Source organism: Rhodococcus sp. NPDC060176 (assembly GCF_042728675.1).
Classification (GTDB): domain Bacteria; phylum Actinomycetota; class Actinomycetes; order Mycobacteriales; family Mycobacteriaceae; genus Rhodococcus_F.
In genome coordinates, this window is record NZ_JBHWYS010000009.1 from 115,343 (window position 1) to 171,450 (window position 56,108).

The window sequence follows — 56,108 nt, forward strand, 5'->3', positions numbered from 1 at the left end:
TCGTCGACCCTGACCATCGCAAGGATGTCGATCAGCTCTCGCAGATGCCTGTCGGTGGGCGTGAGCACCACCAGAACGCCGTCATCTGCGAGAACGCGATGGGACTGCGGACCGTTGCGCGGAGCGAACACACAGAGCACGTGGGAGAGCACTCCGTCGCGAATCGGTAGTGGTTGCCAGACGTCTGCGACGATCGAGCCGATTCTTTCGTGGACCTTCGCAGCTCGCCGTGCCGCGAACTTGGACACGTCCAAGGCTATTGCGCGAGAATCAGGCAGAGAATCCACCACGTGCGCGAGGTATTGACCTGTGCCTGCACCGATTTCGACGATCCGCGCAGGATCCGACCCGGCCGTAGTCGAGCAGGCCCGGGAGACGGCATCCATCAGTGGGTCGAAATGGCCCGCGCCGAGCAGTCGTGCACGCGCCGCGATCATCTCGGCACTGTCGCCGGTGAACTTCGTGGCACCGCCACTGATCAGGCTCACGTAACCCTGGCGAGCCACGTCGAATCGATGTCCGCGATCGCACTCGGCGGCGCCGTCCACCAGCTCCAACTCGGCAGCGCACTGCGGGCAGGACAGAAGATCGATCACGGCGCCAAGCATTGGATCCGTCCTTTCGGCTACCTGTGGTGCGCACACACTTCAGGCCCCGTACCGAAACGGATACGGAGCCTGCGTGCAATCACGTGCTGTTGTTCGTACTGCTACAACCTGGACCCGACTAGCTGGTGACGTTCGTGAGTTCCACACCGAGCGCTGCAGCTTCATCCGGGGTCAGCTCGACGACGAGGCGTCCGCCACCCTCGAGTGGAACCCGCATGACGATTCCTCGTCCCTCTTTGGTTGCTTCGAGGGGACCGTCCCCGGTCCGGGGCTTCATGGCCGCCATCCTCTGCTCCCTCCAGATCTGCGCTGCATTGCTCTGCGCCTCGACTAACGGTGCGCCCCGCCAACAATCAGCGAGGCTCGTACCCTCCATTGTTCCCTATGGATGCGGGAACCGGGAATCTGAGTCACATTTAGGGGTGTTCAGTCGACCGTCACACCTGCGTCGGAACCCAACAATCGGCCACGTGATCATCGACCATTCCGGTGGCCTGCATGAGCGCATAAGCCGTGGTAGGACCCACAAACTTGAACCCACGTCGCTTGAGTTCCTTAGCCATGGCAGTCGACTCGGGAGTGACCGCCGGAACCTCCGCAATTGATGTCAGTCGTCTGGTGCGTCGAGGCGGCGAGAACGACCAGAGTAACGAATCGAGGTCCAGATCGGGTGAATTCACGAGCACTCGGGCGTTGGAAATCGTCGCTTCGATCTTCGCGCGATTGCGGACGATCGCGGCATCGGAGAGCAATCTCTCGACATCCGCAACTCCGTACGCTGCGACCTTGTCCGGATCGAACCCGTCGAAGGCTTCTCGGAAGGACTCGCGTTTGCGCAAAATCGTGATCCACGAAAGCCCTGATTGGAATGCCTCGAGAGCGAGCCGCTCGAACAGTTCGTCGCGCCCGTGCAGCGGCCGCCCCCACTCCTCGTCGTGATAGTCGCGGTAGAGCGTGTCGCCGGGCGTCTCGACCACCCAGCCGCATCGAACCAGTCCGTCTGCCATCAGCCCTGAGGATCCTTCGACTCGGACTCGGACGCGGTCTCAGGCTCCTCGTGCGACGCTTCGGCCACGGCGGGAGCATCCGCCTTCACCAGGACCTCAGACCGCTCGTCACGGCCCAGTTGTGCACGCAGAGAATCGATTTCCAACCCGAGGCGATGCAGAGCCCAATCGACTTCGCTCGCCTTGTAACCCCGCAGCACCTGTTGAAAGCGCAGAGCGTCGACATCCGCTCCTGTGACGTCTTCCGCCGGCAGCACGGTCGCCGTCGTGCCGGGAGGCAGCGGCGGCAGCTCTTCCGAGCGCCCGAACACAGCGCTGGCGGCGAGGAAGATCATCGCGCCGACCAGTGCCATGACAATCAGGTACAGGAGGATCGTCATCATGGACCGATACTCCCATACCCGTGGGTAAGCGGTCAGACCCCCGCGGTGCGCACTATCGAATTCATCGGGGGTCGATCGACGAGCGATACCTCCGTGGTCTCGGGCACGAAAGAATCACCGTCGACCAGGAATTGGGTCAACCCGGCACCCGAATCCTCGATCCCACACCGCCTGAGCATCGTTCCGATGATCTGCCGACTCATCACGCCGAGGTCGGCGAGTGGCCGGTTGCGATGCTTGCGCACGCCCAGATTGACTTGACCGATCGCCGCCAGCCCCAACGTGTCGTACGTATCGAGCAGCAAGCCGATCTCGACACCGTAGCCCGGGGCAAACGGGACTGCGGAGAGCAACTCTCGGGTGCCCGCGTATTCACCACCCAATGGTTGCAGCACCGAGGTGAGTTCGGGCCGCAGCGCAGCCAACATGGGCCGCGCCACCAATTCAGTGACTCGTCCGCCGCCGTTGGCGTCCTCCGTGCCGCTCACGCGCAGCGGACGGCGGTAGTAACCCTTCACCAGATGGATGCCGTCAACGGTGAGTAGCGGACCCAGCAATTTGGGCACGAACGCCGGATCGGGATTGATGAGGTCGGAGTCGACGAATGCGATCAGATCGCCGGTCGTCGCGGCGACCGAACGCCAGAGCACCTCACCTTTGCCCGCGGTCGGCGGGATGGACGGGACGGCGCTCTCACGACTGATCACCGTCGCTCCGGCCGCACGAGCACGCTCGGCGGTACGGTCGCTCGAACCCGAATCGAGCACGATCAATTCGTCGACCAAGCCGCCGAGCAACGGGTGAATGGTGTCGACCACCGCGGCAACGGTGTCCTCTTCGTTGAGCGCGGGCAACACCACCGAGACCGTTCGGCCACCCTTTGCCCGTTCGAGTTCGGCCACCGTCCAACTCGGATGGTCCCAACTGTTGGCTTCTGCCCATACGCGGGTCGGGCCCGCACCGGTGATACTCATGCCAGACCTCGAACCGTACGAACCGGGGCGCGGCGTCCCTGGATCGCGGCCACCATGTCGACTACTCGACGGGTGGACGCCACCTCGTGAACACGGAACACCCGGGCGCCGCCCGCCGCGGCCATTGCTGTCGCTGCCAATGTTCCCTCCAACCTCTCGGAAAGCTCCACACCAAGAGTCTCCCCGATGAAGTCCTTATTGCTCAGCGCCATCAGCACTGGCCACCCGGTGTTTACAAGAACGTCCACTTTTCGCAACAACTCGAGCCCGTGGAAGGTGTTCTTGCCGAAGTCGTGGGTGGGATCGATCAGAATCGCGTCACGCGGAACACCGAGAGCCAGGGCGCGTTCTGCCGCGGACACCACCTCGGAGACCACATCTGCGACGACATCGTCGTAGCGAACACGGTGCGGGCGGGTGCGCGGAACCGCGCCGCCCGTGTGCGAGCAGACGATGCCGGCGCCCGTCTCGGCAGCGACGACCACGAGTTCGGGATCCGCACCGGCCCACGTGTCGTTGATCAGGTCTGCGCCTTCGTCGCGTGCCAGCCGTGCGACGCCACTGCGCCAGGTGTCGACGCTGATGATCAACTCGGGGTACTTGGCCCTGATCGCGGCGACGAACGGAACCACCCGCCTGACTTCCTCGTCGGCGTCGACGAGGTCACCCGGTCCGGCTTTCACTCCCCCGATGTCGACCAGATCGGCGCCCTCGTCGACGGCACGATCGACGGCAGCCATCGCCGCCGAGTCCGAGAACGTCGCCCCCTGGTCGTAGAAGGAATCGGGAGTGCGGTTGACGATCGCCATCACCAATGCACGGTCGACCGCGACCGGACGCCCACACAGGGTGGGCGCCGGACCTGGCTGCGCGGTAGAACCGGAGAGTGAAGACATGCCACTCATACTGGCATGACGGAACTCGGTCTAGCCCTTGGGTACCGAGCCTGCCGCGACCTTTCCGACGTATTCGTCGTACGAGTCCACGTAACCACCGTCGCGGCCTTCGAGAACGTGCAGAGTGTCGGCGCCGACGTCGTAACCCTCGTTCCGCAATTCCACCTTGCGTGACTTGAAAGTGCTGGTGTGTTCGAGTGAGTCGACGATGCGGATGAACAACGGGACCGCGTAGTTGGGGAGCTTGCCGTAGAGATGAGCCGCGACTTCGCTGCCCTCGAAACTCTGACTGTCACGTAACTTCACCGCCGCCATGCCCGCGCGCCCGTCGGTGCCCGGAATCTCGACGCCGTAGACAACTGCTTCCTCGACGGCCGGGTGCGAACTCAGCGCGCCCTCGACCTCCGTGGTGGCGACGTTCTCACCCTTCCAGCGGAAGGTGTCACCGAGGCGGTCGACGAAGGCGACGTGGCCCCATCCCTGCTTGCGCACCAGGTCTCCGGTGTCGAACCAGGTGTCGTCGTCCTTGAATCCGCCCCGTACCAGTTTGCTGTTGCTCGCCGCTTCGTCGGTGTAACCGTCGAAAGGCGCCCGGTCGGTGACCTTGGACAGTAGGAGTCCGACCTGACCCGTGGAAACCTTGCGGAGTCGACCGTCGGCTCCACGCAACGCTTTTCCGGTGTTCTCGTCGAACTCCACGACAGCGTGCGGCAACGGGCAGATGCCTGCTGTCTTGTCGACGTTGAGTGCGTTGACGAACGCGATGTTGCATTCACTGGCACCGTAGAACTCGGCGACGCGGGGAATGCCGAAGCGCTGGGTGAATTCGGCCCAGATCTCAGGGCGCAGACCGTTGCCGACCATGAGCCGAACGGCGTTGTCGCTGTCGGTCGGCTTGGCCGGCTGGTTGAGCAGATAGCGGCACAGCTCACCGATGTAGGTGAAGGCGGTCGCCTTGTTGACTGCGATGTCGTCCCAGAACCGGGAGGCGGAGAACTGACGTCCGATTGCGATGGTCGCACCGGACGCGAGCACCGAGGACAACGAGACCGTCAACGCGTTGTTGTGATAGAGCGGCAGGCAGCAGTACAGAGTGTCGGAGCCGCGCAAGCGCACGCCCATCAACCCGAGTCCGGACATCGACTTCAACCAGCGGAAGTGAGTCATCAAGCTGGCCTTGGGCATTCCGGTGGTGCCCGAGGTGAAGATGTAGAACGCTTTCTCCTTCGCCAGCACCTCGGCGGTGACCGCCGGGTTGGCCGGATCAGCCGTCTTCGCCAGATCCGAGAGTTCACTGACAAGAAGTTGAGCGGGCCCGGCAAATCCGGCAGGCAACGATTCGAGGGCTTCTTCGCACTCGTCGGCGACCACCAGGACGCGAGCGTCGAGCAGCGTAAGGCTGTGTGCCAGAACGTCGTCGCGCTGGTTGTAGTTCAGCATGCCCGCTGCCGCACCGAGTTTGACGGCAGCGAGTGCGATCAACAGGGCTTCGGGAGTGTTCTTTGCCAGCACTCCGACGACGTCTCCGCGGTCGACTCCTCGGCCGCGGAGAACGTCCGCGTAGCGGTTCACCAGTTCGTTGGCCTCGGCATAACTGGTCGCGTGGCCTTCGAACCGGATGAACGGGCGCGACGGGTGAGCGTGCGCAGCCTTCTGGAAGATCAACCCGATCGATTCCTTGGCCGAAGGCTTGCGGGTGAGGCCGGCGGCCCCCCGCGCCAGGATCGGCACCTCGGTGATCATCGACGGCAGTTTTGCCGCCAGATCCAGCAGGCCGACGGTCGAACGGGCTTCCGAACTCATGGCTCCCCTAACACGTATCCGGCGCCCATTCGGCCGCCCAGTCTGCGGCCACCTTACTTCACGGTAATAAAGCCCGCCATGCCCCAGGTCAGGGTTTCACGCACGCGTCTGATCAGGATTTGACGCACGCGTCGAGCGCTGCCTCGACGTCCGTCCTCACCAGCAGGGTGTCCAGCGCCTGACGCCCGACGAAGCCGGTCCCGTCGAGCTTGTTCAACCACTCGAGCAGGCCGGTGAAGTGCCCGACCGGATCGAGCATCACCACTGGTTTCTCGTGCATTCCGAGGTAGCCGGCGGTCCACGTTTCGAACAGCTCTTCCAGCGTCCCGATTCCGCCCGGCAGCGTGATGAACGCGTCGGCGTGATCTTCCATCAGCTTCTTGCGTTCGCGCATGGTGTCCGTGACGATCAGCTCGTCGGCATCGACGTCGGCAACTTCCTTGTGCACCAGGGCCTTCGGAATGACGCCGACGGTCCAAGCGCCCGCCGCGCGAGCGGACTCGGCGACTGCGCCCATCATCGAGACGTTGCCACCGCCCGAGACCAACTGCCATCCGCGTCGACCGATCGCGGTTCCCACCTCTGCCGCCAACGCCAGGAAAGAATCGTCCACCGGCCCCGACGCGCAGTACACGCAGATCGAGTACTTCTTGTCGGAATCGGTCACCATTCTTCTTCTTTCCCCAGATCTGCGGCCTCGTCGACGCCCTTGTCTGCGTTGAGGACGATTCGTACTGCTTCTTCGACGCTGTCGGTGACGTGCAGCAGATTCACGTCACCCTCGGAAATCTTGCCGTCACGCTCGAGGGTGCCGCGAATCCAGTCGACGAGTCCGGACCAGTACTCGGTGCCGAACAGGACGATCGGGAAGCGTGTGACTTTGTGGGTCTGGACGAGGGTGAGCGCTTCGAACAGCTCGTCGAGTGTTCCGAAGCCGCCGGGCAGGCAGATGAATGCCTGGGAGTACTTCACGAACATCGTCTTGCGAGCGAAGAAATACCGGAAGTTGATTCCGAGATCCACCCACTCGTTGAGTCCCTGCTCGAACGGCAACTCGATGCCGAGACCGATCGAGTATCCGCCTGCTTCGCTGCAACCACGGTTGGCAGCTTCCATGACTCCCGGCCCACCACCGGTGATGACGGCGTACCCAGCTTCGGCCAAAGCGGTTCCCAGTTCACGGCCTGATTGGTACTCCGGATGATCGACCGTGGTGCGGGCCGAACCGAACACCGTCACCGCACGCGGGACCTCGGCGAGCGCGCCGAAACCTTCGATGAATTCGCTCTGGATACGCAACACACGCCACGGATCGGTGTGTACCCAATCCGTGGGTCCGCGCTTGTCGAGCAGGCGCTGATCCGTCGTGGTCTTCTCGTCCTTGCGCTTGCGTCGAAGCTGAACCGGCCCGCGGTGCTTGATCGACGAGCTCTGCTTCTTCGAAGCCGAATTCTTCTCTGGTGCCATGCGGCAAGGCTAACGGTCAGGCCGACAGATACTTCCTCAGCACGGCCGCGACGTCGGTGATCTGCTGCACCGGAACGTGCTCGTCGCGCTTGTGCGCGAGATTCGGATCACCCGGTCCGTAGTTCACGGCAGGAATGCCGAGCGCCGAGAACCTGGACACGTCGGTCCACCCGTACTTCGCACGGAACTGACCACCGGCCGCCTCGATCAGCGCGGCAGCGGACGGGTTCGCCAAGCCAGGCAGCGCGCCGGGCGAGGAGTCGGTGACCTCGAATCCGAGGCCCAGACCGTCGAACACTTCGCGCACGTGTGCCTCGGCTTGTACCTCGCTGCGATCGGGCGCGAATCGGAAGTTGACGTCCATCTCGGCTTCGTCCGGGACGACGTTTCCGGCGACACCGCCGGAAATCCGCACCGCCGACAAACCCTCGCGGTAGCCGCAACCGTCGATGTCGACCGAGCGCGGCTGGTAACTCGACAACCGCTCCAATGCACCCCCGAACTTGTGAATGGCGTTGTCCCCCAGCCAGGACCTGGCCGAATGTGCGCGAGTTCCCGACGCCGTCAACCGAACCCGCATCGTGCCCTGGCACCCGGCCTCGATGAAACCGGCCGTCGGCTCACCGAGAATCGCGACGTCGGCCGTGAGCCATTCCGGGATCTCGCGTTCGATTCTTCCCAGGCCGTTGTACGTCGCGGCGATCTCTTCGCAGTCGTAGAAGACGAGAGTCAGATCGTGGGCCAAGTTCTCGATGGTCGCAGCCAGATGAAGAAACACCGCGTCCCCCGACTTCATGTCGACAGTCCCGCATCCGTGCAGAATGTCGCCTTCGCGTCGCGAAGGAACGTTGTCGGCGATCGGCACCGTATCCAGATGTCCGGCGAGCATGACGCGACTGGGCAAACCGCGCGACGTACGCGCCAACACGGCGTTGCCGTTGCGGATGATCTCGAAGCCCGAAGTCTGCTCACGCAGCGCATCCTCGACGGCCTGCGCAATGACGGATTCGTCGTGCGAGACGCTGGGGATGTCGACCAGGGCGGCCGTCAAGTCGATGGGGTCCGAAGCAAGATCGAGGATGCTCACACGCACCAGCCTAGGCCGGTGCACCCACCACCCAGTAATCTCTAGTCCCGTGAGCGCACAGGGAGCAACAGCAGTAGGTATCGCCAACGTGACCGCGGACGGAACCGTCCTCGACACCTGGTTCCCGGCACCGGAGCTGGGAACATTCGACAAGACCGGTACCGAGAACGTCGAGGGAACAGACATTCCTTCCGATCTTGCACTGCTGGCAGGCACTGACGACGCTCGCGAGGTCTCGCAGGTCGTCGTGCGCACCACCATCGCCGATCTCTCCAAGGCACCGGTCGACGCCCATGACGTCTACCTGCGCCTCCACCTCCTCTCGCACCGTCTCGTCGCGCCCCACGGCGTCAACCTCGACGGCCAGTTCGGCCTGCTCAGCAACGTCGTGTGGACCAACTTCGGTCCGTGCGCCGTCGAAGGTTTCGAGCAGGTTCGCTCGCGTCTGCGCATCCGCGGAGTCGTCACCGTGTTCAGCGTCGACAAGTTCCCCCGCATGGTCGACTACGTCGTGCCGTCCGGAGTTCGCATCGGTGACGCGGACCGTGTCCGACTCGGCGCACACCTCGCCAGCGGAACGACCGTCATGCACGAGGGCTTCGTCAACTTCAACGCCGGCACCCTCGGCAACTCGATGGTCGAAGGCCGCATCTCCGCGGGCGTCGTCGTCGACGACGGATCCGACGTGGGCGGCGGCGCCTCGATCATGGGCACCCTCTCCGGCGGCGGCAAGGAAACCATCTCTCTCGGCAAGCGCTGCCTCCTCGGCGCCAACGCCGGCCTCGGCATCTCACTCGGTGACGACTGCGTCCTCGAAGCGGGCCTCTACGTCACCGCGGGCACCAAGGTCACCGGCCCGGACGGCACCGTCGTCAAAGCCAAGGAACTCAGCGGCAAGTCCAACCTTCTCTTCCGTCGTAACTCGGTCTCGGGTGCCGTCGAGGTCGTGCCGTGGAAGGGCACCGGCGTCGAACTGAACGCTGCTTTGCACGCCAACGACTGATGACCAGCACCGACGTCTCCGACGGAACAACCACTGCTCTCGGCCACGGTCTCAAGGTCCGCCATCTGACGATGATGGGCCTGGGCTCGGCCATCGGCGCCGGCCTGTTCCTCGGAACCGGCGTCGGTATCGCCAAGGCCGGCCCGGCCGTCCTGATCTCCTACATCCTTGCGGGCGCCGTCGTGGTGTTCGTGATGCGCATGCTCGGTGAGATGGGCGCGGCGATTCCGGCCAGCGGTTCCTTCTCGCACTACGCACGTCTGGGCATCGGCGAGTGGGCCGGCTTCGTGATGGGCTGGCTCTACTGGTTCATGCTCATCATGGTGCTGGGGGCCGAGATCACCGGAGCGTCGGCGATCGTGAACGACTGGGTGCCGTCGATCCCGCAATGGGTTGTCGCCCTCGTCTTCGTGGTGTTCTTCGCCGTCGTGAACCTGGCCAAGGTCAGCAACTTCGGCGAGTTCGAGTTCTGGTTCGCCGCAATCAAAGTCACCGTCATCATCGCCTTCCTCGTCATCGGTGTCCTGCTGGTGTTCGGCATCCTGCCCGATACCGATCCGGTCGGTACGAGCAATCTGTTCGGGCAGGGTGGCTTCATGCCCAACGGGTTGTCCGGCATCGCCGCAGGCCTTCTCGTCGTGGCCTTCGCCTTCGGCGGGATCGAGATCGTCACCATCGCCGCAGCCGAATCCGAGAATCCGGAACGCTCCATCGCCGTCGCTGTCCGCAGCGTGGTGTGGCGCATCAGCGTCTTCTACATCGGCGCCATCTCGATCATGGTTCTGGTGCTGCCCTGGAACGACCCCGAACTCGAGAGCGGCCCGTTTGTGGCCGTCTTGAACAAGGCGAACATTCCGGGTGTTGCCGGGTTCATGGAACTCGTCGTAGTGGTGGCGTTGCTTTCTGCGTTCAACGCCAACATCTACGGCACTTCTCGTATGGCGTTCTCGCTGTCGCGTCGCGGTGACGGGCCCGCTTTCATGGCGAAACTGTCGAGCACCGGAGTTCCGACCAATGCCGTTCTGCTGTCGGTGTTCTTCGGCTTCGTCAGCGTCCTGCTCAACTGGTTGCTCCCCGACGACCTGCTCGGCATCCTGCTCAACGCAGTCGGCGCCGCGCTGCTGGTCATCTGGATCTTCATCGTCGTCTCGCATCTGCGACTGCGTAAACAACTAGAAGCGTCGGGCAAGCTGACAGTTCGAATGTGGCTGTTCCCTTATTTGAGCTACGCGACTCTCGCGATGCTCGGCGTGTTCGTCGTCCTCATGCTCTTCGACGCCGATGCCCGTGCACAATTGATCTCGACCACCGTGTTGTTCCTCGTGATCGCGGCATTGGGTTTCCTGAACGCCCGCTGGCGTAAGCAGAATCAGCCCGCCTGATCTGTGTGCCTATGCATCTCGTCTGTTCACGACGACGATGCTGAGCCCGAAGACGACGAGAACGAAGAGGGCAAAGTAGATCAGGCTGCCCCAAGGGCCCCAGTGGAAGTCGACACTACCGCCGGAACCGAGAAAGTTGTTGGCGTTCATGAACGGCAGGAACGGCATGATCTTCTCGCCGATGCTGCCAAACAGGTTGAATAGGTTCTCGATGAGCAGGGGCCACAACAGCAGTAGCGCGATCGCACCCGCAGACTGCCGGAGCAACGCCCCCACTCCGACTGCCAGTACCACGCAGAAGAACGCGTAGATCGGTGTTCCGTAGACGACCCGCCAGTTCTCGTCGCCGGACAGAGTAAGGAATGTTCCGGCGTCGCCTGCTGTGGCCTTCGTCAGAGCGAAGGCGCCGAACGACAATACGAGCGTCAATATCGCTCCGAAACCGCCGATGAGGCCGGCCTTGGCGATCAGCACCGAAGCCCGATTCGGAACCGCCTGGAACGTGGTTCGGATGGTCCCGAAGCGGTATTCGCTGGTGATCGCGAGGGCCGCCATGATCATCAGAACCAACACACCGAAGCCGGTCACTCCACTGAGTGCCCCCGACACTGTCGGCATCATTGCGCCGTTCGAATTGCGGAGCGACGACTTGGCGCTGAGTCCGAAAACGGTAGCGAGCCCCAACCCGAGCACTATGATGATGATCGTGCACCACAGCGGCGACTTGGTCGTGGTGATCTTGATACGTTCAGCACTGAGAACAGCCATTACAGTGCACCTCCCATAGCCTGCTGTGTGTTTGCCTGGTGTGCATTTGCTTGGTGGGCTCCAGCGCCCGGATCGATACCGGACGCGTGGTACTGGACATCGTCTCCGGTCAACTTCATGAACGCATCCTCGAGCGACCCCTGCTGAGACGCCAACTCGTACAACACGATCCCCTGCGAACCAGCCAAACCACCGATCACATCAGTCGTCGAATCCACCACCACCAATGCCGGCGCAACACCGGAACCATCTTCACGCACCGTCAACCCCTGCGAAAGCAACACACTGCGCAACGCATCGAGCTGAGGACTACGCACCCGCACCGTCGACTCCGACGAACGATCCACGAACTCCGCCACCGTCGAATCCGAAATCAACCGACCCCGACCGATCACCACCAACTGCTCCGCCGTCAACGCCATCTCCGACAGAAGGTGACTCGACACCAACACAGTGCGGCCCTCCGCCGCCAACCGCTGCATGAACTTACGAATCCAGACAATGCCCTCCGGATCGAGACCGTTGACCGGCTCGTCGAACAACAACACCTTCGGATCACCCAACAACGCACCCGCCAACCCCAGACGCTGCGACATACCCAACGAGAACCCGCCGGCCTTCTTGCCCGCCACCTCGGACAACCCGACCAACCCGAGCACCTCGTCGACGCGGGACTTCGGGATCCCGTTCGAAGCGGCCATCCACTGCAGATGCGCCCGCGCACTGCGATTGGGGTGCACCCACTTCGCATCCAACAACGCGCCCACCGTCCGCAACGGCGTCTTGAGCTCCCGGTACGGCTTGCCGTCGATCAACGCCGCACCCGACGTCGGCTGATCCAAACCCAGGATCATCCGCATCGTCGTCGACTTACCCGCACCGTTCGGGCCCAGAAAACCCGTCACGATGCCCGGCTTGACCGTGAACGACAAATCGTCCACCGCTTTCGTCGGTCCGTAAACCTTGGTCAATCCCCTCAGCTCGATCATGAGGACCAGTCAACCATGAAAACCGAACTGTCGGAACTTTCAGACGCCAACAGAGAAATGCGTTGCGTCCGTTCGCTGTCGAAGCTAGTATCGAATGTATGTTCGACACTACCGGGGGGTAAAAGTGACGACGCAAGTATCTGAACAGGCGATATCCAAACAGGCGATATCCGAAGAGACCATCGGACAATTCCGAGCATCACTCGTCAGCATGGATCGTTCCATCGACAACGCAGCACGCGTGGATCTTCTGCGCGCATTGGAAGAATTGAAGGCCAGTTGCGCTGGGGCCCAAGCGTTACTGGCTGCCGATCTCGACGCTTTCACCCGCAAGGACCGCGGCGAACGGGGAGTTCGGCGCTCATACCAGGGCCGCGGCATCAATGCGCAGATTGCACTCGCACGGAGGGAGTCTGCGTGGTTCGGAACTCAGCATCTGAACCTGGACCGCGCACTGAACGACGAGATGCCGCACACACTTCGACTACTCGTCGACGGCTCCATCAGTGAGCATCAGGCGACGATCCTCATGCGCGAGACTTCATGTCTCACCGCCCAGGATCGCGCTACATTGGATCGCGAGTTCTGCTGCGACGCTGCAATCTTGGACGGATGCGGCAACCATCAACTGACGGAAAGAATCCGCGCACGCACTGCCGAAATCGACGCCGACAGTGTCGCCAGACGAGCACGCAAAGCCGTGGGAAACAGACGAGTGACGGCGCGGCCTGCGCCCGACACGATGTGCTGGCTCAATGTGCTTCTTCCCGTTGCCGAAGGTATCGCCGTACATGCGACGCTCGGGCGCGATGCAGATTCCGTTCGTGCCGGCGGGGATGAGCGCACGCGAGCTCAGATCATGGCTGACCTCCTGGTCGAGCGTGTCACCGGAATCGGCCGCGCCACAACGACACCCGTTACCGTGAATCTGGTTGTCTCGGATCAGTCACTGCTGGGCGACAGCACCGGCCCTGCACACGTCCACGGGTACGGACCTGTACCAGCCGACATTGCACGCGAATGGATCGCCAAGTCCAGCGAAGACTCCGAAACGATGGCAATGGTCCGAAAGATCTACGCATGCCCCGAAACCGGCGCGATGACCGCGATGGAATCAACGGCGAGAACCTTCCCGAAGGGGTTGGCGCGATTAATCGAACTCCGTGATCGAAGCTGCCGCACTCCGTGGTGCGACGCGCCGGTTCGCCACCGCGACCACATTCGCGATCACAACAAGGGTGGACCCACCAGTGCAGCCAACGGCGCAGGATTGTGCGCGGCATGCAATTACGCCAAGCAGGGCTTGGACTGGTCTGCCGAACCTGCACCAGGCAACCGGCACAGCTTCACCACGACGACACCTACCGGGCACCGATATTCGTCTGCGGCTCCGCCACTTCCGATACCGTGGGCCGGTCCCGATGCGGCCTAAGTTCCTCGGTGAGCCAGTGCATTCACGAACACCTCGGAAATCTCCGAGGGATCGCGAGCGATGTACGTCGAACCGCCCGTCACGCGGGAGATATCGGCGAGCGCCGCAGCATCAGCGTCGTCGGTGATGCCGATGGTGACGATGATGACCGGTCGAGCCGGATCCTGCTCGCGTGCAAGAACATCGAGCAGCTGCTCACGGCTGATGCTGTCGGGGTCTTCGTTGGCGCCGTCGGTCAAGATGATGACGCTGTTGACCGCTCTCGGATCGTACGATTCCTGAACCTTACGGAAGGCGGCCAAAGTCGTGTCGTACAAACCTGTGGCGCCACGCTTGAGTTCGGTGAGCCGGTTCGCCTGATCCGCCATCAACTTTCGTTGAGTCACGCCGTCGACAATGGTGTCGTAGCGCCTGATCGGCACCAATTCCTGAAAGTCCTGGGTTCCGTTCATACCTTGGGAGAACGCCCACAGACCGGCAGCGACGCTGTCCGGGAAGACCTGATTGCCGGCAAGAGCCGCACCAGTTGTCAGCTGCATGCGGGTCTTGCCACCGGCCGCCGGATAGTCCATCGAGGCCGACACGTCGATCGCGACGAGCGTTCGGATCGGCTTGGCCATCAACGCCCAAGCACCCAGTGTTTGATCTGCCACCGACTGTTCGGACACGGTCAGTGCCGTGACGTCACCGACGCCACCTTCGACAGCCCCACCACCGGAAGTACGGAAACCGTTGCGTGTCAGAACTTCCTGTGCAGATTCACTGTGCAACAAGTCGGCGATGGCGTCACTCTTCTTGGCTGCGGCGTAGTGCCGATCCGGTGCCGAAGCACTCACCACCAGGGGGTAATCCATCATCATGGTTCCCGTCGCCGGCACTGTCGCGGAAATCTTCGACTCGGCTTTCGTGAACTCGACTACCTGCTGCTCGGTCGAAACACCGACCTTCCCGGAGCTGACCAATTCGGTGAGCATCTTCTGTCCTACCGGCTGATCTTCGGTACGAACACTCTCCGCTTGGGCATGGGGTACAAGTGCCGCTCGAACCGATTCCGAGGTGGCGCCGGTCTCCGCGAGAGCTCCGAGAATGGGCGCCGATGCAACTCCGGTGAACAACGGATTGCCCAGCGCGAGATCGGGGACCTGTAGCGCGGTGAGCCAACTGGCAAACTGTTCGCCACCGCCGGAGGCAAGAACAACAGGCGAGGTGGCGATCGAACCTCCCGCGGCAGCCACCGGCCCTTTGGCCGTCAATGCAGCTTTGCCGACCCACGCTGTCGAATCCGGTATCCACATGTCCGGAGCGTCCACGCCCTTACCCAAAGTTCCCGCAACGTCGCCGGGCAGCGCAGAGGTGACCGTGATCCGCGAGCAGCCCGTCTGCTCCGGCGACGATTCTGCGAGGATCTCCGTGACCGCAGGCGCGATCGCAGGATCTGCTGCCAGCGAGTACTCGTCGACGCTCTCGCAGGAATCGGACTGTGTTGCCTTGAAGACCACCACCCCGGTGGCGACTACCGCGACGGCAACCAACCCACCCACTGCGTAGAACCCGATCGACCGCCCGCTGTCAGGACTCGAATGCCGTCCGCCCGCCATGAAATCTGCCCTTCCGAGGCCACTCGCACTGGGGCATACCGACGGCATGCGTGCGACTGGAGCTATCCCTACCGGGCGGTAGTGTAGCCAAGAACACAGAAATTCCAACTTGCACTGAATCATCCAAGAACCGGCGAGCGCACATTCCGGGACAGTTCGGCTGAATTCACGAACCTTCAAGCGTCGCAGCGATTTTTCAGCAAACTGCCCTGCCTAGAACAGCTCCCGCTTCTGGACCTTGCCCATCGCGTTACGCGGCAGTGTCTCGGCAAAGCGAACCTCACGGGGACGCTTGTGCGCCGACAACTCTGCGCCGACCAACTCGACCAATTCAGCTTCGGTGACCTCAGGACTCCCGGGCTTTCGGACTACGACGGCGATGATCCGCTGCCCCAGGTCGGCGTCGGGGACACCGATCACCGCAACTTCGGAGACCGAGGGATGCCCGAGGATGGCGGTCTCGATCTCACCGGCGCCGACTCTGAATCCGCCGGTCTTGATCAAGTCGATGGATTCGCGGCCGACGATTCGGTGGAACCCACCCTCGTCGATGACGGCGACATCACCGGTCTTGAAGTAGCCGTCCTCCGTCCAGGACTCGGCGGTTGCGTCTGGACGGTTCAAGTAGCCGTCGAATAGCATCGGCCCGCGTACCTGTAGGCCGCCGATGCTCTCGCCGTCGTGTGGCACGTCGTTGCCCTTCTCGTCACGAAGACGAGTCTCGACACCGCGCAGCGGCACGCCGACCCACCCCGGGCGTCGTTCGCCGTCGAAACGCGTGCTCAGGGTCAGCATTGTCTCACTCATGCCGTAACGCTCGATTGGCGTCAATCCTGTTCGCTCACGCAGCTTTTCGAAGACCGGCACAGGAAGTGGCGCGCTACCGGAAACCAGAAGTCGGGCGCCGGACAATGCACGGGCAGCTTCTTCGTCTTCGGCGATACGGGACCAGACAGTGGGGACACCGAAGTAGAGGGAGCCTTTGGCCCGTGCGTAGTTTTCCGGCGTCGGCTTGACGGTGTGGATCACCCGGCTGCCGATCCGGAGTGGGCCGAGGATTCCGAGAATCAGTCCGTGCACGTGGAAGAGCGGAAGCCCGTGCACCAGCGTGTCTCGCCACGTCCAGTCCCAGGCCTCGCCGAGCGCGTCGATCCCGGCTGCGATGGCCGAGCGACTGAGCAGAACACCCTTCGGTGGGCCGGTGGTTCCGGACGTGTACAGGACGAACGCTGTGGACTGTGGTGCCGGTTCGGGATAGCTGTGCCACGAGCGCGCGTGCAATCGGACGGGAACTACGGGCAAGCCTTCGCAGTGTTCGTCCGTTTCGCCGAGCCACGCCTGGGCACCGGAGTCACGCAGAATGTGCTCCCGCTCGGCCTTCCCCGAGTCCGGCGGGACCGGCACAACAGTGACGCCGGCAATCAATGCTCCGACGACGGCGAGGATCGTTTTTGCTGTGGGAGTTGCCAATACGGCAACCCGATCGGCCTGCGCCACTCGCTCCGCGACCGAGGTCGCGGCACCGAGAATGGCACTCCGCGAGAGAACCGTGTCACCGATCGTCACGGCGTCGTCGAGGTCGTCACCGCGGGCAACAGCAAGGGGGTTCAGGGATCTCAGCAGCACCACGACAGCATCTCACAGCGCAGATGGTCGCAAACTTTCTCCTGCCCGACGCGCATCCATCGAGTGCGGCGGGAACAGCGTCACCAGCGCCGCCCCCAAGAGTGCCCCCGAAAGAACGGCGAATCCGTGCGCGTCGTCGACCGTCACCAGGGTTGCGCCGCCGACCACAATCACTGCTGTCAGAACAATCTCGGGCATTCGCGGGCGCACCAGAACGCCGATCCCCGCGGCCGCCGCTGCCAGAGCAAGTGTGGCGCCGGAGTTTCCTGCGCCGGTCGACGGGAAGACTGCGGTTGTGAGCAAACCGAACAGCAGTTGACCGAGCAGGAAGAGAGCCCAGCCGCGTGCGGCGCCCCAGAGCCGAAACGCCGGAGGCGCCACCACCGCCAGCGTCACGAGATTGGTGACGGTTCCTGCGACCCCTCCGTCCTGGACGAGCACCGAGGTCAGAATGCGCCACCATTGACCGTCGCGAATCAGAGCGGGATCACGACGAAACATGTCCAGCAGTCCCGGCATCAGCGCCTGCAGGATCGATGGAACCGCCACCACCAGCCAAAGAACAGCGGCCGAAAGAGGGAAGTCTCCGAATATTCGACGATCCTTCAGCCAGGTGAGCATCAACGCAACCGAGGCAACAACGACGGCGACGATCAGTACCGCGTCCAAGCCGCCGGTCCCTGAGGTGGTCACAGCGCGACCTTACATCGGACTGATACCGACATCAGGGAACCTGACACCTGCGAAAGCACACAGTTCAGGCGGAGAGGCGCTTTGCTGCTGCGGCGATTCGTTCGTCTGTCGCGGTGAGAGCGATCCGAACGTGCTTGCTTCCGCTCGGTCCGTAGAACTCACCGGGAGCAACGAGGATCCCGCGATCGGCGAACCAACTGACCGTCGCTCGGCATTCCTCGCCGCGGGTTGCCCAGAGGTACAGGCCGGCCTCGGAATTGTCGACGGTAAATCCGGCGCCGCGAACAGCTTCGATCAACACGCTACGACGCTCGCGGTACCGCTCGCGCTGGATGTTCTCGTGTTGGTCGTCGCCCAAGGCTGCGGTCATCGCGGCTTGAATCGGTAGCGGCAAGATCATTCCCGCGTGCTTGCGCACGTCGAGCAGTTCCGACACCAGAGCAGGGTCACCGGTGACGAACCCGGCGCGATAGCTCGCGAGATTGGATGTCTTCGAAAGTGAGTGGACCGCAAGCAAACCGGTCAGATCACCGTCGTTGACGCGGGGATCGAGAATGGAGAGCGCATCCGCTTCCCAGGTCAATCCGAGGTAGCACTCGTCGGAGACGACGATGGCGCCGCGCTCGCGCGCCCAGGCCACGACCTTCTGCAAGTGCTCGAGGCCGAGCACCTTGCCGGTGGGGTTGGACGGCGAGTTCACGAAGATCATCGCCGCCGACTCGGGACCGAGCTTGTTCAAGCCGTCGGCGCGCAGGACACGTGCGCCTGCCAACTTCGCCGCGACCTCGTAGGTCGGGTACGCCAACTCTGGAATGACCACTAGATCGTCGGCTCCGAGACCAAGCAATTTCGGCAGCCACGCGATCATTTCCTTGGTACCGATGGCCGGCAGCACCGCTGCCGGATCGACGTCGGGAATGTTGTAGCGGCGATCCAGTGACTCCGCCACGGCCTCGCGAAGCGCGAGCGTGCCATGAGTCGTCGGATATCCGGGCACCTCGGCAACAGAGGCGAGGGCCTCCTGAATCACCGGATCCACCGGATCCACCGGCGTACCCACGGACAGGTTCACGATGCCGTCGGGATGAGAGTGCGCCTTCGCCGTGACGTCGGCGAGCGAATCCCACGGAAAGTCAGGAAGCCCAGCGGCCACCGGAGTACGAGACAAGATCTCTATTCCTCACCCATGGGAGGCAGCGCCTTGATGAACGGCGTGTCGTAGTCGACCTTGCCGAGCTTGGCGGCTCCACCAGGCGAACCGAGATCGTCGAAGAAATCGACGTTGGTGCTGATGTACGCGTTCCACTGATCCGGGACGTCGTCTTCGTAGAAGATGGCTTCGACGGGACAGACAGGCTCACACGCGCCGCAGTCGACACACTCGTCGGGGTGGATGTAAAGCATGCGTCCACCCTCGTAGATGCAGTCGACAGGGCATTCTTCGATGCACGCCTTGTCCATCACATCTACACACGGTTCAGCAATCGTGTAGGTCACTGCCGATCTCCCTGCCTTCCTGTCGTGCATCGCCGCCGCAACACGCAGTTGCTCGGGGCCGAAAATCCGATACGACTCTCACGTACCGCGGGAACAGCCTATTATCCCCCTGCCTACCGACTCTGAGCAGGCGGGGGTAACACATTTCAGCCTACTGCGGTGATGTTCCTCGACCGAATCGCGATCCACTTCTCCCCCAGGGCGGCCGCGCGTACCAGTGCGCCCCGCTCACCGAGGTAATCCGCCACGACGCCGACCACCGGAATCTTGCCGAGAATCTCGTACGGTTTCGTCCGCGACGGCCGCTTGTGCAACTCGTCGGTGATGGCGCGGAAAGTCTTCGAGGTGCGCCACAAGGTCCCGATCAATGCGAAGGGGCGCCAGGTCTCGTCGGCGGCGCTGACCGACTTTTCGGCGAAATCCTCACCGGCGAGCAGATCTCGGGACTTGGTCTCACGCCGGCACAGCACCGACGCCAAGAGGTCCACTTGCTGATCCCGTTCGGTCACTCCGTGTTCACGGGCAACCGCAACGAGCACAACGGCCTGATTCGCGAAAGCCAGCAGGTCCTGGATCGGCAACCGATTGAGGAGGACGCCGAAGATGCCGGGGAACGCGACGGCAACGGTGTTGAGTGCACCCAACCTGGTCGTCCACCACTTCGAGCGCTGCTCGTCCGTCATCACCGACCACGCCGCCGTCCCGGGGAACTTGACGACATCGAGGACCCAAGCTGCAGCGTCCAACACCATCGCGGCAGCGTTTCGCTCAGGATCGGTCGGCTCGAAGGTCCGACGCTTGATACCGAGCGGATCGCTGTAGGCGAGGTCGAGAACCGGGTTGATCCCCCATACCGCTCGATCGAGAACCTCGACGACCTTGCGGTCCCCCAGTACATCAGCCATCAGGCAATCGCTCCTTCGCGTCGTGCATGTGTGGTGGTTCGTTCGCGTGCCGGACGTCCGATTCCCTCGGCGATGGCGCGCAGTTCTGCGACGGTCTTCTCGGACCCGTGTTCGGAGCCCGCCATCCGCGAGATCGTCTCTTCCATCAGCGTTCCGCCGAGGTCGTTGGCTCCGCCGTTGAGCATCATCTGTGTTCCGGTGATGCCGAGTTTGACCCAGCTGGTCTGGATGTTGGGAATGCGGCCGTGCAGCATGATGCGTGCCAGCGCGTGCGCAGCGCGGTTGTCCCGATTGGTCGGCCCTGGTCGTGAAGCGCCTGCCAGGTACAGCGGCGCGCTCTGGTGGACGAACGGTAGAAGTACGAACTCCGTGAATCCGCCTGTGCGGTCCTGGATTCCGCGAAGAACATTCAGGTGCCCGACCCAGTGGTGCGGCTGATCGACGTGTCCGTACATCATCGTCGAACTCGACCGCAGTCCTACCTCGTGGGCCGTGGTGACCACTTCGATCCACTCCGCCGTCGGCAGTTTGCCCTTGGTGAGGATCCAGCGCACCTCGTCGTCGAGGATCTCCGCTGCCGTGCCGGGAATGGTGTCGAGGCCCGCCTCACGCAGAGCCGTCAGCCAATCCCTGATACTTTCACCGCTGCGCGATGCGCCGTTCACGATCTCCATCGGTGAGAACGCGTGGACGTGCATCGACGGCACGCGCTTCTTGACGGCCCGGACCAGGTCGGCGTAACCGGTGACGGGAAGTTCCGGATCGATACCGCCCTGCATGCACACCTCGGTAGCGCCGGCGACGTGCGCTTCCCACGCACGGTCGGCGACCTGCTCTGCCGACAGTGTGAAGGCGTCGGCATCGCCCTTGCGCTGCGCGAACGCACAGAACCGGCAGCCCGTGTAGCAGATGTTGGTGAAGTTGATGTTCCGGTTCACGACGTAGGTGACGTCCTCGCCGACGGCTTCCTTGCGCAGCGCATCCGCCAGCGCCACAACGGCTTCCAAGCCCGGCCCCTCTGCGGTGGCAAGGGCCAGGTATTCGTCGTCGGAGCATCCGGCGGGATCACGTTCGGCACTGCGCAGCGCAGCCAACAGATCGGTGTCGACGCGAATCGGAGCGCTCAGCTCGAGTACCTGTTCGCGCACGGTCTCCCAGTCGCCGAACGCACTGCCCAGGTCACTGCGGGTCTCGGTGTTGCGCCCGTCCGTGTCGATCTCGGTATTGAGGTCGACGCGTCCGCTCGATTCCCACGACTCGTCGGGCTCCTGCCACGGCCGACCCACCGGCTTGGTATCCGGCAAGGCGAGCCCGGTCTTGGGGTCCGCGAGCGCCTGAACGTGACCCGCAATGCGCGGATCGATCCACGGAGCCCCGGCCAGGACATACGCCGGCTGGGCCGCAGTGCGTTCGGTGAGGGTGAAGCCGCCCTCGGCGCTGATCTCGGCCAAGGTCTCGAGATTGGGCCACGGGCGCTCGGGGTTGACGTGATCGGGGGTCAGCGGTGATACCCCGCCCCAGTCGTCGACGCCTGCGCCGAGCAGCGCGAGGCACTCGCTGTTCGAGACGAGATTCGGCGGACTCTGAATCCGCATCGTGGGCCCGAGCAGTAGGCGCGCGACGGCGATGGCCGCGAGAAATTCGTCGAGTCCTGCGTCAGGGGTGTTGCGCATCGCGGTATCAGGCTTGGCCAGGAAGTTCTGAATGATCACTTCCTGGATGTGGCCGAACGCCTTCTGCGACTTGCGTATCGCCATGATCGACTCGGCGCGCTCGAGGAAGTTCTCCCCGATGCCCACGAGAATGCCGGTGGTGAACGGAATGTTCAGTCGGCCTGCGTCGGTCAGGGTGCGCAACCGAACCGCGGGGTCCTTGTCCGGGCTTCCGTAGTGGCATTCGCCCTTGTCGGTGAACAGCCGAGTTGCCGTCGTCTCGAGCATCATGCCCATCGACGGCGCGACGGGCTTGAGCCGTGAGAGTTCCTGCCAGCTCATCACACCGGGGTTCAGGTGTGGGAGCAGTCCGGTCTCCTCGAGCACCCGAATCGACATCGCTCGCACGTAGTCGAGGGTGGAATCGTAGCCACGTTCGTCCAGCCATTGCTTTGCTTCCGGCCAGCGAGCCTCGGGGCGATCCCCCAGCGTGAACAGGGCTTCCTTGCAGCCCAATTCGGCGCCTGCCCGGGCAATATCCAGAACCTCGTCCGGCTCCAGGAACATGCCGTGCCCTTCGGCACGCAGTTTCCCCGGCACGGTGACGAAGGTGCAGTAGTGGCACTTGTCCTGGCACAGACGAGTGAGCGGAATGAAAACTTTCCGCGAGTACGTCACGGTGTTCGGCCGACCCGCTGCCAGCAGACCGGCGTCGCGAACCTTGGCCGCCGAGGAACACAGATCGGTCAGATCGGTTCCCCGTGCCTGCAGCAGCGTTGCCGCCTCGTCGACATTGAGCGTCGCTCCGTCGCGTGCGCGACGGAGAACTCGCCGCATCGCCGACGCTGACGGGCCGGGCGACGGACTGGACGAGGCGGACGCGGAAATACCTGGCATCGGAAGCATGGTGGGTTTGCCGGAGTCATCACCAGTTCGGTTCACCTAGCGATCATGCGCCATGTGAGACGACTAGTGCCACCCGGTGCCAGAAGTAGGAGGCCTTACTGCCGCGATACCGCCTCGATCACGACGGCCGATAGTCGTCGTCGACCGAGACCTCGACGCGTTGATCCACCACGTCAGCCACAGGTGCGTCGAGCGGAATATCGGTCAGATCGGGTTCTTCGGGGGCGTTTGGATCTACGGGTGTCGATTGTTCGAGCGCATCTGATTCCGGAGCCTCCGGGTCGAATGTCGCATCTTGTTCGGTCATCACGTGCTCCCTTCGCGGTCGCCACACTCCACGATAGGGCCGATGTCGACAGATCGCCCCTCACTCGACCAAAGTAGTGCCCATGACTGCGCCGCAACCGCTGACCATGGCCGACCCACTATGGCGTCCCAGCACCAAAGCCCCGAGGCTGTGGGCAATCACTGCCTCACTGTTCTGGGTACCTGTCATCGTCGCCGAAATCGTCTGTGCCGTCTTGATACCCGGAATCCCATCCTGGGTGGTCGGCACTGTATTCGCAGTCACCGTGCTCTTCGCCGCCACCTATATTCTGATGGTTCCGGCGTGGCGGTATCGCGTCCACCGATGGGAAATCAGTGACACCGCGGTGTACACACGCACCGGCTGGTTCACCCAGGAACGACGCATCGCACCGATCTCGCGCGTGCAGACCGTGGACACGGAGCGCGGACCGATCGACCGCATGTTGGGCCTGGCAACCGTGACTGTTACGACGGCGTCGTCGGCCGGGGCCGTGAAGATCTCCGCACTCGACCAGGAAATCGCCGACCGCACAGTGGCGCAACTGACGGAGATCGCGGGCACCAACGTGGGGGACGCAACATGAACGAGAAACAGTTGGGCGACCCGACCGCGATCGAGATCCCGGTCGAGGCGGAAACGGCGGCTGCCGAGGCAGCAGAAGAGGAGCAGCCCTGGCTCCGCCTCGACCGCCGCATGCTTCTGGTCCACCCCGTCAACGAAGTCGTCAAACTCCTCCCGGTCCTACTCGTCTCCGTCGTTCTCGGCAGCCAATCCGGAAATCACTGGTGGGGACTCGGCGTCGTCACTCTGCTCGTCGTCTTCGGTCTGTTGCGGTACTTCACCACCACGTACCGCATCGGGCCCGTTCACGTTCAACTGCGCACCGGGGTATTCCAGAAAAAGCTGCTCTCGGTCCCGCGTATCCGCATCCGATCCGTCGACGTCGAGGCCGGGGTCATGCACCGACTGCTGGGGCTGTCGATCGTGCGCATCGGGACCGGCCAACGTGCCGGGAGCGGCCACGATTCGAACAAGTTCGAACTCAATGCCCTCTCGACCACCCTGGTTCCGGACCTCCGTGCCGCGCTGTTGGCAGGCGCGCAACAGGCACGCAAACCTGAGGTCCCCGGCACTCCGGTCGAAAACATCGCTGAACCAGTCGACACCGAGATCGGCCATTGGGAGCCGAGTTGGGTTCGCTACGCCCCCTTTTCGTTCACGGGAATCGCCATCATCGCGGCGATCATCGGCATCTCGTTCCAATACGGCATCGGCACTGCCGTCGCGAAGTCCTCGGCAGTCAGCGACAGCTTCGACTCCCTCGAGAGCCTCGGCATCGCGGTGATGGTCGTCATCGCACTCGTCGTGCTGCTGGTGCTGTCGAGTGCACTCGCCTGCGTTCAGTATCTGATCGCGTTCGGCAACATGAAGCTCACCGACAACGGCCGCATCCTGCACGTCAGTCACGGCTTGTTGAAGACCCGGCAGACCACACTCGACCGGGCCCGACTCCGCGGCACGACGCTCAAGGAACCACTCCTGCTGCGTCTGGCCCGCGGCGCGCGCCTCGACGCCATCATGACGGGCGTGAGTGCCGAGAAGAAGGAATCTTCGCTGCTGCTCCCGCAGGGACCGCGCAAGGAGGCCGAGCGAGTGATGGCCACCGTGATCGGTGACTCACGCCAAGCGTCCGCTCCCCTGATGAATCACGGCCCGGCCGCGCGGCGTCGCCGGTACACCCGCGCTCTGTTTCTGGCGGCAGTGGCGTTCCTGGTCTGCGTGGCGTGCGCGGCATCGGGCCTCCACGTGCCGATCTATGCGTGGTTCGGAGTCGCTGTACTCGCGATCGGCGGCGCTGCCCTCGCCTACGACCGATACAACGGCCTCGGCCATGCAGTTCTGCCGGGGTGGTTGATCACCCGAAGCGGCTCGCTCGATCGCCAGCGTCACAGCCTCGAATCCGAAGGTGTCATCGGCTGGACGGTGCGCGAGACGTTCTTCCAACGTCGCGCAGGCGTGGCAACCGTCGTCGCCGCGACGCCCGCCGGCACCGGAAGCTACGAGGTGATCGATCTCCCCGCCGAGAACGCGTGGGCTTTGATCGAGGCGGTCACTCCGGGCGGAGGCGACGTCTGGGCAGGTCGTCGATGATGAGCCTCGCCAGCGAACCGAGACGCGATCGCTCCGGCTGGATGGTGGGAACACCGAGCAGCTCCAGCGGGGCGGCCGTCACCGGTCCCACGCAGTAGGTCGGTACCGGTCCGCGCATCGCTGCGACGAACCGCTCCAGCTCGCCCATTTCTTTTGCCGTGCTGAGCATCGAGGAGACCGCGGGGGCGCTGGTGAAGGTCAGCGCGTCGATTGCGCCGGAACGAACTGCAGCAACCAGCGCGCGGACGGGCGACTGATCCGGCGGCCGGATCCACCGATAGACCGACACCGGAGTGACTATCGCGCCGGTATCGGCAAGGGAAGCGCTCAGATCCGTCAACGGCTCCCATTCGGTGATGGTGCCGTGCAACTGGACTGCGACGCGTAAGCCCGCCACTCCCTCACTTCCGAGGTGCGCCAGAACTTCCTCGGACGACTCACCCGAAGGTGACCACTCCTCACGCAATCCGGCGCCTCGAATGGCACCCGTCGCCTTGGGGCCGCGGGCGATGATTCGTGTCCGGGCCAAAGCTCCGAGGAACTCGTCGGTCAAACCCCACGACGCGACGGCGTCGAGCCATCCGCGAAAGCCGATTCCGGTACTGATCACGACCAGATCCGGTGGATCGGCGATCAGGGCGGAGGTCTGGGTGCGCAGGTCTCGGTCGTCCACCAACGGCAGTACATGGATCACCGGCGTCCGAACGATCTCTGCACCTCGACGTTCGAGGAGCGTCGCAAATTCTTCGGCACGCCGTTCTGCGGTCAAGGCGATCGTCGCGCCCGCCAGATCATGTTCAGCCACAGGCTGAGTGTCCCTTATGCACGGGTCAGTTTCCTACGCGCGCGCCGAGAACTAATGCGAACTGAGGGTGGCAAGCCTGTTGATTGCCACTTTGAAAAGGAAAACTGCGGCCGGAGCGATAGCACCGACCAAAAGCAAGAACGTCAGTGGGGACGACAGCACCAGCACGTCGCCGCCGGGGCCGCCCACCATGCACACCAAGAACCCGACGATCCAACCGGCGAGCGGCAATGCGGCTCTGCCCGGAGTCGTGACAGTGCGGGCCGCGATCACCAACACGAGGTTCGCGACTGCGGCTACGAGAATGCTGATGGGAAATGCCGTCGTACCGAGATGAGTCGGCAGGAACAGAACGGACAGCACCGCGCACAGGAATCCGTCGAAAATCAGGACGCCAAGGATGACAGGGTCGAGCCACGACAGCGACGTTCCTGTCGAGGCGTCCGTGTTCTTCTCGACCGTGATCATGGTTTTGATAGTGGTCTATCGGTCGCCATCGCGCGAGCGCGGGGTCCCCTCCCGACAAGCACCCCGGCTCGCGCCCGAAAAGAACAAAGACGATCAGGGAACCGGCGGGAACCCGAGAAGCGTCAGCAGATGACTTTGCTGATCCGCGAATGCGTAGAGCGATCCGTAATACAAGTCGTGGTAGTAACCAGCCATCGGACGCAACGAATCGACGAAGGCAACGATCTGGTTCTGCAGGTCCCAGTTGTACATTTCTTCAGCCCCCAGGCTTTGCTGTTACCGAAAGGACCACCCATCCGGTGACACGCATCACACACCACTACGGCGTCGATCGCAATGCCTGTGAGCCGACGCGCAGGTCAGATCACGTCAGCCAGGCAGCCCGCCGAACAGATCGCTCTCGCGACCGTCCTCACCCACCGGACCGAGCGTCCCCGCCACCAACACGAAATGCTCGACCGTCAGGATCGGCTGAACCACGTTGTTCGACAATGCGAACTCGGCTCCGCTCGGGGCTACCGTCACCTGAGTGGCGTGGGCGCTCAATGCCCGCGCCTTCGTATCGATGACGCCGCGAACGTCGATTGCCGTTGTCACGTCTCCGTCATCGACGCTCGGCAATTCCGCGGGCTCGGGCAGGCGCCAGTTCGCCGGGAACTCGGAAATGGCCGCGATGCCACGCTCGAGTCCACTGCGCTCGGTAACGGTCCAGTAGAACTTCGGGGTCGTCCACGGATCGCCGGCCTCGGGATACGCCGTCGTTGCTGCAGCTTCCACGGCCGCTGTCGTGATCGCGTGTGCCTGAATGTGGTCCGGGTGCCCGTAGCCACCGTTGCGGTCGTACGTGATCACGACGTGCGGCCTGATCTCACGAATGACGGCGACCACCGCGCCAACTGCCTCGTCGAGTCGAGCATTGACAAAAGCACGGGGATTGGCGGCCGACGGTGTGCCGATCATTCCGGAATCGCGATACCGACCGGCGCCGGCGAGGAATCGAGGAGCGGCACTGCCCAGTGCCGACAGCGCTGCGCTCAGTTCCGAAATCCGGTAACCGCCGAGTTGATCCGACTCGGCAGCCACGAGCCCCGCCCACGCGTCACCGATGACTTCGCCTTCCTCTCCCAACGTGCAGGTGAGGACCGTGACCTCGGCGCCTTCGGCCACGTAACGCGCGATGGTGCCTCCAGTGGTGATCGTTTCGTCGTCCGGATGTGCGTGTACCAACAGCAGTCGTTTCGCCGAGGTCGTCACTTTGCCACCCTCACCCAGTCCGTCGCGTTTCCGAATATCCCCACCTGCACCGGGCCGTCGAGGACGACGCCCTCGACTCCGGTCCCGACCGCGACCAGCGCTCGGCTCTGCACGATCGGCAAGACCGCCGCGAGGTCCCACAGCTTGGGCTCCGCATCGGCGATCAACGATCCGAGATCCCCGACGCCGCTGAGCGCTTCGTCGATCCGACCTTGCAGCGCAGGATCGCAGAGCCCGGACAGGTTGCTCGGAGCCTCGACGCTTGTCGTGCGGACAGGCTCCGGAGACGGCGTCGGTGCGGGTACCGCCGAACTTGTTGCCGGAGTGGAAGGTGCGCTCGGGCAACTGAACCGCGAGGCCAGTGAAGTGGCCGTGTCGGCGCCTGCCCGGCTCCAACCGACAATCATGTCGACGCGTCCTGTCGTCAGGTCCTCGCCGTAGAGTTCCTCCGGCGGCACCGATTCGACGGTCGCGAGGATCCCCACGTCGCGCAGTTCGTCGGCCGCGGTGTTTGCCACGGCGATCGCGATGTCGTCGTTCTCGGGGGCACCGATCAGCAGGGTCAACTGAGCACCGTCCCGGACGATCGATCCGACTGTCCCAGTGCCCGTGACGATTCCGGTGGCCGGCGTCGTCAGGTATCCGGCTGCAGTCAGCTCACCCAGCGCCTGCTCTCGGGTCGGCTTCGGCGGAGCGGTGGGTGCGTATCCCGGATCCGACGGAGCGAGGATCTGAGCTTTCACCGGGGCCGACGCCGATTCACTCCCGGCCGCCACTACGGCGAGCAGGTCCGGATCGAGCAGTCCCAGAACACCTTTACGGACCCGAACGTCCGCGAAGTTCTTGCTGCGCCCGTTCACGTTGATGTCGAGAGTGCGCGGAACGTACGAGAATGCGGTACTGACACCCGGGATCGCAGACAGCTGAATATCGGTCGCACTACCCGAATGAACTTGCGCCACTTGAGCGTCGTCGGTGCGCAGGGCATCCGCCAACTGCGACGCCGTTCCGCCGCGTCGCAGAACTATCTGATCCGGGTCGGACGGCTTGCCCCAGAATCGGTCGTTGCGTTCGAGCACGATTTCGTCCCGGCCACGGTCGACAGAGCGCACGTGAAAGTGGGCTCCCGACACCGGAATCCCCTCGCTCAGTCCGGTGCTGAAACCGCCGGGAGTGTCCTTGATCAGGTGGGACGGAAGAATATCGGTGAACAACTCTCGCCACGCCGGGTACGGTGCACGCATCACCACGTTGACCGCCTTGCCACCGCCGGACGAGTTCACGTCGTCGATCATCTGATAGCCCGCGGGGTTGACCACACCGGGAACCGAGATCATCTGCTGCCACAGGTAGCGAAAGTCCTCTGCCGCAATGGGAGCACCGTCCGACCACTGGGCTTCGTTGCGCAGTTGGTAGCGAATCGTGAACGGAGCCTCTGACGTCACTTCAGCCGAAACGAGAAAAGAATCGTCGATCGCCCACTCGGTCGCACCAGGTTGCGTCGGCGATTTGATCGGGCGAAACGCACTGGGCAGCACGAGATTACCGACTGCGGAGTTGACCGGCGACTGATCCGCGAGCAGGTGCGGGTTGAATCCGCCTCCTACCTCGTCGATTGCCACAGTGACCTGCTTCGTCGCCGGGACGACCGGAGTCGGTGTGGGCTTGACGGTTTCGGTGCTCTCGACCGGAGGCGGCGGATCGGCTGTACATGCAGTCAGCGACAACGCCGTCACTGCCACTGCCAACGCCAGGTAGCGACGTCCTGAGGCCACAGACAATTCCTTCCGTACGGGGCCGCGTCGCCCCTTCGCACTCGTTTCCGGGCAGTACTTTCGCCCGGAAACCATGAAGGCGAATGTACCTTTCCGCCGAAAACTCGGCTGAAAGGCACATTCGCCTGTCAGGTTGTAACCGACGAAGACTACAGAGCAGCCTTGTCGCGTGCCTTGCTACGTGAGCGCTCACGAGCGCGCTCGGTTGCGTTGAGGTGCACCTTGCGGACGCGGACGTCCTCCGGGGTGACCTCGACGCACTCGTCGCTGGAGCAGAACTCCATCGCTGCTTCGAGTTCGAGCTTGATCGGCTTTGCGAGGGTCTCCATCACGTCTGCGGAAGACTGACGCATGTTGGTCAGCTTCTTCTCGCGGGTGACGTTGATGTCGAGGTCTTCCTGACGCGGGTTGATACCGACGACGTGTCCCTCGTAGGTGTCTGCACCGGGCTCGACAAAGAAGGTTCCACGGTCAGCCAACTGGATCATGGCGAACGGTGTCACGGTGCCGGAGCGGTCCGAGACGAGCGAGCCGGTGTGGCGCGCGCGGATCTCGCCGGCCCACGGGCCGTATCCGTCGAACACTGCGTTGGCGATGCCGGTGCCGCGGGTTTCCGTGAGGAAGTCCGTGCGGAAGCCGATGAGGCCACGCGAAGGAACGATGAACTCCATACGAACCCAGCCTGCGCCGTGGTTCGACATCTGGACCATCTTGCCCTTGCGGTTCGCGAGGAGCTGCGTGATGGCGCCGAGGTATTCCTCAGGGCTGTCGATGGTCAGCTCTTCGAAAGGCTCGTGAACCTTGCCGTCGACGATCTGGGTGACAACCTGCGGCTTGCCGACGGTCAGCTCGAAGCCTTCGCGACGCATCTGCTCCACGAGGATGGCGAGAGCGAGCTCTCCACGACCCTGGACCTCCCATGCATCGGGGCGACCGATGTCGAGGACCTTGAGCGAGACGTTACCGACGAGCTCCTGGTCGAGGCGAGCCTTGACCATGCGGGAGGTCAGCTTGTGGCCCTTGACGCGACCGACAAGCGGTGACGTGTTGGTACCGATCGTGACCGAGATGGCCGGCTGATCGACGGTGATGCGAGGAAGCGGTACCGGGTTCTCGAGGTCGGCAAGGGTGTCGCCGATCATGATGTCCGGGAAACCTGCGACTGCGCAGATGTCGCCGGCAACGGCGACCTCTGCCGGAACGCGCTCGACACCGATGGTGGTGAGCAGCTCGGTGATCTTGGTCTTGGTGATGACGGGCTCGCCGTCGACCTCACGGCACCAGGACACGGTCTGGCCCTTGCGCAGTTCGCCGTTGTGGATGCGAACCAGTGCGAGGCGACCGAGGAATGCCGACGCGTCGAGGTTGGTGACGTGAGCCTGGAGCGGTGCGTCGACCGAACCCTTGGGCGCGGGGACGTACTCCATCAGAACCTGGAAGAGCGCGGTGAGGTCTTCGGCGTCGGGGGCCTGACCGTTGGCGGGCTGCACGGTCGATGCCTTGCCTTCGCGACCGGACGCGTAGAGGACAGGCAGTTCGAGTGCGAGCTCAGCGGCTTCGGCGGCTTCGTCGGACAGATCCGATGCGAGGTCGAGGAGCAGGTCCTGAGCCTCGGTGACGACCTCTTCGATGCGGGCGTCGGGGCGGTCCGTCTTGTTGACGACCAGGATGACGGGCAGCGAAGCCGCGAGCGCCTTGCGCAGCACGAAACGCGTCTGCGGCAGTGGTCCCTCGGACGCATCGACGAGCAGGACGACGCCGTCGACCATGGACAGGCCGCGCTCGACCTCGCCACCGAAGTCGGCGTGGCCGGGGGTGTCGATGACGTTGATGACGGTGATGGAGCCGTCTTCGTTGACCTTATGTACTGCGGTGTTCTTCGCGAGAATGGTGATGCCCTTCTCGCGTTCGAGGTCGCCGGAGTCCATAACGCGATCGACCAGCTCGGCGCGCTCCTCGAACGCGCCGGACTGACGAAGCATGGCGTCGACGAGGGTGGTCTTGCCGTGGTCGACGTGTGCGACGATGGCAACGTTACGGAAGCTGGTGATGGTCACGCGATGGCTCTCCTGGCTGAGTTGATTCGGCCACGCGAAAGTCAAGTCGCACGGCTCTTCTGGTGGCCGCTGCACGAGTGTGTGATCCGAATCAGGGCACGAATCGCCTGAATAGGCACCGCGGCCTAGTAAATACTACTCGCTCCGAGCGGATACTCCTGCATTGTGCGGCCTCTATCACCGCCCCCACCAGCCAATAGTGATTTGCACCACGCTGAAGCGGGTAGGATTACGACCTGGAGAAACAGGGTGTTTAAGGGTACGCTAACCTCGTTCCAAGAGCGGGCTCTCCGCCGTAGTGAAACAGGAAAGCCGCAGCGTCACATGGGAAAAGTCAAGGCAAGCAAGGTCTCGCAACTCAAGCCGAAAAAGAAGTGCTGCCGCAAGAAGACGCGGTGCATCAAGTGTCCCGTCGTCATCATGCGGATGAAGAAGCTCGAGAACGAGGGCGCATCCAAGAAGGAACTCAAAGCCGGTCTCAAGAAGGCTCGTGCGGCGTAAGCGCGCTCAATTCCTCGAGTAGCTCAGGGATCCAGGCCCGATCGTTGTCGACCAGATCCATCGACAACAGTTCTTCGGCATCAACCCATGTCAACTGAGCATGGTCGAGCGCGACCGGTTCTCCCGATACCAACTCCGCGCGGTACGCCCGCAGGACCAACCCCGGCGACAATGGCACGTCGACGCCGATTCTGGCGCCGCACCGAACTTCGACCGCGAGTTCCTCGAGTAGCTCTCGCACCAACGCGTTCTGTGGTGATTCGAACTCCTCGACCTTCCCGCCCGGCAGTTCCCAGCGGCCGGCCAACGCCGGCGGACTCGTCCGCTGCGCGAGGAGCAGCCTTCCCCCACGGAAGATCGCGCCGGCAACAACTTCGCGATCCCTTGCAGGCACATCACTCATCGCACCATGATGGAGTATGGCCACTTTGTTGTCCGACTCCGCAATCCAAAGCGCACTCGACGAACTGCCCGCTTGGCAGCTGTCCCCGGGCTCGATCACTCGCACCGTCGACTCCGCGACCTTCCCGGACGCGATCGCCCTTCTCCAACGCATCGCGGCCGTCGCCGAGGCCGCAGATCACCATCCCGACATCGACGTTCGATGGCGCAAGGTCACGTACACACTCTCGACACACTCGGCCGGCGGACTCACAGATCTGGACTTCGACCTGGCCCGTCGAATTGACGTACTTGTCGACGATTCGGTCCGTTTCGACTGATCTTCGAGTGAACAATCCTCGCAATCTGACGTAACAGTTGCATCAACTTTCACATAGATCACTTCAGTCACAGGTATGGTCGCCGTAAATCACGATCGAGGCCGGTCATGCCATAGACTCCCCCCGGTGCGTAGCTGCTCAGCAACTGAACAGCTGTACAACCCGGGGGCTCTGTACATAGAGTGACCCCTCGAGCCGTCAAACGCGGAGCTCGCCTAGGCGCCCGCGCGGTATGACTAAGGATGGGGAAACAGTGCTTCGAACCCGAGGTATGCGAAAGGCGTTCACCGCCGTCGCTATTGCCGCAGTAGCAGGACTGGCATTGCCGGCACAGGCAATGGCCGATCCGGCAGCACCGCCCGCACCCGAAAGTGTGCCGATCGAGTTCCTCGCCTCGTTTGCGCCCGCCATCATCGGTGCCGCTGCAGGCCCGGCTGACGTCGCCGGCGGCCCGCAGCAAGCGTTGCTCGACCAGGCTCGCGCGATCCTGAACTCCCCCGGCATTCCGCCCGAGATCAAAGCCACCCTCGAGAAGGTCATCACCTTCCTCGACGGCAGCGGCGGTGGTGGACCGGCAATCCCGGACGAGAACGCCCCCGTCATCGCGCAGTTCCTGTACCCGACACTGGGCAAGGGCTGCATCTCGGCAACCGCCGATTCGGTCGGAACCGCACTTGCTGTTCCCGGCCCGGCTCACCTGCCTCCTCCCGGCCCCGCTGCCGGTCAGGCCGGATTCGTCTTCACCGCTCTCGGTACGGCTCCCGCCGTCGACGACCAGCCGGTGCCGATGACCGTGACCTGGGTCAACATCGACAACCAGCGCAGCGCAACCCAGAACCTGACCAACGCCGCGCGCATCAACCCGGACGGCCCCGCCACTCTGTCGGCTATCGCCGATACAGGCCCCGGACGCGTCCTCTCGGTGATCAGCGGTTCGCTGACCACCCAGCCGGAAGGCGCAGACCGCATCACCTGCAGCTTCCTCCCGACCGTGGGCATGTTCGCGGTAGCTTGATCGAAGTCTCGTGAAAGGGACCCACCGAATTTCGGTGGGTCCCTTTTGCATCTCCGAGCACCGTGATAGACCCGATAGATGGGACATCTACGAGTGGACATCACGCATGGCCGTTCAGACCGGAAATCAAGCCCAGCCGACCAGTCGATACGGTCGCACAAGTCGACTCGATCGATACTGTCCATCCGATCCGAGGGGTCCATCCTGTCGATCGGATCGGCGTACTCGATACTGTCGATCGGTAGTGTCGGCTCTTTCCTTTCCATCGGAAGCATCGGATCTACGGCATCGGTCCTGAGTTCGGGCTCGTTCGTCAGTCTCGGGTCCGCGCTGTCCGGGCTGTCACGCTGGTCGTTGCTCTCCTGGCGTGGAAATCACGCAGCGCCCGAGCAACATCCGAAACTTGTTGTCATTGCGCCGGAATCGGATTCGAGCGATCCGGATCGCTCGCTGCGGTCCGTTTCGCACTCTCAGACCTGATTCGGTCGCGGCCAGTCGCGGCCTTCCAGGGCTTCGACCGAGGTATTGAATTGCCTGAGTAGATCACCGAGCGCAAGACGTTGCTCGGGCGTCCACTCGCGCAGGACCTTTTCGACGCCCGCTGTCGAATGTTCGCGATCAGCACGAAGTTTCAACAGCCCCTGCGCTGTCGGCCGGACCTTTCGCGCCAGGCCACCGTCCGGATCCTCCACCCGCTCCACCAAGCCCTGACGCCTGAGCGCGCCGATCTGCCGGTTTATGGTCGAGATGTCGAGCGAGAAAGCGCAGGAGAGCTCCTTGAGGCTCATGGGATGTTGCAATTCCAGTCGACCGAGCAGTAGATACGCCGAGCGGTCCAGATGAAGTTCGGCCCGTTGAGCAAGCGCGTGGTAGCGCGAGAGCAGAGTCAACTCGTACTCGATATTCACCAGTTCGGGTTCCCGGTCCATCCTCATATTGTGCAGACTACACACGATGTGTAGCGTGCACACTGGGGCGAACGCACCGAAACAGAACATGCCAGGGCGGGAGCCGAATGTCCGTTCACACAGGGTCGTCGAATGTCGACGGGAATACCCCTGAAACGAAAACCACGGACACGAACTACGCACCGTCGGGTCCCGTGCTCACCGTTCTCGGACTCTGCGGAATCGTCGTTGCCTTGATGCAGACGCTGGTCGTCCCGATCATTCCGCAATTGCCGCACCTGCTGAACTCTTCTCCCGCCGACACGTCGTGGGCGATCACGGCAACGCTCCTCGCCGCCGCCGTGATCACGCCGATCAGCGGACGCCTCGGCGACATGTTCGGCAAGAAACGAATGCTGCTGGTCAGTCTCGGGATGGTCGTTCTGGGCTCGGCCATCTGCGCGATCGCGCCTTCACTGATCGTGCTCGTTGTCGGCCGTGCACTTCAAGGAGCATCGGTCGGGGCAATTCCATTGGGCATAGCCATCATTCGTGACGTTCTTCCACCGAAGAAAGTGGCCGGAGCCATGGCGGTCATGAGCGCCACCCTCGGCGTCGGCGGTGCGATCGGACTGCCGATCGCCGCAGTGATTGCTCAGAATGCCAACTGGCACTTTCTCTTCGTCACCTCGGCAGCATTCGGATTGATCTGCATCGCACTGGTTGCGTTCGTCATTCCCGAATCGACCGTACGACGCCCGGGCCGTTTCGACTTCGTCGGAGCGCTCGGCCTCACAGTCGGCCTGATCACCCTGCTGCTGCCCATCACCAAAGGCGGGACTTGGGGGTGGGGCGACGCGAAAACACTGGGACTCCTTGCGGTTTCCGCGCTCAGCTTCCTGGTGTGGGGATGGTGGGAACTTCGACGCAGCGCACCACTGGTAGACCTTCGCGTATCGGCCCGACCGCAGGTCCTCTTCACCAACTTCGCGTCGATCGCTGTCGGTTTTGCCATGTACGGCAATTCCTTGACGCTCCCCCAACTCCTCATGGCGCCGACGTCGACCGGCTACGGACTCGGACTGTCCATGGTCGCAGCGGGACTCGCACTGGCCCCCGGTGGACTCGTCATGATGGCGCTCTCACCCGTCTCCGCTCGAATTTCGGCTTGGCGTGGCCCACGAATCACGTTGATGCTTGGCGCCCTCGTCATCGGATTAGGTTATGCCTTCGCATATTTCACGGTGTCGAGCGTCTGGCAGGTCGCCGTGGCCGGAATGTTCATCGGCGCGGGCGTCGGACTCTCCTACTCGGCCATGCCGGCCTTGATCATGGGCGCGGTACCCATCACGGAATCCGCGGCCGCGAACGGACTGAACTCACTGATGCGATCGATCGGCACGTCGACGTCTGCCGCGATCGTGAGCGTCGTTCTGGCCGGGATGACCATCACGGTCGGCACCGCAGTGATCCCCTCGTTCGAGGCGTTTCGCGCCACGTTCCTGATTTCCATCGCCGCTGCCGTCGTGACAATGGTGTTCGCCGGATTGATTCCCAAACAGAAAGTCTCGTAAGGGAATCAACCCGGCGGAGGACTCACTTCTCCGAAGAGCCTTCGATGCTGCCCGTCTGCAACTTCGACAGGAGCGTGTAGATGAAATTGATGATGATATCCACGTGGTGCCCTCTCACATAACGGGTCCCCGACCCGTCAACGACGGTACCGCAGAACTCTTCTGCATCGAATCGCCGACAATCAATTCTGGAACGTGTTCTAATTTGAGGCGACGACTACCCGAGGAGCCTTTCATGACCTGGACACGCACGGAACTCGAAGATGCCTTCGCGGGTTACCAGAACACCGTTGTCGAGTGCACTCGTTCCGGCGACTGGAACGCCTTCGCGGACATGTTCACCGAGGACGTCGTCTACGTGGAACACGCCTTCGGCACCCTCGACGGCCGAGAGGCCGTACGCAAGTGGGTGACTCGCACGATGACCGAGTTCCCAGGGCGCCGGATGACCGAGTTCCCGGCCAACTGGTTCGTCGTCGACGAGCAGCGTGGATGGATCGTGTGCGAGATCGACAATCCGATGGAGGATCCGGGTGACGGATCCGAGCACGGCGCCGCCAACATCACGATCCTGCACTACGCAGGCGACGGATTGTGGTCTCGCGAAGAAGACGCATACAACCCGATGAACTTTCTGTCGATGGCAAAAGCATGGTGCCTCGCCGCCGAAGCGGCGGGCAACCTCCCCGAAGACGCCAAGGCCTGGCTCGCCAAATTCGGCGCTATGGTGCGATAGATCCCGTCGGCAACGAGGACCCGACTGGCTGGACCGGACCGACCGAGCCTGCCAACGACCACTGCCCGTAATCGCGTGTGAGGATCGAATTCAGATCCACGCCGACGCCGTCGACCTTGCGCTTGTCGATTTCGAACTGGTGCAGGTTTGCCCGCGGGTGCACATACCCTGCGGGTGAGCCCCAGTTGTGCTGCCAGAACCAGGTTCCGACCCCTGCACTGATCATCGCGTCGATCACGCGAGTGTTTCCGTAGACACCGAGTGCCCCGTTGCCCACAACCGAGGCCCACCCCTCGAGGTATGGCGCAATCAGCGTCGTGATCTCGGTACTGGTGGGATTGTCGTCGATCGACGCGTAGATCGGCCGACCGGACGGTCCACCGGCCGCAGCATGTAGTTCGAGACCACGGGACGCATGACGCTTGCCGGCCTCGCGGGCTCCGCGCCAGTCCGCTGTTCCGCCCTTGCCGAATTGATAGCAGGAAACGACTTGGAGTCCGGCCGCCGTCAACGCGTCGGTTTCCCGCGCCAGTACGGGCTTACCGACCATCCAATCGGCGCCCGGCCGTCGATCCGAGACGTACCGGATGGCGCCTGCGTACCCGGCGGCCTTGATTGCCTGAGCGGACGGCACACCGGCGGCGTAATCGAGCAGGGTCCCGAGCGAACCGGCATTGGCCACCGACGTCGTACCGCTCAATGCAGCGAGTCCGGCAGCCGCCGATCCAGCGGCTGCGTACTTGAAGAGGTTTCTTCGCGAGACGTGCACAAAGCTCCGATCATCGGCGTGTCCCGCTCGAAGTGGCGGGCAGGCAAGCTATCTTCTTTCGCTCGCATTCCACCACAGTCACATCAACCCCGCCATGCACTTGGCCAACAATGCTCACATTGTCACCAAATTGGACGCTAGGCAGATAATCAGGCAGACAACAGTGGCCCCCGAAGACGTCGTCTTCGGGGGCCACTGGGTCGGCCTATCGGCCGGAAGCTATCAGCTGAGCGAGGTGAAGAAGCTCAGAGCGCTGAAGAGATCAGACGCGTTGCTGAAGAAGTCGTTGAGGAAGGTGAAAGCATCCGAGAATTCTGCGCTGCTCATGCGATGTGCTCCTGTCGAAGATACGGTCCAGAGGATTTGCTGCCACGTGAGTGGCTGCTGGCGATAAGAGTAGAGGTCTTCCGTTACTTCCGCGACACCAAATGTGTCCGGGACGTTACATTTCGGCCCCTTCAGGTCACAGACATACACACAGGTAACACACACATGCAGTGATCAAACTGTCACCTACGGACGATTTATTGACACATTCCGAACATCGTTCCCGATAGTAGCTACCCTTCAGCATCAAATCTGTACATCGACTACAAGATTGGCAAGCCTTACTTAATAGAGTGGATGTTGCACTCCATAGTGCGCGTACCAGCAGATTGGCCAAATCACTTTCGCGGATTGGGCCACGCGAGCTTAGTGCGCGCGCAAACACTCAGCCACAGTTCGGGTTAGCGAGATCTTTACGCCGAAAACGACCGTCCCGGCAGCCCACCAGACCATACTTAGCGGTCATCATGGTGACGCTATTCACACCGTTTCGGGGAACTTCGGGTGCCGATTGCAACCCCATCTCGACACAAATTGAACGTTCGAGAGCAAAGTGGAGTTCATGAATTTCACGAAAAAGAAGTCCTGGAGTGAGCTGTCACCCTCGCAGCGCCGCGTCGTCGCCCTGCTCGCAGCGATTCAGTCCCTGCTGGCGATTGCCGCGTGGATCGACCTCGCGCGACGACCTGCCGAAACGGTGCACGGTAGCAAGAAGAAGTGGGCAGCAATTATCTTCGTCAACTTCTTCGGACCGCTCGCCTACTTCCGCCGAGGCCGGATTCAGTCGAAATAGTCCCAGAACTGCAGCCACTTCACCGACGCGAACAGCGTCAGAGTCGCTGCGTACACCGCAATAACCGCCGCGACGCCGCGCCAGTTGGTGCGAGGGACGGCGCCGTCGACCGGGTCCAGCCAATGGCGGAACCACCTGGTGACCGTCGGCATCAGAAACCACGTCATGGCGCCGACGCTGACTATCTGGCTCAGCCACATCGAGAGCCACGGCGGCGCTCCGATCCCGTCGAGCAACGGCCCGAGAAACCTCGACAGCGTCATCACCGTCGGATAAAGAACGAGCAGGATGATCATCGCCGTCTTCCAATTCGGCGTTGCACGGGTCTGCCCGTTCTCCGTGCGCAGAATCGTGCCGAACGGTGTCGACCGCGTGGTCTCGGTGAAGTCCTCGGCTAGCTCGGCTCGCAGTTTCGGTAGTGCCGCGGCCCTTTCAGGCGACGCCATCCACACCGCCAACTGCTGCTCGGTCCGAAACCGAAGGACGGACTTCCACTGGGTGGAGTCGGTGACCGACCGCAACAACATCACCGACTCGTAGCCGGAGAATCGCGAACTGAGATCGATGAGGTGCCGTTGCGTTCGCAGAAACTCGTTCTCCTTACCCACGACGACGGCGTGGTCGTACACACCGATACCGGGCGGCGGCAGAACGCCGTCGACCAGTACCAGATCACTCGTCTGCGCGAGAATTCCCGTTGCTGCAGCAGATCTTTCGAGATCGCGGCGATCAGTCGACTCCAGCCAGCGATGAAGATCGTCGGCACTGGCGAAAGTGACGGACAACCCGTGCGACGCCGGTTCCGGTTGATCACTGACAGCGCAGCTCAGGTAGCCGTCGAATCGACCGGCGATCTCGGCCGCACGCTCTACCCACGCCCGGAATCCCGAACTCGTTCGGTGGTACCCGGTGATGGCGGTTGCGGACACGTCAGCCCGACACCCGGCGCCCTTGCACGTACACGTGCGCAATCGCGGGTTCGCGCATCGCCATCAGGAGCCCGAAGAGCGTCTGGTCGCGGGCGAGAATCGGATCATCCGAACGCGTTCCGTGGTTGACGAGCCCGGCGAGCGGCGGCCATCCGGACGGATCGATCACCAGGAAGTCGGCCTCCTTGCCCTCGTCGAAGTTGCCGATCCGGTTCTCCATGTCCAGCGCGCGAGCACCGGCGAGAGTTCCGGTGAACAGCAGTTCGGCGGGGTGCATCGATACTCCGTCGTCGTCGGCTTCGGAGATGTGAACCTTGAAGGCGTCGCCGAGGACTCGGGTGAGCAGGCACTCGTCACCGCCGCCGAAGTCCGACCCGATCGCGATGTTGACCCCTGACGCAACGGTTCGTTTCCACGGCATGGTGCCGGAGCCGAGAAACTGTTGGGACGTCGGACAATGTGCGATCGAGGTTCCGGTCTCGGCCATTCGTGCGAGTTCGGAGTCCTGGCAGTGCACCGAGTGCGCGAGAATCGCGCGCGGACCCAGGAAGCTCTTTCCGCCGACCTGCGAGCCGGGGAGGAACTTGCCGTCGTACGTGTCGAGATAGGTCTCGACCTCGTACTCGGCCAGCGTGGTCGCCACCTCGCCGGTTCCCGGCCGGTTGTTCTCGTTGAGGTGACTGTGGAAGTAGACGCCGCGGTCGCGGACCGAGTCGTACAACTCGCCTAAGTCTTTCAGCGTCTGTGTTGTCACTGCGAGGGAGAATCGGGGAACCACTGCGACGTGAACCAACGCAGTGTTCACGTCACCGGTGTCGGACGCGTGCCACTTGTCGATCTCCTCGCGAGTGAGTCTGATCGCGTCCTCTTCAGAAGTGATCAGTGCAGCAGCGGAGGCCGGGCCGGTGGTTTGAATCCCCCGCCCGCTGACCACCCGAAGGCCGCGTTTCAGAGTTTCCGAGAACAGGGCGTCCTGCGCGTGCGGGAAGGCCGATCCGAACACCATCGCGGCCGTGGTTCCCGTGGCGATTCGGCGAGCGCAGAAGGCCTCGGCGGCGTGCTGGGCGAACTCGGGATCAGCAAACCTCGATTCGGAGGGAAAGACACAGAGGTCGAGCCACTCGAGGAGTTGACCGCCGCCGTACGCGTCGCCGGCGTACGTCTGCGGGAAGTGAATGTGCGCGTCGACGAATCCGGGCAGCAGGAATCCTGGCCGGTGATCGTGGGTTTCAGCGCCTTCGAGTTCACTCGGGAGTGATTCGAATTCTCCGCAGTAGACGATGGTTCCCGCATCGTCGATCGCCAACACGCCGTCGGGGATCGAGACGAGCGACTGCGCCGCATCCTCAACCGTCGGACGACCGGAAATGTGGAAGACATGGCCTCGATGAAGGTGCGTCACTTACTGAGCAAAGCACAAAACCACCCGGAACCGCGCGACGAATGCTGTCCTTTTTGTCAGATATTGGGATCAAGCAAGAGTTGCATGCCAAACGAGAGCCGCAGCCAGCGCGCCCGCCCCGTTCAACGACCAATGCAGTGCGATCGGCGCAATGAGGCTGCCGCTGCGATGACGGAGCCAGGTGAATACGAGACCGGCTGCAGCGGTGGCGAGAACAGCCCCGAGGATTCCGGCGACCTGACCGACGACTCCGGTACCGAGAAAGCCGGAAAGCCCTTCGTTGCCGCTGGTCAAACCCATCGACGACGCGATGTGCCACAGTCCGAACATCAATGAACCGGCCGCTGCGACGCCCCGGAATCCACTGACCCGGTTCAATGTGCCGTGCAGGACGCCGCGGAAAGCCAACTCTTCGGGAATGACGGTCTGGAGCGGAATGACGATCATCGACGCGATGATGGCGCCGGAAATCGTGGCGTAGCGATCCGCCATGAAAAACGGGCGCGTAAGCGGAAGCAGCGCGCCGACGGCGACAACCGTCAGGACCAGGCCGACGGCGGCCAGGGCGTACTTCGACCCCTTCCGCAGGTCACGAGGCGACAGCCCGAGCTCCGCCCAACCCATTCCCCGGCGCTTGGTGAGCGCCAACAGAACAAGAGCAGAAATAGGTACCGTGGCGATGCTCGCCCACGCGGTGGTGAAGTGTGCAATCAAATTGGTTCCCACCAGCACCACGATCACAACAGCGATATCCACGTATGCATGCATCCGCGGAAAACGAGGAGCGGTCGCTGCGGTCTCCACTGGACCGATCTCCACGGGGGCGCCGCTCGTTAGCTGAAAGTTCACTTTATCCAGTGTACGGACGCACGAGACCTGCCCGCCACTGTTTGCGAACACGCTCACAGTGACGGGCAGGCCCCGAAAACGCTCTGATCAGGCTCCGAGCGTGCTCGCGAACTTCGGAACCGCGTTGTCGATTGCGTAGGTCAGCCCCGGTACAGAGCCACTCGAGAACGCATTGACAAGCGAAACGTCATCGAGGATCAACAAGTGCCCCTGTTGGGCCGACGGAATGGCACGCAACAGCGGATCGTTCGCAAACGCACTGCTGTCGAGGAAGATCGGGAACAGCACGGTGAGATCGGCGTCGAACAGGTTGAGGTTCTCGTTGGCGACCGGAACGTAGAAATTGCCCGTGGCCTTCTCGGTGATCGCGGCCGGAATCGTGAAGCCGAGACGGGTCATGAAATCTGCGCGTGCGTCGCCGGGTACGTAGGCGCCGTACCCGTCGGAACTGTAGGCGCCGACCGCCGCGGTCTTGCCCGCGAAGTTCGGATTGGCGGCAATCGCGGCGTCGAACTTGGCGTCGAGGCCGTCGAGTAGCGCCTTGCCTTCCGATTCTTTGCCGAGTGCCTTGGCGACGAGTTCGGTCTGCTGCTCGACCGTCGTCCCGTAGGCCGTGGCGAGACCTGGAGGCGGCCCGACCGTCGGCGCGATGGCACTGAGTTTGTCGTAGGTCGCCTGCGTGTTGTCGCTTCGCGTCCACAGAATGAGGTCCGGTTCGAGCGCGATGACGTCTTCGACGCTCAGGTCCATCGTTCCGAGGATCTTCGGGTCGGTGGTGAACTCGTCCGCGATCCACGGTCCGACGCCCTTGCCGCCGAACGCCATCCAGTCCGCGACGCCCACTGGTTGAGTGCCCAGAGCGAGTGCCGTCTCGGCATCCGACCAACCAAGCGCCACGACGCGCTGCGGGTCGGCCGGGACCTCGACGTCGCCGAACATCGTCGAAATGGTTGCGCCCGCTTCGGCCGGTGCGTCAGCACTGTCGCTACTGCAACCGGCAAGCCCGGCGACGGCAAGCGCGGCAGTCACCGCCGTGACTGCAATCTTCATTCGAGAGACTTTGATCCGCATGGTTACCAGCACTCCTCCAACGCTCCAGCGAGAATTAGGGAAGGCTAGCATCAGCTAACGAAGACTGTCGCCCATCGGCCAGATCGTGTTCAGGACACGTCTGCGGCCCGTTCGAGCTCTGCGATATCGATCTTCTTCATCTTCATCATCGCGTCCGTGGCGCGTTGTGCCCTGGCTCGGTCTGGATCCTTCATCAGTTCGAGGAGGCGATTCGGGACTACCTGCCAGGACAATCCGAACTTGTCCTTGGCCCAGCCGCACGGGCCTTCTTCCCCGCCTTCGGTCAGCCTGGACCAGTAGTGATCGACCTCCGCCTGATCGACGCACGGAATCTCGAATGACACCGCCTCCGAGAACGTGAACATCGGTCCGCCGTTCAGGCCGGTGAATCGCTGACCGTCGAGCTCGAAGCTGACAGTCATCACCGATCCCGCCGGCATTCCGGAGGGCGATCCTTCGACGTACCTTTCAATTCCGAGGATCTGCCCGGAACCGAACACCGAGATGTAGAAGTTCGCTGCTTCTTCTGCTTGGTTGTCGAACCACAAACAGGGAGTGATGGAAGGCATGTTCTGTCCTTGTCGGAGAAGTTTCGAATCAGGCGTACAGGGTTATAGACCCGACCCGAAACGAAAACTCATCGCCAGAAACTGCTCAAGGTGACAACGCAGATTCGAGCATCGGCCAGGAACGAACGAGTTCGTCGCGCCAGTACGGCCAACCGTGCGTTCCCACCGGTTGAGCGCTGCGGGTGACATCGACTCCACGATCGCGCAGCACCTGCGTGATCTGGTCGGTGCACAGGTTCGATCCCAGTTCCATGACCCCGCCTACGACCAGCACACGACCCAGGGCAGGAGTGTCGAGGGATTCGTGCGGGCCTGGCAGTCCCGATCCCGACGCAAGGTACACCTTGGTTCCGCGGAGCTTGTCGGCATTGGCGAAGATGTCGTGCTCTTGCCAAGCGTCACTACCGGCCGGACCCCACATCTGCTCCGAGCGGGCATTTCCGTTGATGACCACAAGATCGGTCAACGCCTTGCCGAATCCTCCGACGGTTGTGTAGCAGCCGCTGTAGCCGGCGACCGCGTCGTACAACCCGGCCGAGCGTTGGGCCAGGATCAGCGCGGCTTCTGCGCCCATCGAAATCCCGCCGATTGCATTGTGCCCGTTGGTCGCGAACCTCGCGTCGATCAGTGAGGGAAGCTCTTCTGTCAGAAAGGTCTCCCACTTCAGACGACCGAATTTCGGGTGATCTTCCTGCCAGTCGGTGTACATGGTGCCGGTGCCGCCGATGGGGAGTACGACGTTCACGTTCTTGTCGGCAAAGAACGGGACGATATCGCCGTTAGCGGGGGCCAACCAGTTGTTCTCTTCGATCTGCCCGGAATTGCCGTCCAGGAGATACAGCGTCCCGCGCGGTTCCGAGCGGTCGGCCGGAAGCAGTACTTCGACCTGCATGGTACGCCCCATGGCGGCACTGAGAACATCGAGAAGAACCAAGCGCGAGGACAGTTCAGTGACGCTCGTTATTTTCGGGGACTCGTCGGCGAGTGCGGTCGACGGCAGCGCCAGTAGTGAAGTCAGGGCGAGCGCGACGACGAGAACAACGCTTCGAAGGCTCGCTCGACGGGAACTCACACGCCGAGCGACGCGGCGATCATCGGCCACGAGTCGTGTAAGTCGTCTTCCCAGTATCCCCATGAATGCGTTCCTGCCGGCTTGAAGTTGTAGCGAATGTTGTTCATACCCAATGCGTTCGTCTTGTCCGCAAGCTGGGTAGTGCAGTAGTGAGTTGCTGCCTCGATTCCGCCACCGAGAACGAGCTGCAAAGCCAAATCTGTGACGTCGTTGTCGATCCGTGGATCGGCAAGTGTGTCGTACGGACCGGGAATCCCCGTTGCGGTGGTGATGTACATCGGAATGCGAGGTAGCTTGTCCGCGTTGACAACCGGATCGTGAGCCGGCCAACCCGGACCATCGTACGGACCCCACATGTTCTCCGCGTTACCGCCACCCACTGCGACCACGAGTTTCACGAAATCCTGACCGATCCCGGGACTCGTCATCGCACACCCACTGAAGGACCCGACGCTGTTGTACAACGCGGGTGCTGACATCGCCAGGTCCAGTACCGACGTGCCCGCCATCGACAACCCGGCCAGTGCGTTCTCGCCGGTCGTCCCGAACGTCGAATCGATCACCGGCGGTAGTTCTTCCGTCAGGAACGTGGTCCACATGTTGACCCCGTTGTTGTTTCCGGACTTCGCGAGGCCGGGGTCCGGCCGCTCCCAATCGGTGTAGTAGCTGAACGCCCCACCGAGAGGTGTCACCACGTTGACATGTTTGTCCGCGAAGAACTTCGGCGCATCGGTCCGCACCGACCACGTCGCGTCGTCTTTTCCTCCGTCTACTCCATTGAGTAGGTAGAGCGTCGGAGCGGGCGTGGAGGTATCAGCCGGCCGCAAGACCTGCAACGGAATGTCGCGCCCCATCGACGGTGAGTACACCGAGATGTCGACCAGCCTGCTGTCCACCGACTGAGCGTGACCCGGTGCCGTGAGGAGCTGGAGCCCACATACTGCCGTGGCCAACGCCACGAAGACGCGGAAAACCGTTCGCAAAGCACGAGTCTCGATCATCGGGGTCACTCTCTTCGGCAGCGGAACTTTTCGAACGCTACCGCCTGAAACAGGCAAACCCGACGTGATCGGAAAAACTCGATCCCGTCGACGCGGAAAGGCTCACGCACCGAGTGCGTGAGCCTTTCTCGTCAGACGACGCTTACTTGGGCGTAACCGTGCCGCCGCTGAGCGTGGTCAGCGAATTGAAGAATGCGGTGCCGACGTTGTTGACGGCCGTGATGACGTTCCCGACGATTTCGAAGGATCCCATGAAAACTCCTACAGTTGTTTAGGTCTCGGTAACCCGAGCGGAAGATTGTGGTCGATCAGTCCGATTCCGGCGGGCGGGATCAGAGGAGCGGCTTGAGGCTGCCCGTGTTCGTCTGAACCGAACCGATGAAGGTTTCGAACAACTGGTCGCCGGCACCGAGCGAGCCAATGCCCTTGAGTGCAAGTTCGACGATCGACATCAGTGAACCCATGTGAATCTCCTAGAGAAGTCAGAGGTCAGCCGCCAAAAGCACCCGACAGTGCTGTGACAGCTGCGTCACATCTGTAATGTATCCGTGACGTGGGTAACAGTAATCATACGAACGACCAGTTGGCAAAGGATTCTGACAATGGGGTGATTATTTCGACTAATAAGGTCTGCTACTGAAAAAATTCCGGCCAATCGGTCGAATTTGACCGATTCTGCCGCCGCATCGATCAACCACCCCAAATCATGCGGTTACCCACCAGTAAATTGAAATCATGTCTAGCGCAGCGTCCCTCACGCAGGTAGCTAATTTCCGGTGGCACCGTCATCAACTCGACAGGCCACATTCCGGTGACGCCGATCACAACGATTGCGACATTCTCAACCTCGGGATTCAGAACACCGGACCTGACGGCGCCGCGTGGGCACTGAGGATCCGCGGCATACGCGTCGACGCCACTGACCTCGCTCTTGCCTGGACGTTGCGCGGAGCTCCCCACTATTACCGTCGTCGCGACCTGCCTGCCGTCGCCGTCGCCACGTCGCCGTTCAGTGAAGCCGATGCAGCCAAACGCATTTACGACGCCAACCGGCCGCTGAAGGCCGCCGGCATCGCGACGCTGACTGCCCTGCAAACAGTTGCTACTGCGATGCGGGACATCGTCTCGAAACCAACCGTCAAGGGCGAGATGTCCGCGCAATTGACCACGCGAGTGACCGAGCCCTATTTGCGATTCTGCCGACCGTGCAACGCCACTCATCTGTACGAGATGCCGTTCCGCCTCGCGGCGCTTCAGGCAGGCCTCGAGCTGCAGCCGGGCACATCTCCCCCAGTGCTCGAACGCATTCCGGGTTGGCGTCGACGCCCGTACACCGCCTCGGGTTCTGACGCCGATCCCCGCTTCGACGTGATCCGGGGTTATCTGCGGTTCTACGGCCCCGCGACTCCTGTTCACGTCGCGTCGTTTCTCGATGCTCCGGTCAAGGACGTCAAAGCCCACTGGCCCACCGATGCCGAGGAGATCGAGGTGAACGGCGAGAAGCGGTGGATTCTCGAACAGGACCGCGAAGACTTGCTCGGCTCCCCCTCCGATTCGAGTACGCGCCTACTCGGGCCTTTCGATCCGTATGTACAGCTCAAGGATCGGGAGACCCTGGTTCCCGATCCGGCCGCACAGAAGACGGTATGGCCGACCCTCGGGCGACCGGGCACGGTGATGGTCGGCGGCAAGATCACCGGACTGTGGCGACCACGAGCGTCCGGAAAGAAGCTGAAGGTCGCGATCACCCCGTGGGAAACGTGGTCACGATCAGCCCGCGCAGCAGTCACCGAGCAAGCCGAATTACTTGCCGAATTTCGCGGCGTCGGGCTCTCCGAACTGGTCGAAGTATCTTGATCGAGCCAGTGGCATCCGGATAATTCCAGCTCACACCCGCCCCGATTCGGAGAAGGAAACCCCCAACGATAACCTGAATGCGACCTTCGCACGCACCCTTGTTCAGGAGAGATGATGGCCGACTTCCTCTATGAGGACCTGTTGCCGATCGGTGATGACACCACCGAGTACCGATTGCTCACCACCGAAGGGGTGTCGACAGTCGAGGGGCCGGACGGCCGTACCTTCCTGCAGGTCGAGCCGGAGGCGATGCGTCTGCTGACCGAAACGGCGCTGCACGACATCTCTCACTACCTGCGCACGGATCACCTGACGCAGCTGGCGAGCATCCTCGACGATCCCGAAGCGTCGAACAACGACAAGTTCGTAGCGCTCGATCTTCTCAAGAACGCCAACATCGCCGCTGCCGGTGTTCTGCCGATGTGCCAGGACACCGGAACCGCCATCGTCATGGGCAAGCGCGGGCAGCACGTGCTCACCCCCGGCGACGACGAGAAGGCCATTGCCCGCGGTGTCTACGACGCCTACACGCGCCTGAACCTGCGCTACTCGCAGAACGCGCCCATCACGATGTGGGACGAGAAGAACACGGGCAACAACCTGCCCGCGCAGATCGAGCTGTACGCCGATACTGCTGCCGGACACGAGAACTCGTACAAGTTCCTCTTCATGGCCAAGGGCGGCGGAAGCGCCAACAAGTCCTACCTGTACCAGGAAACCAAAGCGATCCTGAACCCCGACTCGATGATGCAGTTCCTCGAGGCAAAGATCCGCTCACTCGGCACCGCAGCCTGCCCGCCGTACCACCTTGCAATCGTCGTCGGCGGTACCTCGGCCGAGTTCGCGATGAAGACGGCGAAGTACGCGTCGGCGCACTACCTCGACGAATTGCCCACCGAAGGCGCCATCACGGGTCGCGGCTTCCGCGATCACGAGCTCGAGAAGAAGGTCTTCGAGCTCACGCAGAAGATCGGTATCGGCGCACAATTCGGCGGCAAGTACTTCTGCCACGACGTCCGCGTCGTCCGACTCCCCCGCCACGGCGCTTCGTTGCCCGTCGCCATTGCGGTGTCCTGCTCGGCAGATCGACAGGCGAAGGCCAAGATCACCCCGGAGGGCGTGTTCCTGGAACAGCTCGAATTCAACCCGGGCCGTTTCTTGCCCGAGGTCACGGACTCTCAGCTCGACGAAGAGACAGATGGCATTTCGGGTACCGGCAAGGGTGCTGCGGTCAAGATCGATCTGACCAGGCCGATGTCGGAGATCCTCGCCGAGCTCTCCAAGCACCCGGTGAAGACTCGTCTCTCCTTGACCGGTCCGCTCGTCGTGGCACGCGACATCGCGCACGCCAAGATCAAAGAGCGTCTCGACGCAGGTGAAGAGATGCCGCAGTACCTCAAGGATCACCCGGTGTACTACGCCGGCCCCGCCAAGACGCCCGACGGCATGGCGTCCGGTTCGTTCGGCCCGACCACGGCCGGCCGTATGGACTCGTACGTCGAGCAGTTCCAGGCCGCCGGTGGCTCGATGATCATGCTGGCCAAGGGAAACCGTTCCAAGCAGGTCACCGACGCCTGCAACTCGCACGGCGGTTTCTACCTCGGGTCGATCGGTGGACCCGCGGCTCGTCTGGCCCTCGACTGCATCAAGAAGGTCGACATCCTCGAGTACGCCGAACTGGGTATGGAAGCCGTCTGGAAGATCGACGTCGAGGACTTCCCCGCCTTCATCGTCGTCGACGACAAGGGCAACGACTTCTTTGCGCACACCGGTGAAGTGACCCTGACGATCGGCAAGCGTCCAGGTCTGTAGACACGTCAACAGCAAAGAGCCCCGGCGGGTTTCGATCGCCGGGGCTCTTCTTCGTGTTTGGTCAGGTCCAGAGCGCAGCCACGAAAACGGTCACGATCGACAACCCGCCGACGACGTGTACCAGATTCGGATTGGGTTGAGACTTGTTCTGCTTCGCCCGGGTGATCTCGGCAAGCGCCACGATGACCAGTGAAAGTACAAGTTTCACAGCGACCTTCGCGTGAATGTAGTTCTTGTCCAGGGCGCCTTCGCCCAACCCGACGATGATCAGGCCGGACACGAACTGCATCCTGGCACCCCACACCATGACCTCGGTGATCGAAGGAGCCTTGAGGACGGTGAAGTAGCTACCGACCAGGGCAGCCATACCGAGTAGATGAATCACTACAAAGATGTTGTAAAGAACAGACATACGGCCACTCTATCCCGTACTTCGTTCCAGGCGAACGGAACTGAGAGTTCTTGTCAGACAATTCCGGCTTCAGCTGCAGCAGAACGGTATTTGGCGGCCAGGGTCTCCACAGTCTCGTGTGCATTCAGACCGCTGGGATTGGGCACAATCCACAGTGCTGCCCCCTCGAAAGCCTGATCCTGCCGCCCCGCCTTGGCTCGTTTGTCACCGAAAGCAGTTCGATAGGCGGTGATTCCGGCAAAGGCAACCACTTTCGGTTTTGTCGCACGCACAACCTCCCGCACCCGCAGTCCCCCGGCAGCAAGTTCCTCCGCCGTCAACTCGTCTGCTCTGGCCGTCGCGCGTACCGCCAAATTGGTAATGCCCACTCCCCGATCGATCAGGTGCTGCGTATCAGCGTCCGACATACCCGCGGAAGGATCGATCGCACGCTCGATGATGCCTGCCCGCAGCAGCGCCGGATAAAACCGATTGCCCGGCCTGGCGAAATGCGCGCCGGTCGCCGCCGTCCACAGTCCCGGATTGATACCGACGAACAACAGCCGACAATCCGGCCCGATCAGATCCTCGATCTCGGCGTCTCGGAACGATTCCAGTTCGGCGCGCGTGAATCCCATGCAGCCAGTACATCAGGCCGTCACGACAGTGCTTCGCGCACCTCGTCGATCGCGTCGTGCATCATCTGCTCGTACACATCGATGTCCGGAATCGAGGCCGGACTGCTGGTGATGCTGATCGTCACCGTGTCCCCGATTCCGTGTACGCCGTGGGTCAACGACATGACCGGCGACAAACTCGGGAAGCCCGCTGTGAACCGAACGACGCCGCCGCCGAGCACCAGATCCGCATCACCGCGCGCGACGCTCGACACGACGGTGTTTCCGGTGACCTCGTCGGGCACTGCCGTGAAATCGTATTGCTGCACGCCCCAACGGACGAGCGGTCCGGGAACTGCGTTCAGCGCGAGATCCGAAGCTGCGCTGGATGGATGGGACGCACGTGCACGACGCTCGTCCATCGACTCCTTGATCCGTTGGGCTCGCTCACGGAGGTCGTCGACATCCGGGAACAGTCCGACACCTGCATTGCGGAAGTGGTTGCGCGCCGTGGGTGTACCGGCCTTGGCGATGGTCACCTCAGCTCCCAATTCGGGCGGTACCGAGCCGTCTCGTTCGGTGAGGTAGTTCGCCATCGCCACCGAGATCGCGGTCATCGCTCCGACTGTGACGGACACGCCGTCGCCGCGGAAATCTGCGCTGTCCCGCACGACCATGCGGACCAGCCGGTGAGGTCCGGGAGGGATGTTGGAGCGCACCTTGGGACGGCTTGCCGCTTGCGGCGCAACAACTCCCGATTCGGTATCCGCCTGCAGTTGCAACTGCGCTTTGTGCCCCGCTCGGCCGTCGCGGAACAGTGAAACGAGTTGACCCGGCAGGCGCAGGGCGGCGCGGCCCAGAATCTCGGCTGATCCACTGCGTCGCTCGTCCGTCTTCTGCTTTGCGGGCGGTTGCGGCGACAACAACTGGCGAGCAATCGCCGTCGCCCGTTTGCCGTCGGCCAAGGAATGAGCGACCTGCAGAACTGCGATCAGCGCCGGGCCGCTACAACGCGGCGCCCCGGTGACGCCGTGAAACAGGTGCAGCGTCCACGGCGACTCGCGTGGGTCGACGTGGTTTTCGAGTAGCTTCTCGGTGCTGTGAATGCACGAGAGCCACGAGTTTTCGGGCAGCTCACGCACTCTCACCAACGAGGCATCGACCGGCATTGGCTCCCAGAGCGGATAGTCGAGGTGCCACGGTGATTCGCGTATCCGAACATTGAGATCCGGGATGAGCGACGCTCTTTCCACCACCGAGCGTCGTAGCTCGTCCATGGACTGGCTCTGCCCGTCGAAGCAGTAGAGCAGCAGCTGATCGTTGGGGATCTTCTCCGAAATCCAGAAGGTTTGGGCGTCGGTGGGCGTCATCCGTAACACCGGGAGACGGTACCACCGGCTTGTCAGCTCTTTTCTGCAGCAGCTTTCAGCTGGGACAGGCCCTTCTCGAAATCCTTACCGACAAGCTTGTCCATGCTGAAGATGAAACCGAAGATCTTGAAGAACAGATTCTTCTTTCCGGTCATCTTCCACGTCACCTGAACTTCACCGGCATTCGGAGAGACGCCGGCATTGGGAGAGATGAGAAAGGTGGTGACGTTCTGCGCCTTGAACGGTTTGAGGAAGGCCAGGTCCAAAACTACGCGTTCGTTCGGGACGGATTCGGTGATCACCATCGAACCGGAGCCCGCCTTCTTGTTTCCGGCCCAGGCATACGAAGCCCCGACGCCCGCGTCAGGACCCGCGTACGTGCGCTGCATCGCCGGGTCGAGACCTTCCCACGGCGACCACTGAGTCCACTGATGGAAATCGTTGATCAATGCAAAGACGACCGAAGCTTCTGCCTTGACGATCGTCGTACGTTCTACCAGGAATTCGTCGGAATTCTGCGAAGCCATCGTCGATCTCCAATTCTCGGGCGTGACAAGTGTTCGGAATTATCCACGGTCGACGAGATCGGAGCGAGTCGACACTCAGTCCCGCAGGCACAGGCAGAAATAGTGACCGACCGGGTCGCGGTAGACGCGGAAAGTCTGATGCTCCGGAATGTCGGTCACCCGCTGCGCACCAAGGCCAATCACCCAAGCCTCCGCGGGGTCGAGAGAATCCACGAGCAAATCCAGATGGATCCCGACGCCGGACGTCGGCCAGTTCACCGGAACAAAATCCGGAGCGAGCTGAAACGCGAGTCGCTCCCCGCCGGGTCCTTCGATCACGTGCCAATCATCCTCGTCGCGAACACTTTTCCACTCGAGGACCTGGACGTAGAAGTTGGCCAATGCAGCCGGATCCGGGCAGTCCAGGACTGTGTAGTCCATACCGATGTTCGGGCGCGTCACTGTGCCTTTTTCTCCTGAACTTTCTTACGCACGAACAACAACGGAAGAACCAGCGTCGCAACTGCGGTTACCAGCCACACGACGACGGTTCCCAGAATCCACGTCGAGACACCGGAGATCGACAGATTGGAGAAGAGCGACGCCACCAACAGAGCGACGAATGTCGACACCAATCCGATTCCGCCGAGAAATGCCGGTGCATGTCGCTTTGCCACCGTCGCGATGAACGGTGCCAGGACCGACTGCGCAATCGCAAAGATCACGACGGCAACGATGAATCCGGATGTAGGCGCCGAGAAGCCCGAAAGAATCAACGACGCAACAAGAAGCCCGACAGCGGCAGAACCCAGGAAGATCGCGGCGCGAATCAGGAAGCTGATCATTTTTTGATCCTATATGTCGGATATCGAGGACAACAGATATTCACAATCCCAGAGATTGCTGCACCTCTTGCAATGTAAGGGCGGAAGATCGGAGCCCCGAAGCCTCCTTTTCTGAAAGCGGTACTTCGAGGACTCGACCGGCACCTTCGCGACCGACCATCGTGGGCAGTGACAGGCAAACGTGCTCGAGTCCGTGGACGCCGGTCTGCAAAGTCGATACCGGCAGCACCCGTTGTTCGTCCCGCAACACGACTTCCACGATGAACGCGCTCGACAATCCGATGGCGAGGTTGGTGGCACCTTTCCCTTCGATGATCTCGTAAGCACTCTCGACCACCGACTTCGCGACATTCGCCCGTAGGTCGGGGCCGAGAGTGCCGCCCGACGGTCCCACGAAAGAGGTTGCCGGCACTCCACCGATGGTCGCGCTCGACCAGAGCGGAATCTCGGAGTCCCCGTGCTCGCCGACGATGAAGGCGTGGACGTTCTCGACCGCGACTCCGAGTTCGGTGGCCATCAGGAATCGCAATCGGGCCGTGTCCAGCACCGTTCCCGATCCGAAGATTCGGCCGCCGTACGACGGTCCCGCGGCCTGGATCGCTGCGTAGGTCGCCACGTCGACCGGGTTGGTGACGAAGAGAAGAACCGCGTCCGGCGACACCGCCAACAGTTGTTCGGTCAGTGTCTGCGCGATCTTGACGTTCACCGCGGCAAGTTCGAGACGCGACTGACCGGGATGCTGTTTGGCGCCCGCAGTGACGACGACCAAGTCGGATCCCGCGGTGACCGAGATGTCATCGCCTCCCTCGACAGTGCACGGCGGTGTGAACTGGGTGCCGTGGTTGAGATCGAGAACTTCGGCCCGGACCTTTGCACTGTTGGTGTCGTAGAGGGCGAGCGCGTCGGCCGATCCGCGTATCAGGCACGCATACGCAATTGCGGTGCCGACGCTTCCCGCACCGACCACGGACACTTTTCGTCTGGATGAACGATTCGGCGTCGTCATGGGTAAATGGTGCTCGCTCTATAACGATTTCGCAGCACAACGGATTGCCAGTATCTTCTCAGCGTTTGGATGCAGACCTCTCAGAATCGACGTGGATGATCGCTGACATGGCTGAGGTAACCGTTCTTGCAGTTGGCGGCACCGGCGAATCCCACGTCGGCGACGACAGCGCCCGCGTGCTCGGACTCCTCAGCGCCGTCACCGACGAACTCGACAGTCGATTCGATTCTCGCTGGGTCGCTTATCCTGCTTCGTACGGTCCGGTCGCCGACGGCGGCCTGAGCTTTCGGCACAGCACCGCGATGGGTGTGAAAGCCCTCACCGCCGAAATCGCGCAGACAGACGGCCCCGTGATGCTGATCGGATACTCACAGGGATGCACCGTGATCCGCTCGGCTCTTCCGACATTGACTTTTCCGACGACTTCTCCGACGCTGAACGGCGCCAACATCATCGGAGTCGGACTGATCTCCGATCCACAACAACCGGCCGGCGTCATCGAAGGTTGTGAGGGACACGGAGTTGCCGGCGACGGACCCGAAGTCCAGCCGTGGATTCCGGTCAAGTGGATCGGGCACCCGCAGGACATGATCTGTAATGCCAGCGACGACAGCTACATTCGCGACATCGCAGACTTGACACGCTGGATGTCCTTCTCGCAGGCGCGGGTGTGGGTACGCAAGGTGTGGGAACTCCTTCGTAGCAACGCCTTCCAGAACGCGCAGAAGACTCGTTTCAGCCCCAAGCAGTGGCGTACCGATCTACGACGCATTCGCACCGCGTTCCTCGAAGTACTCGGCTATCTGCCGACGAAGTTGAACCTGAACCGCTTTCAGCTGAAGAACCCTCGCGGCGGTAGACACATCAGCTACGCGATCGAACCTCTCGACGCCAGTGGACTGACCGGGTGTGAGCTTCTGGCGTCGTGGATGAAGGTCCAAGCGAGCGGCGTCGGGCAGCGCATTCACGCGGCCTGACCTTTACCGTTAGTTTACCTAACGAACCCCGGTGAGCCATTCGACGCCTCTACGTTCCTTTCGTGCAACTGAGCAGAATATTGTCGTGTGCCGCCATGACCGTCGCACTCCCCCTCGCCGCGCTGGCGACCCCGGCCTCCGCATCGCCAACCGGCAGTCTCGACTGGTCCGGTTCGTTCGGTAGTTCAGCGCCCCAGCCGGTTTCGACGTTCGACGTCCAAGCCCACCGCGGCGGACTCGGCCTGTACACGGAGAGCAGCCTGGCTGCGTTCGCCAATGCCCTCGAAATGGGCGTCGGCACACTGGAACTCGATACCCAGATCACCGAGGACGGGATCGCTGTCGTCACACACGATCGGAAGATCTCGAACAAGAAATGCCTCGACACCGAGCCGGTCACTACCGGCGACCCGGAGTTCCCGTACGTCGGCAAATTCGTCAACACGCTGAGCCTGCAGCAGATCAAGACCATGGACTGCGGCACTCTCCCCCTTGCCGGATACCCTGAGCAGCAGAATGTTCCGGGAGCGAAAATGCAGACGCTCGAAGAAGTGCTCGCCCAGGTGAAGTCGTACAACGCACCCGGAATCAAGCTCAACATCGAGACCAAGGTGGAAGCGGGAGCACCTCACGAGACCGCCCCGCGTGAGCAGTTCGTCTCTGTTGTTCTCGACACGATCCGGGCAGCCGGATTGTTGGACAGCGTCACCATTCAGAGCTTCGACTGGGGCTCACTCATGCTCGCCCGTCAACTCGCACCGAATCTCCCCGTTGTTGCGCTCACCAACGGCGACTTTCTCCAGGTAGGCAAGGACGGAGCGTCACCGTGGCTCGGCGGCCTGGACATCGATGATTTCGGTGGCGACGGCATCGCGGCGGTAGCAACCTTCGGTGCCTCCGCCTACTCCCCTGTCCAAGGAACTCCGCAGGGTGGAAAGGTCGGGGATCCCGGTTTCACCCTCTATCCGACAGCCGACATGATCGCGAGCGCACATGCGCGTGGCGTGAAGGTCA

Annotated in this window: 60 protein-coding genes (2 of these 60 running past the window's edge); 16 read left to right on the forward strand and 44 right to left on the reverse strand. The window is 62.4% G+C overall.

All coding sequences use genetic code 11. The annotated features are described in order from the left end of the window. The 10 genes from ACFWEM_RS29095 to dapE form a co-directional block, all read right to left on the reverse strand. Positions 1–608: the 5' portion of a putative RNA methyltransferase gene (locus ACFWEM_RS29095; RefSeq protein WP_378539204.1), read on the reverse strand. The gene continues 232 nt to the left of window position 1, outside the view; the window shows 608 of its 840 coding nt (coding positions 1–608); it begins with the start codon at positions 606–608; its stop codon lies beyond the left edge, outside the window. 118 nt (positions 609–726) lie between these two features. Then, entirely contained in the window at positions 727–894 is a 168-nt protein-coding gene (locus tag ACFWEM_RS29100) for a DUF3117 domain-containing protein (RefSeq protein WP_003945169.1), read from the reverse strand. A gap of 151 nt (positions 895–1,045) precedes the next feature. Then, the gene (locus tag ACFWEM_RS29105) at positions 1,046–1,615 is read right to left on the reverse strand and encodes a DNA-3-methyladenine glycosylase I (RefSeq protein WP_230817394.1); all 570 of its coding nucleotides are present in this window, start codon (positions 1,613–1,615) and stop codon (positions 1,046–1,048) included. Beyond that, on the reverse strand, positions 1,615–1,998 hold the full coding sequence (locus ACFWEM_RS29110; RefSeq protein WP_378539205.1) for a DivIVA domain-containing protein: 384 nt from the start codon (positions 1,996–1,998) through the stop codon (positions 1,615–1,617). The genes ACFWEM_RS29105 and ACFWEM_RS29110 overlap by 1 nt, the downstream gene beginning before the upstream one ends. A 32-nt stretch (positions 1,999–2,030) precedes the next feature. Continuing rightward, positions 2,031–2,972, reverse strand: coding sequence for a glucosyl-3-phosphoglycerate synthase (locus ACFWEM_RS29115; protein ID WP_283301488.1), 942 nt, complete (start codon positions 2,970–2,972; stop codon positions 2,031–2,033). Further along, positions 2,969–3,868 (reverse strand): dihydropteroate synthase, encoded by a 900-nt coding sequence (folP, locus tag ACFWEM_RS29120; RefSeq protein ID WP_230817391.1) that lies wholly within the window; start codon positions 3,866–3,868, stop codon positions 2,969–2,971. Before folP ends, ACFWEM_RS29115 begins: the two co-directional genes overlap by 4 nt. Positions 3,869–3,898: 30 nt before the next feature. Beyond that, on the reverse strand, positions 3,899–5,671 hold the full coding sequence (locus ACFWEM_RS29125; protein ID WP_378539206.1) for a long-chain-acyl-CoA synthetase: 1,773 nt from the start codon (positions 5,669–5,671) through the stop codon (positions 3,899–3,901). Positions 5,672–5,783: 112 nt separating this feature from the next. Then, positions 5,784–6,341 carry a TIGR00730 family Rossman fold protein gene (locus ACFWEM_RS29130; protein WP_378539207.1) on the reverse strand — a complete coding sequence of 186 codons (558 nt, stop codon included), beginning with the start codon at positions 6,339–6,341 and terminating at the stop codon, positions 5,784–5,786. Beyond that, complete coding sequence (locus ACFWEM_RS29135; RefSeq protein ID WP_003945176.1) at positions 6,335–7,138, reverse strand: TIGR00730 family Rossman fold protein; 804 nt, start codon at positions 7,136–7,138, stop codon at positions 6,335–6,337. Before ACFWEM_RS29135 ends, ACFWEM_RS29130 begins: the two co-directional genes overlap by 7 nt. Before the next feature lie 16 nt (positions 7,139–7,154). Next, positions 7,155–8,225, reverse strand: a complete 1,071-nt coding sequence (dapE, locus tag ACFWEM_RS29140; RefSeq protein WP_378539208.1) for a succinyl-diaminopimelate desuccinylase — start codon at positions 8,223–8,225, stop codon at positions 7,155–7,157. Positions 8,226–8,274: 49 nt separating this feature from the next. Here dapE and dapD point away from each other — a divergent pair, with 49 nt between their 5' ends. Beyond that, positions 8,275–9,228 carry a 2,3,4,5-tetrahydropyridine-2,6-dicarboxylate N-succinyltransferase gene (gene dapD, locus ACFWEM_RS29145; protein WP_019749368.1) on the forward strand — a complete coding sequence of 318 codons (954 nt, stop codon included), beginning with the start codon at positions 8,275–8,277 and terminating at the stop codon, positions 9,226–9,228. Next, on the forward strand, positions 9,228–10,610 hold the full coding sequence (locus ACFWEM_RS29150; RefSeq protein ID WP_378539209.1) for an amino acid permease: 1,383 nt from the start codon (positions 9,228–9,230) through the stop codon (positions 10,608–10,610). The genes dapD and ACFWEM_RS29150 overlap by 1 nt, the downstream gene beginning before the upstream one ends. Positions 10,611–10,619: 9 nt before the next feature. Here ACFWEM_RS29150 and ACFWEM_RS29155 read toward each other — a convergent pair whose 3' ends face one another. Both ACFWEM_RS29155 and ACFWEM_RS29160 read right to left on the reverse strand, forming a co-directional pair. Then, the gene (locus ACFWEM_RS29155) at positions 10,620–11,378 is read right to left on the reverse strand and encodes an ABC transporter permease (RefSeq protein ID WP_378539210.1); all 759 of its coding nucleotides are present in this window, start codon (positions 11,376–11,378) and stop codon (positions 10,620–10,622) included. Continuing rightward, on the reverse strand, positions 11,378–12,367 hold the full coding sequence (locus tag ACFWEM_RS29160) for an ABC transporter ATP-binding protein (RefSeq protein ID WP_378537322.1): 990 nt from the start codon (positions 12,365–12,367) through the stop codon (positions 11,378–11,380). The genes ACFWEM_RS29155 and ACFWEM_RS29160 overlap by 1 nt, the downstream gene beginning before the upstream one ends. 124 nt (positions 12,368–12,491) lie before the next feature. Between ACFWEM_RS29160 and ACFWEM_RS29165 the strand changes: the two genes are divergently transcribed. Then, the gene (locus ACFWEM_RS29165; RefSeq protein WP_378539211.1) at positions 12,492–13,799 is read left to right on the forward strand and encodes a DUF222 domain-containing protein; all 1,308 of its coding nucleotides are present in this window, start codon (positions 12,492–12,494) and stop codon (positions 13,797–13,799) included. On the opposite strand, the gene ACFWEM_RS29170 is transcribed toward ACFWEM_RS29165, so the two are convergent. The 8 genes from ACFWEM_RS29170 to ACFWEM_RS29205 all read right to left on the reverse strand — a co-directional run bounded on the left by ACFWEM_RS29170 (position 13,796) and on the right by ACFWEM_RS29205 (position 22,983). Continuing rightward, positions 13,796–15,397, reverse strand: coding sequence for a substrate-binding domain-containing protein (locus ACFWEM_RS29170; protein WP_378539212.1), 1,602 nt, complete (start codon positions 15,395–15,397; stop codon positions 13,796–13,798). The genes ACFWEM_RS29165 and ACFWEM_RS29170 overlap by 4 nt on opposite strands. Before the next feature lie 213 nt (positions 15,398–15,610). Beyond that, positions 15,611–17,023 carry an acyl-CoA synthetase gene (locus tag ACFWEM_RS29175; protein ID WP_378539331.1) on the reverse strand — a complete coding sequence of 471 codons (1,413 nt, stop codon included), beginning with the start codon at positions 17,021–17,023 and terminating at the stop codon, positions 15,611–15,613. 12 nt (positions 17,024–17,035) lie between these two features. Then, entirely contained in the window at positions 17,036–17,716 is a 681-nt protein-coding gene (locus tag ACFWEM_RS29180) for a rhomboid family intramembrane serine protease (protein WP_378539213.1), read from the reverse strand. A 64-nt stretch (positions 17,717–17,780) separates the two neighbouring features. Continuing rightward, positions 17,781–18,884 (reverse strand): succinyldiaminopimelate transaminase, encoded by a 1,104-nt coding sequence (gene dapC / locus ACFWEM_RS29185; RefSeq protein ID WP_378539214.1) that lies wholly within the window; start codon positions 18,882–18,884, stop codon positions 17,781–17,783. A 5-nt stretch (positions 18,885–18,889) separates the two neighbouring features. Beyond that, a complete protein-coding gene (gene fdxA / locus ACFWEM_RS29190) occupies positions 18,890–19,213 on the reverse strand; it encodes a ferredoxin (RefSeq protein WP_003945248.1) in 324 nt (107 codons plus the stop codon). A gap of 146 nt (positions 19,214–19,359) precedes the next feature. Beyond that, positions 19,360–20,118 (reverse strand): hypothetical protein, encoded by a 759-nt coding sequence (locus ACFWEM_RS29195; RefSeq protein WP_378539215.1) that lies wholly within the window; start codon positions 20,116–20,118, stop codon positions 19,360–19,362. Next, on the reverse strand, positions 20,118–22,676 hold the full coding sequence (locus tag ACFWEM_RS29200) for a bifunctional FO biosynthesis protein CofGH (protein ID WP_378539332.1): 2,559 nt from the start codon (positions 22,674–22,676) through the stop codon (positions 20,118–20,120). The genes ACFWEM_RS29195 and ACFWEM_RS29200 overlap by 1 nt, the downstream gene beginning before the upstream one ends. A gap of 118 nt (positions 22,677–22,794) precedes the next feature. Beyond that, positions 22,795–22,983, reverse strand: a complete 189-nt coding sequence (locus tag ACFWEM_RS29205) for a hypothetical protein (protein WP_283301526.1) — start codon at positions 22,981–22,983, stop codon at positions 22,795–22,797. An 82-nt stretch (positions 22,984–23,065) separates the two neighbouring features. Between ACFWEM_RS29205 and ACFWEM_RS29210 the strand changes: the two genes are divergently transcribed. Further along, entirely contained in the window at positions 23,066–23,569 is a 504-nt protein-coding gene (locus ACFWEM_RS29210) for a PH domain-containing protein (protein WP_214885416.1), read from the forward strand. Next, positions 23,566–25,137: a PH domain-containing protein gene (locus tag ACFWEM_RS29215; RefSeq protein ID WP_378539216.1), complete on the forward strand. Its 1,572-nt coding sequence runs from the start codon at positions 23,566–23,568 to the stop codon at positions 25,135–25,137. Before ACFWEM_RS29210 ends, ACFWEM_RS29215 begins: the two co-directional genes overlap by 4 nt. Here the strand turns inward: ACFWEM_RS29215 and ACFWEM_RS29220 are convergent. The 6 genes from ACFWEM_RS29220 to typA all read right to left on the reverse strand — a co-directional run bounded on the left by ACFWEM_RS29220 (position 25,097) and on the right by typA (position 31,496). Further along, on the reverse strand, positions 25,097–25,942 hold the full coding sequence (locus ACFWEM_RS29220; RefSeq protein ID WP_378539217.1) for a uroporphyrinogen-III synthase: 846 nt from the start codon (positions 25,940–25,942) through the stop codon (positions 25,097–25,099). The genes ACFWEM_RS29215 and ACFWEM_RS29220 overlap by 41 nt on opposite strands. A 51-nt stretch (positions 25,943–25,993) precedes the next feature. Continuing rightward, on the reverse strand, positions 25,994–26,410 hold the full coding sequence (locus ACFWEM_RS29225) for a hypothetical protein (RefSeq protein ID WP_378539218.1): 417 nt from the start codon (positions 26,408–26,410) through the stop codon (positions 25,994–25,996). 93 nt (positions 26,411–26,503) lie between these two features. Then, complete coding sequence (locus tag ACFWEM_RS29230; RefSeq protein WP_003945210.1) at positions 26,504–26,662, reverse strand: hypothetical protein; 159 nt, start codon at positions 26,660–26,662, stop codon at positions 26,504–26,506. A gap of 117 nt (positions 26,663–26,779) precedes the next feature. Beyond that, positions 26,780–27,664, reverse strand: coding sequence for an N-acetyl-1-D-myo-inositol-2-amino-2-deoxy-alpha-D-glucopyranoside deacetylase (gene mshB / locus ACFWEM_RS29235; protein ID WP_378539219.1), 885 nt, complete (start codon positions 27,662–27,664; stop codon positions 26,780–26,782). After that, complete coding sequence (locus ACFWEM_RS29240) at positions 27,661–29,439, reverse strand: ABC transporter family substrate-binding protein (protein WP_378539220.1); 1,779 nt, start codon at positions 29,437–29,439, stop codon at positions 27,661–27,663. The genes mshB and ACFWEM_RS29240 overlap by 4 nt, the downstream gene beginning before the upstream one ends. A gap of 149 nt (positions 29,440–29,588) precedes the next feature. Continuing rightward, positions 29,589–31,496, reverse strand: a complete 1,908-nt coding sequence (gene typA, locus ACFWEM_RS29245; RefSeq protein WP_378539221.1) for a translational GTPase TypA — start codon at positions 31,494–31,496, stop codon at positions 29,589–29,591. 324 nt (positions 31,497–31,820) lie between these two features. On the opposite strand from typA, the gene ACFWEM_RS29250 reads away from it, so the two are divergent. Further along, positions 31,821–31,997, forward strand: a complete 177-nt coding sequence (locus ACFWEM_RS29250) for a hypothetical protein (protein ID WP_003945207.1) — start codon at positions 31,821–31,823, stop codon at positions 31,995–31,997. Here ACFWEM_RS29250 and ACFWEM_RS29255 read toward each other — a convergent pair. Next, entirely contained in the window at positions 31,975–32,400 is a 426-nt protein-coding gene (locus tag ACFWEM_RS29255) for a (deoxy)nucleoside triphosphate pyrophosphohydrolase (protein WP_378539222.1), read from the reverse strand. The two genes, ACFWEM_RS29250 and ACFWEM_RS29255, sit on opposite strands and share 23 nt — an antisense overlap. Positions 32,401–32,416: 16 nt before the next feature. Here ACFWEM_RS29255 and ACFWEM_RS29260 point away from each other — a divergent pair, with 16 nt between their 5' ends. From ACFWEM_RS29260 to ACFWEM_RS29270, 3 genes are all read left to right on the forward strand, one after another. Then, positions 32,417–32,719 carry a 4a-hydroxytetrahydrobiopterin dehydratase gene (locus tag ACFWEM_RS29260; RefSeq protein WP_283301546.1) on the forward strand — a complete coding sequence of 101 codons (303 nt, stop codon included), beginning with the start codon at positions 32,417–32,419 and terminating at the stop codon, positions 32,717–32,719. A gap of 271 nt (positions 32,720–32,990) precedes the next feature. Then, positions 32,991–33,734 carry a hypothetical protein gene (locus ACFWEM_RS29265; protein WP_003945233.1) on the forward strand — a complete coding sequence of 248 codons (744 nt, stop codon included), beginning with the start codon at positions 32,991–32,993 and terminating at the stop codon, positions 33,732–33,734. Positions 33,735–33,812: 78 nt separating this feature from the next. Then, the gene (locus ACFWEM_RS29270) at positions 33,813–34,214 is read left to right on the forward strand and encodes a hypothetical protein (RefSeq protein WP_378539223.1); all 402 of its coding nucleotides are present in this window, start codon (positions 33,813–33,815) and stop codon (positions 34,212–34,214) included. Here the strand turns inward: ACFWEM_RS29270 and ACFWEM_RS29275 are convergent. Beyond that, complete coding sequence (locus ACFWEM_RS29275; RefSeq protein ID WP_378539224.1) at positions 34,205–34,663, reverse strand: MarR family winged helix-turn-helix transcriptional regulator; 459 nt, start codon at positions 34,661–34,663, stop codon at positions 34,205–34,207. The two genes, ACFWEM_RS29270 and ACFWEM_RS29275, sit on opposite strands and share 10 nt — an antisense overlap. Before the next feature lie 86 nt (positions 34,664–34,749). Between ACFWEM_RS29275 and ACFWEM_RS29280 the strand changes: the two genes are divergently transcribed. Together ACFWEM_RS29280 and ACFWEM_RS29285 are read left to right on the forward strand one after the other, a co-directional pair. Further along, positions 34,750–36,195 carry an MFS transporter gene (locus ACFWEM_RS29280; RefSeq protein WP_378539225.1) on the forward strand — a complete coding sequence of 482 codons (1,446 nt, stop codon included), beginning with the start codon at positions 34,750–34,752 and terminating at the stop codon, positions 36,193–36,195. A gap of 235 nt (positions 36,196–36,430) precedes the next feature. Further along, positions 36,431–36,931 (forward strand): nuclear transport factor 2 family protein, encoded by a 501-nt coding sequence (locus tag ACFWEM_RS29285; protein WP_378539226.1) that lies wholly within the window; start codon positions 36,431–36,433, stop codon positions 36,929–36,931. On the opposite strand, the gene ACFWEM_RS29290 is transcribed toward ACFWEM_RS29285, so the two are convergent. After that, the gene (locus tag ACFWEM_RS29290; RefSeq protein WP_378449024.1) at positions 36,918–37,700 is read right to left on the reverse strand and encodes a DUF1906 domain-containing protein; all 783 of its coding nucleotides are present in this window, start codon (positions 37,698–37,700) and stop codon (positions 36,918–36,920) included. The two genes, ACFWEM_RS29285 and ACFWEM_RS29290, sit on opposite strands and share 14 nt — an antisense overlap. Before the next feature lie 880 nt (positions 37,701–38,580). Between ACFWEM_RS29290 and ACFWEM_RS29295 the strand changes: the two genes are divergently transcribed. Then, entirely contained in the window at positions 38,581–38,820 is a 240-nt protein-coding gene (locus tag ACFWEM_RS29295; protein ID WP_378539227.1) for a PLD nuclease N-terminal domain-containing protein, read from the forward strand. On the opposite strand, the gene ACFWEM_RS29300 is transcribed toward ACFWEM_RS29295, so the two are convergent. The 8 genes from ACFWEM_RS29300 to ACFWEM_RS29335 all read right to left on the reverse strand — a co-directional run bounded on the left by ACFWEM_RS29300 (position 38,808) and on the right by ACFWEM_RS29335 (position 46,177). Continuing rightward, the gene (locus tag ACFWEM_RS29300; RefSeq protein WP_378539228.1) at positions 38,808–39,749 is read right to left on the reverse strand and encodes an antibiotic biosynthesis monooxygenase; all 942 of its coding nucleotides are present in this window, start codon (positions 39,747–39,749) and stop codon (positions 38,808–38,810) included. The two genes, ACFWEM_RS29295 and ACFWEM_RS29300, sit on opposite strands and share 13 nt — an antisense overlap. Before the next feature lies 1 nt (position 39,750). Further along, the gene (locus tag ACFWEM_RS29305) at positions 39,751–41,151 is read right to left on the reverse strand and encodes an amidohydrolase family protein (RefSeq protein ID WP_378539229.1); all 1,401 of its coding nucleotides are present in this window, start codon (positions 41,149–41,151) and stop codon (positions 39,751–39,753) included. Positions 41,152–41,220: 69 nt separating this feature from the next. After that, positions 41,221–41,919, reverse strand: coding sequence for a CPBP family intramembrane glutamic endopeptidase (locus ACFWEM_RS29310; protein ID WP_283303001.1), 699 nt, complete (start codon positions 41,917–41,919; stop codon positions 41,221–41,223). A 168-nt stretch (positions 41,920–42,087) separates the two neighbouring features. Beyond that, positions 42,088–43,050: an iron-siderophore ABC transporter substrate-binding protein gene (locus tag ACFWEM_RS29315; RefSeq protein ID WP_378539230.1), complete on the reverse strand. Its 963-nt coding sequence runs from the start codon at positions 43,048–43,050 to the stop codon at positions 42,088–42,090. Positions 43,051–43,160: 110 nt separating this feature from the next. Next, entirely contained in the window at positions 43,161–43,640 is a 480-nt protein-coding gene (locus ACFWEM_RS29320) for a VOC family protein (RefSeq protein ID WP_378539231.1), read from the reverse strand. Positions 43,641–43,725: 85 nt separating this feature from the next. Continuing rightward, a complete protein-coding gene (locus tag ACFWEM_RS29325) occupies positions 43,726–44,712 on the reverse strand; it encodes an alpha/beta hydrolase (RefSeq protein ID WP_378539232.1) in 987 nt (328 codons plus the stop codon). Beyond that, positions 44,709–45,713 carry an alpha/beta hydrolase gene (locus tag ACFWEM_RS29330; protein ID WP_378539233.1) on the reverse strand — a complete coding sequence of 335 codons (1,005 nt, stop codon included), beginning with the start codon at positions 45,711–45,713 and terminating at the stop codon, positions 44,709–44,711. The genes ACFWEM_RS29325 and ACFWEM_RS29330 overlap by 4 nt, the downstream gene beginning before the upstream one ends. 332 nt (positions 45,714–46,045) lie before the next feature. Next, positions 46,046–46,177, reverse strand: coding sequence for a hypothetical protein (locus ACFWEM_RS29335; protein ID WP_285236466.1), 132 nt, complete (start codon positions 46,175–46,177; stop codon positions 46,046–46,048). Between the two features lie 271 nt (positions 46,178–46,448). Between ACFWEM_RS29335 and ACFWEM_RS29340 the strand changes: the two genes are divergently transcribed. Both ACFWEM_RS29340 and ACFWEM_RS29345 read left to right on the forward strand, forming a co-directional pair. Then, positions 46,449–47,570, forward strand: coding sequence for a winged helix DNA-binding domain-containing protein (locus ACFWEM_RS29340; RefSeq protein ID WP_378539234.1), 1,122 nt, complete (start codon positions 46,449–46,451; stop codon positions 47,568–47,570). Between the two features lie 114 nt (positions 47,571–47,684). Further along, complete coding sequence (locus ACFWEM_RS29345; protein ID WP_378539235.1) at positions 47,685–49,382, forward strand: fumarate hydratase; 1,698 nt, start codon at positions 47,685–47,687, stop codon at positions 49,380–49,382. Between the two features lie 61 nt (positions 49,383–49,443). Here the strand turns inward: ACFWEM_RS29345 and ACFWEM_RS29350 are convergent, their stop codons facing one another. The 7 genes from ACFWEM_RS29350 to ACFWEM_RS29380 all read right to left on the reverse strand — a co-directional run bounded on the left by ACFWEM_RS29350 (position 49,444) and on the right by ACFWEM_RS29380 (position 54,117). Then, positions 49,444–49,794: a hypothetical protein gene (locus ACFWEM_RS29350; RefSeq protein WP_378539236.1), complete on the reverse strand. Its 351-nt coding sequence runs from the start codon at positions 49,792–49,794 to the stop codon at positions 49,444–49,446. Between the two features lie 53 nt (positions 49,795–49,847). Further along, positions 49,848–50,411 (reverse strand): mismatch-specific DNA-glycosylase, encoded by a 564-nt coding sequence (locus ACFWEM_RS29355; RefSeq protein WP_378539237.1) that lies wholly within the window; start codon positions 50,409–50,411, stop codon positions 49,848–49,850. A 20-nt stretch (positions 50,412–50,431) separates the two neighbouring features. Further along, positions 50,432–51,760, reverse strand: a complete 1,329-nt coding sequence (locus ACFWEM_RS29360) for a WS/DGAT domain-containing protein (protein WP_378539238.1) — start codon at positions 51,758–51,760, stop codon at positions 50,432–50,434. Between the two features lie 32 nt (positions 51,761–51,792). Then, positions 51,793–52,287 carry an SRPBCC family protein gene (locus ACFWEM_RS29365; protein WP_378539239.1) on the reverse strand — a complete coding sequence of 165 codons (495 nt, stop codon included), beginning with the start codon at positions 52,285–52,287 and terminating at the stop codon, positions 51,793–51,795. A gap of 75 nt (positions 52,288–52,362) precedes the next feature. Continuing rightward, positions 52,363–52,728, reverse strand: a complete 366-nt coding sequence (locus tag ACFWEM_RS29370) for a VOC family protein (RefSeq protein ID WP_378539240.1) — start codon at positions 52,726–52,728, stop codon at positions 52,363–52,365. Continuing rightward, positions 52,725–53,111: a phage holin family protein gene (locus tag ACFWEM_RS29375; protein WP_003945275.1), complete on the reverse strand. Its 387-nt coding sequence runs from the start codon at positions 53,109–53,111 to the stop codon at positions 52,725–52,727. Before ACFWEM_RS29375 ends, ACFWEM_RS29370 begins: the two co-directional genes overlap by 4 nt. A gap of 40 nt (positions 53,112–53,151) precedes the next feature. Next, positions 53,152–54,117 carry an L-lactate dehydrogenase gene (locus ACFWEM_RS29380; RefSeq protein WP_378539241.1) on the reverse strand — a complete coding sequence of 322 codons (966 nt, stop codon included), beginning with the start codon at positions 54,115–54,117 and terminating at the stop codon, positions 53,152–53,154. Positions 54,118–54,224: 107 nt separating this feature from the next. On the opposite strand from ACFWEM_RS29380, the gene ACFWEM_RS29385 reads away from it, so the two are divergent. Together ACFWEM_RS29385 and ACFWEM_RS29390 are read left to right on the forward strand one after the other, a co-directional pair. Next, positions 54,225–55,094, forward strand: coding sequence for a PE-PPE domain-containing protein (locus tag ACFWEM_RS29385; protein WP_378539244.1), 870 nt, complete (start codon positions 54,225–54,227; stop codon positions 55,092–55,094). 95 nt (positions 55,095–55,189) lie between these two features. Next, positions 55,190–56,108: the 5' portion of a glycerophosphodiester phosphodiesterase family protein gene (locus tag ACFWEM_RS29390; RefSeq protein ID WP_378539245.1), read on the forward strand. It continues 146 nt past the right edge of the window; 919 of the gene's 1,065 nt are visible here — the first part of the coding sequence; its start codon is at positions 55,190–55,192; its stop codon lies beyond the right edge, outside the window.

Coding starts and splice junctions, on each gene's coding strand:
- ACFWEM_RS29340 (WP_378539234.1), top strand. CDS start 46,449: ATGTCTAGCGCAGCGTCCCTCACGCAGGTAGCTAATTTCCGGTGGCAC.
- ACFWEM_RS29355 (WP_378539237.1), bottom strand. CDS start 50,411: ATGGGATTCACGCGCGCCGAACTGGAATCGTTCCGAGACGCCGAGATC.
- ACFWEM_RS29260 (WP_283301546.1), top strand. CDS start 32,417: ATGGCCACTTTGTTGTCCGACTCCGCAATCCAAAGCGCACTCGACGAA.
- folP (WP_230817391.1), bottom strand. CDS start 3,868: ATGTCTTCACTCTCCGGTTCTACCGCGCAGCCAGGTCCGGCGCCCACC.
- ACFWEM_RS29100 (WP_003945169.1), bottom strand. CDS start 894: ATGGCGGCCATGAAGCCCCGGACCGGGGACGGTCCCCTCGAAGCAACC.
- ACFWEM_RS29360 (WP_378539238.1), bottom strand. CDS start 51,760: ATGACGCCCACCGACGCCCAAACCTTCTGGATTTCGGAGAAGATCCCC.
- ACFWEM_RS29125 (WP_378539206.1), bottom strand. CDS start 5,671: ATGAGTTCGGAAGCCCGTTCGACCGTCGGCCTGCTGGATCTGGCGGCA.
- ACFWEM_RS29230 (WP_003945210.1), bottom strand. CDS start 26,662: ATGTACAACTGGGACCTGCAGAACCAGATCGTTGCCTTCGTCGATTCG.
- ACFWEM_RS29270 (WP_378539223.1), top strand. CDS start 33,813: ATGGGACATCTACGAGTGGACATCACGCATGGCCGTTCAGACCGGAAA.
- ACFWEM_RS29350 (WP_378539236.1), bottom strand. CDS start 49,794: ATGTCTGTTCTTTACAACATCTTTGTAGTGATTCATCTACTCGGTATG.
- ACFWEM_RS29225 (WP_378539218.1), bottom strand. CDS start 26,410: ATGATCACGGTCGAGAAGAACACGGACGCCTCGACAGGAACGTCGCTG.
- ACFWEM_RS29275 (WP_378539224.1), bottom strand. CDS start 34,663: ATGGACCGGGAACCCGAACTGGTGAATATCGAGTACGAGTTGACTCTG.
- ACFWEM_RS29135 (WP_003945176.1), bottom strand. CDS start 7,138: ATGGCACCAGAGAAGAATTCGGCTTCGAAGAAGCAGAGCTCGTCGATC.
- ACFWEM_RS29110 (WP_378539205.1), bottom strand. CDS start 1,998: ATGATGACGATCCTCCTGTACCTGATTGTCATGGCACTGGTCGGCGCG.
- ACFWEM_RS29365 (WP_378539239.1), bottom strand. CDS start 52,287: ATGGCTTCGCAGAATTCCGACGAATTCCTGGTAGAACGTACGACGATC.
- ACFWEM_RS29200 (WP_378539332.1), bottom strand. CDS start 22,676: ATGCTTCCGATGCCAGGTATTTCCGCGTCCGCCTCGTCCAGTCCGTCG.
- ACFWEM_RS29330 (WP_378539233.1), bottom strand. CDS start 45,713: ATGATCGAGACTCGTGCTTTGCGAACGGTTTTCCGCGTCTTCGTGGCG.
- ACFWEM_RS29250 (WP_003945207.1), top strand. CDS start 31,821: ATGGGAAAAGTCAAGGCAAGCAAGGTCTCGCAACTCAAGCCGAAAAAG.
- ACFWEM_RS29280 (WP_378539225.1), top strand. CDS start 34,750: ATGTCCGTTCACACAGGGTCGTCGAATGTCGACGGGAATACCCCTGAA.
- ACFWEM_RS29150 (WP_378539209.1), top strand. CDS start 9,228: ATGACCAGCACCGACGTCTCCGACGGAACAACCACTGCTCTCGGCCAC.
- ACFWEM_RS29160 (WP_378537322.1), bottom strand. CDS start 12,367: ATGATCGAGCTGAGGGGATTGACCAAGGTTTACGGACCGACGAAAGCG.
- ACFWEM_RS29255 (WP_378539222.1), bottom strand. CDS start 32,400: ATGAGTGATGTGCCTGCAAGGGATCGCGAAGTTGTTGCCGGCGCGATC.
- ACFWEM_RS29310 (WP_283303001.1), bottom strand. CDS start 41,919: ATGCATGCATACGTGGATATCGCTGTTGTGATCGTGGTGCTGGTGGGA.
- ACFWEM_RS29170 (WP_378539212.1), bottom strand. CDS start 15,397: ATGGCGGGCGGACGGCATTCGAGTCCTGACAGCGGGCGGTCGATCGGG.
- ACFWEM_RS29130 (WP_378539207.1), bottom strand. CDS start 6,341: ATGGTGACCGATTCCGACAAGAAGTACTCGATCTGCGTGTACTGCGCG.
- ACFWEM_RS29215 (WP_378539216.1), top strand. CDS start 23,566: ATGAACGAGAAACAGTTGGGCGACCCGACCGCGATCGAGATCCCGGTC.
- ACFWEM_RS29265 (WP_003945233.1), top strand. CDS start 32,991: ATGCGAAAGGCGTTCACCGCCGTCGCTATTGCCGCAGTAGCAGGACTG.
- ACFWEM_RS29335 (WP_285236466.1), bottom strand. CDS start 46,177: ATGGGTTCACTGATGTCGATCGTCGAACTTGCACTCAAGGGCATTGGC.
- ACFWEM_RS29380 (WP_378539241.1), bottom strand. CDS start 54,117: ATGACGACGCCGAATCGTTCATCCAGACGAAAAGTGTCCGTGGTCGGT.
- ACFWEM_RS29345 (WP_378539235.1), top strand. CDS start 47,685: ATGGCCGACTTCCTCTATGAGGACCTGTTGCCGATCGGTGATGACACC.
- ACFWEM_RS29375 (WP_003945275.1), bottom strand. CDS start 53,111: ATGATCAGCTTCCTGATTCGCGCCGCGATCTTCCTGGGTTCTGCCGCT.
- ACFWEM_RS29195 (WP_378539215.1), bottom strand. CDS start 20,118: ATGGCTGATGTACTGGGGGACCGCAAGGTCGTCGAGGTTCTCGATCGA.
- ACFWEM_RS29385 (WP_378539244.1), top strand. CDS start 54,225: ATGGCTGAGGTAACCGTTCTTGCAGTTGGCGGCACCGGCGAATCCCAC.
- ACFWEM_RS29320 (WP_378539231.1), bottom strand. CDS start 43,640: ATGCCTTCCATCACTCCCTGTTTGTGGTTCGACAACCAAGCAGAAGAA.
- ACFWEM_RS29285 (WP_378539226.1), top strand. CDS start 36,431: ATGACCTGGACACGCACGGAACTCGAAGATGCCTTCGCGGGTTACCAG.
- ACFWEM_RS29205 (WP_283301526.1), bottom strand. CDS start 22,983: ATGACCGAACAAGATGCGACATTCGACCCGGAGGCTCCGGAATCAGAT.
- ACFWEM_RS29155 (WP_378539210.1), bottom strand. CDS start 11,378: ATGGCTGTTCTCAGTGCTGAACGTATCAAGATCACCACGACCAAGTCG.
- ACFWEM_RS29315 (WP_378539230.1), bottom strand. CDS start 43,050: ATGAAGATTGCAGTCACGGCGGTGACTGCCGCGCTTGCCGTCGCCGGG.
- ACFWEM_RS29210 (WP_214885416.1), top strand. CDS start 23,066: ATGACTGCGCCGCAACCGCTGACCATGGCCGACCCACTATGGCGTCCC.
- ACFWEM_RS29105 (WP_230817394.1), bottom strand. CDS start 1,615: ATGGCAGACGGACTGGTTCGATGCGGCTGGGTGGTCGAGACGCCCGGC.
- ACFWEM_RS29115 (WP_283301488.1), bottom strand. CDS start 2,972: ATGAGTATCACCGGTGCGGGCCCGACCCGCGTATGGGCAGAAGCCAAC.